The 55976-nt window shown below is 69.1% G+C and carries 47 protein-coding genes and 2 pseudogenes (1 of these 49 running past the window's edge); 18 read left to right on the top strand and 31 right to left on the bottom strand.

The features are described 5' to 3' along the window. From QTI68_RS05825 to QTI68_RS05815, 3 genes are all read left to right on the top strand, one after another. A protein-coding gene (locus QTI68_RS05825) for a serine/threonine protein kinase (protein ID WP_286520293.1) crosses the window boundary here: on the top strand, positions 1–1367 show its 3' portion. 61 nt of this gene lie to the left of the window's left edge; the window shows 1367 of its 1428 coding nt (coding positions 62–1428); the start codon falls outside the window, past its left edge; its stop codon occupies positions 1365–1367. Then, complete coding sequence (locus tag QTI68_RS05820; RefSeq protein ID WP_286520292.1) at positions 1358–2557, top strand: OmpA family protein; 1200 nt, start codon at positions 1358–1360, stop codon at positions 2555–2557. The genes QTI68_RS05825 and QTI68_RS05820 overlap by 10 nt, the downstream gene beginning before the upstream one ends. Before the next feature lie 147 nt (positions 2558–2704). After that, on the top strand, positions 2705–3682 hold the full coding sequence (locus QTI68_RS05815) for a ferritin-like domain-containing protein (RefSeq protein WP_286520291.1): 978 nt from the start codon (positions 2705–2707) through the stop codon (positions 3680–3682). Between the two features lie 18 nt (positions 3683–3700). On the opposite strand, the gene QTI68_RS05810 is transcribed toward QTI68_RS05815, so the two are convergent. The 3 genes from QTI68_RS05810 to QTI68_RS05800 form a co-directional block, all read right to left on the bottom strand. Further along, entirely contained in the window at positions 3701–4522 is an 822-nt protein-coding gene (locus QTI68_RS05810) for an alpha/beta fold hydrolase (RefSeq protein ID WP_286520290.1), read from the bottom strand. 79 nt (positions 4523–4601) lie between these two features. Then, positions 4602–6701 (bottom strand): ATP-binding protein, encoded by a 2100-nt coding sequence (locus tag QTI68_RS05805; protein ID WP_286520289.1) that lies wholly within the window; start codon positions 6699–6701, stop codon positions 4602–4604. Positions 6702–6705: 4 nt separating this feature from the next. After that, on the bottom strand, positions 6706–7065 hold the full coding sequence (locus QTI68_RS05800) for a DNA-binding transcriptional response regulator (protein ID WP_286520288.1): 360 nt from the start codon (positions 7063–7065) through the stop codon (positions 6706–6708). A 158-nt stretch (positions 7066–7223) separates the two neighbouring features. On the opposite strand from QTI68_RS05800, the gene QTI68_RS05795 reads away from it, so the two are divergent. Beyond that, positions 7224–7958 carry a response regulator gene (locus QTI68_RS05795; protein WP_286520287.1) on the top strand — a complete coding sequence of 245 codons (735 nt, stop codon included), beginning with the start codon at positions 7224–7226 and terminating at the stop codon, positions 7956–7958. 38 nt (positions 7959–7996) lie between these two features. Here the strand turns inward: QTI68_RS05795 and QTI68_RS05790 are convergent, their stop codons facing one another. Continuing rightward, positions 7997–8518 carry a Dps family protein gene (locus QTI68_RS05790; RefSeq protein WP_286520286.1) on the bottom strand — a complete coding sequence of 174 codons (522 nt, stop codon included), beginning with the start codon at positions 8516–8518 and terminating at the stop codon, positions 7997–7999. Positions 8519–8810: 292 nt separating this feature from the next. On the opposite strand from QTI68_RS05790, the gene QTI68_RS05785 reads away from it, so the two are divergent. From QTI68_RS05785 to fdhD, 3 genes are read left to right on the top strand one after another with little or no spacing between them, the layout of a single operon-like run. Beyond that, positions 8811–9998, top strand: a complete 1188-nt coding sequence (locus tag QTI68_RS05785) for an MFS transporter (RefSeq protein WP_286521533.1) — start codon at positions 8811–8813, stop codon at positions 9996–9998. Beyond that, positions 9995–12307, top strand: a complete 2313-nt coding sequence (locus tag QTI68_RS05780; RefSeq protein ID WP_286520285.1) for an FdhF/YdeP family oxidoreductase — start codon at positions 9995–9997, stop codon at positions 12305–12307. The genes QTI68_RS05785 and QTI68_RS05780 overlap by 4 nt, the downstream gene beginning before the upstream one ends. A gap of 41 nt (positions 12308–12348) precedes the next feature. Beyond that, positions 12349–13146: a formate dehydrogenase accessory sulfurtransferase FdhD gene (fdhD, locus tag QTI68_RS05775; protein ID WP_286521532.1), complete on the top strand. Its 798-nt coding sequence runs from the start codon at positions 12349–12351 to the stop codon at positions 13144–13146. Positions 13147–13150: 4 nt separating this feature from the next. On the opposite strand, the gene QTI68_RS05770 is transcribed toward fdhD, so the two are convergent. From QTI68_RS05770 to QTI68_RS05705, 14 genes and pseudogenes are all read right to left on the bottom strand, one after another. Continuing rightward, a complete protein-coding gene (locus QTI68_RS05770) occupies positions 13151–13459 on the bottom strand; it encodes a UBP-type zinc finger domain-containing protein (protein WP_286520284.1) in 309 nt (102 codons plus the stop codon). Between the two features lie 63 nt (positions 13460–13522). After that, complete coding sequence (locus QTI68_RS05765) at positions 13523–14662, bottom strand: FAD binding domain-containing protein (RefSeq protein WP_286520283.1); 1140 nt, start codon at positions 14660–14662, stop codon at positions 13523–13525. 186 nt (positions 14663–14848) lie between these two features. Further along, positions 14849–15850, bottom strand: a complete 1002-nt coding sequence (locus QTI68_RS05760; protein WP_286520282.1) for a Bug family tripartite tricarboxylate transporter substrate binding protein — start codon at positions 15848–15850, stop codon at positions 14849–14851. Between the two features lie 23 nt (positions 15851–15873). After that, on the bottom strand, positions 15874–17109 hold the full coding sequence (locus QTI68_RS05755; protein WP_286520281.1) for an FAD binding domain-containing protein: 1236 nt from the start codon (positions 17107–17109) through the stop codon (positions 15874–15876). Further along, positions 17106–17558, bottom strand: coding sequence for a VOC family protein (locus QTI68_RS05750; protein WP_286520280.1), 453 nt, complete (start codon positions 17556–17558; stop codon positions 17106–17108). Before QTI68_RS05750 ends, QTI68_RS05755 begins: the two co-directional genes overlap by 4 nt. 49 nt (positions 17559–17607) lie before the next feature. Further along, entirely contained in the window at positions 17608–19722 is a 2115-nt protein-coding gene (locus QTI68_RS05745) for a molybdopterin cofactor-binding domain-containing protein (protein ID WP_286520279.1), read from the bottom strand. After that, positions 19719–20201, bottom strand: a complete 483-nt coding sequence (locus QTI68_RS05740) for a (2Fe-2S)-binding protein (protein WP_286520278.1) — start codon at positions 20199–20201, stop codon at positions 19719–19721. The genes QTI68_RS05745 and QTI68_RS05740 overlap by 4 nt, the downstream gene beginning before the upstream one ends. Positions 20202–20226: 25 nt before the next feature. After that, the gene (locus QTI68_RS05735) at positions 20227–21366 is read right to left on the bottom strand and encodes an NADH:flavin oxidoreductase/NADH oxidase (RefSeq protein ID WP_286520277.1); all 1140 of its coding nucleotides are present in this window, start codon (positions 21364–21366) and stop codon (positions 20227–20229) included. Between the two features lie 21 nt (positions 21367–21387). Continuing rightward, complete coding sequence (locus QTI68_RS05730; protein WP_286520276.1) at positions 21388–22530, bottom strand: amidohydrolase family protein; 1143 nt, start codon at positions 22528–22530, stop codon at positions 21388–21390. Positions 22531–22566: 36 nt separating this feature from the next. Further along, the gene (locus QTI68_RS05725) at positions 22567–23292 is read right to left on the bottom strand and encodes an ABC transporter ATP-binding protein (RefSeq protein ID WP_286520274.1); all 726 of its coding nucleotides are present in this window, start codon (positions 23290–23292) and stop codon (positions 22567–22569) included. Further along, a pseudogene (locus QTI68_RS05720) lies at positions 23282–23953 on the bottom strand (ABC transporter ATP-binding protein); the annotation flags it as partial. The pseudogene QTI68_RS05720 and the gene QTI68_RS05725, both read right to left, overlap by 11 nt. A gap of 65 nt (positions 23954–24018) precedes the next feature. Then, positions 24019–24957 (bottom strand): branched-chain amino acid ABC transporter permease, encoded by a 939-nt coding sequence (locus QTI68_RS05715; protein WP_286520272.1) that lies wholly within the window; start codon positions 24955–24957, stop codon positions 24019–24021. Then, positions 24954–25802 (bottom strand): branched-chain amino acid ABC transporter permease, encoded by an 849-nt coding sequence (locus QTI68_RS05710; protein WP_286520270.1) that lies wholly within the window; start codon positions 25800–25802, stop codon positions 24954–24956. The genes QTI68_RS05715 and QTI68_RS05710 overlap by 4 nt, the downstream gene beginning before the upstream one ends. A gap of 75 nt (positions 25803–25877) precedes the next feature. Further along, positions 25878–27128, bottom strand: coding sequence for an ABC transporter substrate-binding protein (locus QTI68_RS05705; protein WP_286520269.1), 1251 nt, complete (start codon positions 27126–27128; stop codon positions 25878–25880). 186 nt (positions 27129–27314) lie between these two features. Between QTI68_RS05705 and QTI68_RS05700 the strand changes: the two genes are divergently transcribed. Next, complete coding sequence (locus QTI68_RS05700; RefSeq protein ID WP_286520268.1) at positions 27315–28010, top strand: TetR/AcrR family transcriptional regulator; 696 nt, start codon at positions 27315–27317, stop codon at positions 28008–28010. Positions 28011–28013: 3 nt separating this feature from the next. On the opposite strand, the gene QTI68_RS05695 is transcribed toward QTI68_RS05700, so the two are convergent. Next, on the bottom strand, positions 28014–28907 hold the full coding sequence (locus tag QTI68_RS05695; RefSeq protein ID WP_286520266.1) for a LysR family transcriptional regulator: 894 nt from the start codon (positions 28905–28907) through the stop codon (positions 28014–28016). Between the two features lie 192 nt (positions 28908–29099). Here QTI68_RS05695 and QTI68_RS05690 point away from each other — a divergent pair, with 192 nt between their 5' ends. Both QTI68_RS05690 and QTI68_RS05685 read left to right on the top strand, forming a co-directional pair. Beyond that, on the top strand, positions 29100–30440 hold the full coding sequence (locus QTI68_RS05690) for an MFS transporter (protein WP_286520264.1): 1341 nt from the start codon (positions 29100–29102) through the stop codon (positions 30438–30440). A 40-nt stretch (positions 30441–30480) separates the two neighbouring features. Then, positions 30481–31182, top strand: a complete 702-nt coding sequence (locus QTI68_RS05685) for a VOC family protein (RefSeq protein WP_286520263.1) — start codon at positions 30481–30483, stop codon at positions 31180–31182. Here QTI68_RS05685 and QTI68_RS05680 read toward each other — a convergent pair. After that, positions 31170–32054, bottom strand: coding sequence for a LysR family transcriptional regulator (locus QTI68_RS05680; RefSeq protein WP_286520262.1), 885 nt, complete (start codon positions 32052–32054; stop codon positions 31170–31172). The genes QTI68_RS05685 and QTI68_RS05680 overlap by 13 nt on opposite strands. A 111-nt stretch (positions 32055–32165) precedes the next feature. On the opposite strand from QTI68_RS05680, the gene metE reads away from it, so the two are divergent. Next, complete coding sequence (gene metE / locus QTI68_RS05675) at positions 32166–34460, top strand: 5-methyltetrahydropteroyltriglutamate--homocysteine S-methyltransferase (protein WP_286520261.1); 2295 nt, start codon at positions 32166–32168, stop codon at positions 34458–34460. 5 nt (positions 34461–34465) lie between these two features. Here the strand turns inward: metE and QTI68_RS05670 are convergent, their stop codons facing one another. Further along, on the bottom strand, positions 34466–35899 hold the full coding sequence (locus tag QTI68_RS05670; protein WP_286520260.1) for a short-chain fatty acyl-CoA regulator family protein: 1434 nt from the start codon (positions 35897–35899) through the stop codon (positions 34466–34468). Between the two features lie 117 nt (positions 35900–36016). Between QTI68_RS05670 and QTI68_RS05665 the strand changes: the two genes are divergently transcribed. The 5 genes from QTI68_RS05665 to QTI68_RS05645 are packed head-to-tail and all read left to right on the top strand — an operon-like array spanning position 36017 to position 42255. After that, a complete protein-coding gene (locus QTI68_RS05665; RefSeq protein ID WP_286520258.1) occupies positions 36017–36412 on the top strand; it encodes an acyl-CoA thioesterase in 396 nt (131 codons plus the stop codon). Then, positions 36409–37572: a bifunctional 2-methylcitrate synthase/citrate synthase gene (gene prpC, locus QTI68_RS05660; protein WP_286520256.1), complete on the top strand. Its 1164-nt coding sequence runs from the start codon at positions 36409–36411 to the stop codon at positions 37570–37572. Before QTI68_RS05665 ends, prpC begins: the two co-directional genes overlap by 4 nt. 16 nt (positions 37573–37588) lie before the next feature. After that, complete coding sequence (gene acnD / locus QTI68_RS05655; protein ID WP_286520254.1) at positions 37589–40183, top strand: Fe/S-dependent 2-methylisocitrate dehydratase AcnD; 2595 nt, start codon at positions 37589–37591, stop codon at positions 40181–40183. Beyond that, positions 40183–41376, top strand: coding sequence for a 2-methylaconitate cis-trans isomerase PrpF (gene prpF / locus QTI68_RS05650; protein ID WP_286520253.1), 1194 nt, complete (start codon positions 40183–40185; stop codon positions 41374–41376). The genes acnD and prpF overlap by 1 nt, the downstream gene beginning before the upstream one ends. An 18-nt stretch (positions 41377–41394) precedes the next feature. Next, on the top strand, positions 41395–42255 hold the full coding sequence (locus tag QTI68_RS05645; protein WP_286520252.1) for an isocitrate lyase/PEP mutase family protein: 861 nt from the start codon (positions 41395–41397) through the stop codon (positions 42253–42255). Here QTI68_RS05645 and QTI68_RS05640 read toward each other — a convergent pair. From QTI68_RS05640 to QTI68_RS05615, 6 genes are all read right to left on the bottom strand, one after another. Beyond that, positions 42246–42692 (bottom strand): OsmC family protein, encoded by a 447-nt coding sequence (locus tag QTI68_RS05640; protein ID WP_286520251.1) that lies wholly within the window; start codon positions 42690–42692, stop codon positions 42246–42248. The two genes, QTI68_RS05645 and QTI68_RS05640, sit on opposite strands and share 10 nt — an antisense overlap. After that, positions 42689–44068, bottom strand: a complete 1380-nt coding sequence (locus tag QTI68_RS05635) for an LLM class flavin-dependent oxidoreductase (protein ID WP_286520250.1) — start codon at positions 44066–44068, stop codon at positions 42689–42691. The genes QTI68_RS05640 and QTI68_RS05635 overlap by 4 nt, the downstream gene beginning before the upstream one ends. A 3-nt stretch (positions 44069–44071) precedes the next feature. Next, complete coding sequence (locus QTI68_RS05630; protein WP_286520249.1) at positions 44072–45208, bottom strand: ABC transporter substrate-binding protein; 1137 nt, start codon at positions 45206–45208, stop codon at positions 44072–44074. Positions 45209–45257: 49 nt separating this feature from the next. Beyond that, complete coding sequence (locus QTI68_RS05625) at positions 45258–45998, bottom strand: ABC transporter ATP-binding protein (RefSeq protein WP_286520247.1); 741 nt, start codon at positions 45996–45998, stop codon at positions 45258–45260. Continuing rightward, the gene (locus QTI68_RS05620) at positions 45995–46900 is read right to left on the bottom strand and encodes an ABC transporter permease subunit (RefSeq protein WP_286520246.1); all 906 of its coding nucleotides are present in this window, start codon (positions 46898–46900) and stop codon (positions 45995–45997) included. Before QTI68_RS05620 ends, QTI68_RS05625 begins: the two co-directional genes overlap by 4 nt. A gap of 179 nt (positions 46901–47079) precedes the next feature. Continuing rightward, entirely contained in the window at positions 47080–48372 is a 1293-nt protein-coding gene (locus tag QTI68_RS05615; RefSeq protein ID WP_286520245.1) for an NAD(P)-binding domain-containing protein, read from the bottom strand. A gap of 371 nt (positions 48373–48743) precedes the next feature. Here QTI68_RS05615 and QTI68_RS05610 point away from each other — a divergent pair, with 371 nt between their 5' ends. After that, positions 48744–49097 carry an outer membrane lipoprotein gene (locus QTI68_RS05610; protein WP_286520244.1) on the top strand — a complete coding sequence of 118 codons (354 nt, stop codon included), beginning with the start codon at positions 48744–48746 and terminating at the stop codon, positions 49095–49097. Between the two features lie 76 nt (positions 49098–49173). Here the strand turns inward: QTI68_RS05610 and QTI68_RS05605 are convergent, their stop codons facing one another. Beyond that, entirely contained in the window at positions 49174–51690 is a 2517-nt protein-coding gene (locus QTI68_RS05605; protein ID WP_286520243.1) for an AI-2E family transporter, read from the bottom strand. Between the two features lie 292 nt (positions 51691–51982). On the opposite strand from QTI68_RS05605, the gene QTI68_RS05600 reads away from it, so the two are divergent. Next, a complete protein-coding gene (locus QTI68_RS05600; protein WP_286520242.1) occupies positions 51983–53110 on the top strand; it encodes a sensor histidine kinase in 1128 nt (375 codons plus the stop codon). Between the two features lie 33 nt (positions 53111–53143). Here QTI68_RS05600 and QTI68_RS05595 read toward each other — a convergent pair whose 3' ends face one another. From QTI68_RS05595 to QTI68_RS05585, 3 genes and pseudogenes are all read right to left on the bottom strand, one after another. After that, positions 53144–54418 (bottom strand): phospholipase D-like domain-containing protein, encoded by a 1275-nt coding sequence (locus QTI68_RS05595; RefSeq protein WP_286520241.1) that lies wholly within the window; start codon positions 54416–54418, stop codon positions 53144–53146. Positions 54419–54572: 154 nt separating this feature from the next. Then, a complete protein-coding gene (locus tag QTI68_RS05590; RefSeq protein WP_286520240.1) occupies positions 54573–55823 on the bottom strand; it encodes an ROK family transcriptional regulator in 1251 nt (416 codons plus the stop codon). Positions 55824–55840: 17 nt separating this feature from the next. Beyond that, positions 55841–55976 (bottom strand): annotated as a pseudogene (locus QTI68_RS05585) (sugar ABC transporter ATP-binding protein); the annotation flags it as partial.

The raw sequence follows: 55976 nt of genomic DNA, 5'->3' as shown, positions 1-55976 counted from the left end.
CCGAGGGCGCGCAGGACGATGCGCGTGCCGGCGGCCCTGGCGCGATCCATGCGTTGCCCGATGGCACCGAGATCGAGGGGTTCCGGATCCTGCGTCAGATCGGCGAAGGCGGCTTCGGCATCGTCTACCTGGCCTGGGATCTCGCGCTCGAGCGCCATGTGGCGATCAAGGAATACATGCCGGCCTCGCTGGCGGTGCGCGGCGCCGTGTCGCTCGAGGTGTCGATGCGATCCGAGCAGCACCGCGCGACCTTCGCTGCCGGCTTGAAGAGCTTCGTCAACGAAGCACGGCTGCTCGCCCGCTTCGATCACCCGGCGCTCGTGAAGGTGCTCCGATACTGGGCGGCCAACGGCACGGCCTACATGGCGATGCCGTACTACGAAGGCCCGACCCTGAAGACGGCGCTGGCGCAGCTCGGAACGCGACCACCCGAATCGCTGTTGCGCGAATGGCTGCTTCCGCTGCTCGATGCGCTGAGCGCGATGCATCGAGAGCAGTGCTACCACCGGGACATCTCGCCCGACAACATCCTCCTCACCGCCGCCGGTCCGCTGCTGCTCGACTTCGGCGCCGCACGCCATGTGATCAACGACCGGACACAGGTGCTGACCACGATGCTCAAACCCGGCTTCGCGCCGGTCGAGCAGTACGGCGGAACCATGCTGCAAGGCGCCTGGACCGATCTCTACGCGCTGGCGGGTGTGCTTCACTACGCCATCACCGGCCGGCCGCCGATCGCCTCGGTGGTGCGGGTGGTCAAGGATCCGGAGCAGCCGCTCGCGCTGACCCATGCAGGGCGCTACAGCGCGGCCTTTCTGCACGCCATCGATGCGGCACTGGCGGTTCGCCCGGAATCGAGGCCGCAGGATGTGTCGGAGTTCCAGGCGCTCCTCGATGCCGAGCCGAAGCAGGGCGCCTCACGCCGCCCTTCCGCTCGGCACGCGCTGATCCTGCTCCTGGTGTGCGCCGCCGCCGGAGCGGCCTTGTGGCTGGGCGGGCGGGCGCCGAACGTTGCCGGTCCAGTGCCTTCTGAAGTCCCTGTCGCCATCGAGCGGGGACCGAAGAATCCGATCCTGCCTTCCACGCCGGCACCCGTCCCGGTCGTTGATGCGCCGGCCGTGACGACAAGTCCGCAACCGCCGGCACGTGCCGCAGCGCGCAAGACCGCGCCGGCCTTGTCCACGCGGGGGGCGGCGGAGACGATCGGGGTTGCCGAGAAAAACCGCACAGTTTCCGAGGACCAGGCCACTGCGGCGTCCTACAGCCCGTCGGGTCGACCACCTAGATGCAGCGATCTCGTTTTGAAGTCTTCTCTGGAACCACTCAATCCCGAAGAAGCTGCATTTCTGAAGTCCCGATGCAAATAGACCGCCGTGCAAATCTCCATCAACATTTCCTCCGTCTGCTCTTCGGCGCCTTCCTATCGATCGGCCTGACCGGCTGCGCCACGCCACAACTCAGCGACCCGCCGCAACCGTTCGACCAGGCGGTCGCCACGGTGACCGATGCCCTGCTGAAGCAGGCCAGACCCAGCCAGGCCTTGCTACCGTTCGGACCGGCGCAGCCGGACAAGCAGGTCATCGTGCTCGATCCGACACTGGACGCCGGAAGCGGCCAGCAGACCGCCGGTACGCAGCGCCTGGATCGCGGCATTGCTGCCCATGCGGCCGCGAACTTCAAGCAGATCGAGACGCTCGCATTCAAGGCAGCGAACCTTCCGCGTGCGCAGTACCTTCTTGCCGGCACGCTGGCCCGCGAGGACGCCGGCCTGCGCATCAGCCTTGCCCTGGTGGACCTGAAGGATGGCACCGTGGCCGCCCAGGCCTCAACGCTGGCGCGGACGAACGATGTCGACATGACTCCGCTGGCGTACTACCGCGACAGTCCCGTGCTATTGAAGGACGACGTTGTCGAGGGCTTGGTGCGGACCAGCCGCGCGACCCGCGGCGAGAAGGCCGATGCGGTCTATCTCGCGCACATGGCGACCGGCACCGTGATCCACGACGCCAACCAGCTCTACAACGCGGGGCGCTACCGCGAGGCGCTCGCCCAATACCGCCGCGCCTCGGCGACGCCGGGCGGAGACCAGATCCGGGTGCTCAACGGCATCTACCTCACGACCCTCAAGCTGGGGCAGTCGGCGGATGCGGAGGATGCATTCGGGCGCGTGGTGGCCTATGGGATCGCGCACACCCAGCTCGGTGTGAAGTTTCTGTTCAACCCCGGCACGACCGCCTTCTGGTCGGACCCCAAGGTCACGAGCGCGTACCGCATGTGGCTGCGACAGATCGCCAGGCAGGGCGGCGGCACGCAGGTCTGCATGGCCATCGTCGGCCATTCGAGCAAGACCGGACCCGAAGAGGTGAACGATTCGCTGTCGCTGCGCCGCGCGCAGTACATCCGGCAGCGGCTGGTCGCCGAGTCCGCGGAGCTGGCCGACCGGACCCGGGCCGAGGGCCAGGGCTCGCGCCATAACCTGGTCGGCAGCGGCACCGACGATGTGGTGGACGCCCTGGACCGGCGGGTTGAGTTCTCCATCGTCGAGTGTGGCGCCTAGCGCGCGCGGGTCGCCGAGGCCTTGACTGACAACCACTCCACGCTTGCGATGACTTGGTAGCGCCCGCCGCCTGCCTACCGTGCTCTTCGAAGCGCTTCGACGGAGCGTTCCCAACCCTTCCCGATGCGGGCAACCCAAGGAGATGACATGGCAACAGACGACGGCCAACTCGGCAATGGCGTTCCCAACAGAGACCCGATCACCGGCGCGCCGGGCGCCCACCCCGTGGGCACCGGACTGGGTGCGGCGGGCGGTGGCTTGGCCGGCGCTGCTGCCGGCTCGCTTGCAGGGCCGATCGGCACGGTGGTGGGCCTGGTCGCCGGTGCAGTGGTCGGCGGGCTGGGCGGCAAGGCCGCGGCCGAAGGCGTCAACCCGACCGCCGAGGATGCCTACTGGCGCGAGAATCACGGCCGCCAGCCCTACGTGGCCGCGGACCGAAGCTACGAGGACTACGCGCCGGCCTACGAGCTGGGCTGGTCCGGCCGCAGCACCCGCGGCACCGATTTCGAAACTGCCGAGCCGATGCTCGCGTCCGACTGGGAAACCAGGCGCGGCGCGTCGGACCTCGCTTGGGCGGATGCCCGGCCGGCGACCCGGGCCGCCTGGGAGCGCGCCGACGAGGTCTACTACGCTAAGCAGGCCAACGGCAGCGACATCGTGAGCCACGAAGATCTGTCGAACGACGACGTGGTCGACATCCTGAACGACCTGCTGGAGAACGCGCGCGACGGCGAATATGGATTCAAGACCTGTGCCGAGCAAGTCGAGAGCGCGGCGGCGAAGCAGCTCTTCGCCAGCCGCGCTGAAGGCTGCCGGCAGGCGGGCGAGGCGTTGATGCAACTCGTGCGTGCCTACGGCGGCGAACCGGCGTCCGGAGGAACCGCGGCCGGTGCGATGCATCGGGGCTGGGTGCAAGTCAAGGGCAGCGTCGGTGCCGACAGCGAGCTGTCGATTCTCGAGTCCTGCGAGCGCGGGGAGGACAGCGCGGTGGCCCGCTATCGGAAGGCCCTGAAACAGAGCCTGCCGGCCGATGTGCGCGTCGTCGTTCAGCGGCAGGCCGATGGTGCGCAGCGCAACCACGACCAGATCCGCGATCTGAGAAACGCGGCACGCGCGCGCGGCTGAGCGCCGCTGGGCCGCTGGTCAGCTCTTCGCGAACGCCAGCAGGTCTGCGCTGACCTCGTCCTTGCGCGTCGTGCACATGCCGTGCGGCGCACCCTCGTAGACCTTCAGCGTGGCGCCTTTCACGAGCTTGACCGACAACAGCGCCGAATCTGCGATCGGCACGATCTGGTCGTCGTCGCCATGAAGGATCAGCGTCGGCACGTCGAACTTCTTCAGATCCTCGGTGAGGTCGGTTTCCGAGAAGGCCTTGATGCAGAAGTAGGAGGCCGGCATGCCGGCGGCCATGCCTTGCAGCCAGAACGATTCGCGCACGCCTTCCGAGACCTGGGCGCCGGGCCGGTTGTAGCCGTAGAACGGCATGCTCAGGTCCTTCCAGAACTGCGAGCGGTCGGCCAGCACGCCGGCGCGGATGCCATCGAAGGCCTCGAGCGGCGTGCCGCCCGGGTTGGCCTCGGTCTTGACCATCAGCGGCGGCACGGCACCGATCAGCACCGCCTTGGCGACGCGCGCCGTGCCGTGGCGCCCGATGTAGCGCGCAACCTCGCCGCCGCCGGTCGAGTGGCCGACGTGGATCGCGTCCTTCAGGTCGAGCTGCCGCACCAGCGCCGCCAGGTCGTCGGCGTAGGTGTCCATGTCGTTGCCCTGCCAGGGTTGGCTGGAACGGCCATGGCCGCGGCGGTCGTGCGCGATGCAGCGAAAGCCCTGCGAGGCGAGCGCGAACATCTGGTCCTCGAAGGCGTCGGAGGACAGCGGCCAGCCATGGCTGAAGACGACCGGCTGGCCGCTGCCCCAGTCCTTGTAGAAGATCTCGGTGCCGTCGGTGGTGGTGATGCTGCTCATGAGAGTTCCTGTGGGTGAGTGGAGCCTCTACTTTCGGCCTCGCGCGTTGCACCGGCATTGCAGTCCGCAGGGCCGTGTTTCACCTGCAACCGAGCGTCCGCGCCAGCGTTTCGGCCAGTTCCTGCAGCCCGAGCGGCTTGCGAAGGAGGGCGACGACGCCGGCATCGCGCGCTCGTTGCTCCAGTGCCGCGCCAACGTTGCCGCTGACCAGGATCACCGGCAAACCGGGGCGCAGCGCAAGCAGCCGCCTGGCGAGTTCGCTGCCCGCCAGGCCCGGCAGCATCTCGTCGGAGAGCACGCCGTCGAATCGTTGCGGGTCGGCCTCGAAGGCCTCCAGTGCGCGTTCGCTCGAGTCGAAGCCGACCGGCTCGTAGCCCAGCTCGGCCAGCAGTTCCTCGGCCAGTTCGACCAGCGGACGCTCGTCGTCGACCACCATCACGACCTGGCCGGCGCCGCGCGGCCAGGCGGGGTCGGGCCGCGGCGGCAACGCAGCCGCTTCGCCGCACACCGGCAGCCAGACCGTGACCCGGGTGCCTTGCCCGGGCTCGGTCGCGATGTCGATCGCGCCGCCCAGGTCGGCCACGATGCCGTGCACCATCGAGAGCCCGAGCCCTGTGCCTTCGCCGACCTTCTTGGTCGTGAAGAAGGGATCGAAGGCACGCTGCAGCACTTCGGCCGACATGCCGCGCCCGGTGTCCGACACGGCGAGCCGCACGTAGGCGCCGGCCGCGAGCTCGCCTTGCAGCAGCGTCTTCGGCGAATCGGACTGCACGCGCTCGAGCCGGACCTCGATGGTGCCGGCGTCGCCGATCGCCTGGGCGGCGTTGGTGCACAGATTCATCACGACCTGGTAGAGCTGCGTGCCGTCGCCGAGCACCGCCGCCGTGCCGGCGTCCAGCCGGGCATCGAAGCGGATCGCCTCGGGCAGCGTCGGCCTGAGCATCGCGACCGCTTCCTCGGCCACTGACTGGACGTGGATCGGGACGCGCTCCGCGACCCCGCTGCGGCTGAAGTCCAGGATGCGCCGCACCAGCACGCGGGCCCGTGCGCCGCCCTGCATCACGCGGTCGATGTAGCGCCGCATGTCGCTGCCCGGCGCGGCGTGCTGCTGGGCCATCTCGCCGAAGCCCAGGATCGCGCCGAGGATGTTGTTGAAGTCGTGGGCGATGCCACCGGCCAGGGTGCCGAGCGACTCCAGCCGCTGGGCCTTCTGGAGCCGGGCCTGGAGCGCCGCCTTCTCGGCTTCGCCGGCCTCGAGCCGCCGCAACTGGCGCAGCAGGCCGGCGATGGTGACCACCACCAGCGCCGTCAGCAGCAGCGTGCGGATGATGGCGCTGCGCATCTCGTCGTGCCAGGGACGCAGGGCGTGGTCCTCGTCGCGGGTGAGGGTCAGGGTCAGCGGCCGCTTGCCGACGCCCACCGCCGCCACCAGCTTGGCCCGGCCGTCGACCGGACTGACCGAGCGATCGATCAACGGCGCGCCCTTGAAGGCCGTCAGCTCGGGGTAGCGCCGATTGGCGTCCATTCCCGTCGCTTCGGGTTGCCGCACCACCAGCGTGCCGTCGTCGAGCGTCAGGATCAGCGCGCCGCCTTCGCCCAGATCGATCGCCGAATAGGCGGCCTGCATCTCCTGCAGCGTGACGATGGCGGTGACCACGCCGTCGAAGGTGCCGCCCGGCGTGTTCAGTCGTCGCGACACCACCAGCGCCGGTTGCCGATCGGTCCGCGTGACCACGGGTTCGTTGATGAAGAGACCGCCCGCCGAGCCCTCGCGCTGGCTTTGGAAGTACGGCCGATCTGAGACATCGGCCAGCGCCTCGCCGGTAACCCGCGATCGGTGGCGCTGCATGCCCTGGGCGTCGACCAGGGTCAGCACGCTGACCTGCGACACCCCGACCACGCGCGACGCCAGCGCCGTGGCGACGGCGTCCGCAGGCAGGTCGCGGCCGGTGGTCTCCCACCATTCGCCGGTGTCGCGCAGCAGGACGTCGACGGCCTGCAGGGTCCTGGCGCCCTGTTCGGCCAGGGCCTTGGCCAGGTTGCCGAGTTCGCGCTCGTTCGCGATCATGATCTGCTGGTGCAGCCGCCAGCCATCGTAGATCGCCGAGCCGGCGAAGGCCGCGACCAGGACCACGCCCGCGGCAATGATCCGCTGCCTCAGGCGCTCGCCCGACGTCATGCGGCTAGAGGGCGGCCGCCACGGCGCCGAGCAGTTCTTCTCGAGAGCAAGGCTTGGCCAGCAGCCGGCTGACGCCCAGTGCCTGGGCGATGTCCGAATCGCGCCCCAGGCTGCGGCCGAGCCGGGTCGAGATGCCGATCACGGACGCGTGCGGATAGGCCGCATGCACGGCCTGCAGCGCCTGGGCCGTCCCTGGGCCCGGCGCCCGTGGGTGCGGCAGGTCGAGGATGACCAGATCGACCTGGTCGTCGGGAGCGGGGTCGTGGCGCGGCGGCGAGCGGACCTCGTGTCCCTCGCCGGCCAGCCATTCGGAGATCAGCATGCGCATCGCGCTATCTTCCTCGATAACCATGATCTTCGACATGAAATCAGTCCTGTCCGTTGCCGGGATGTCGTGGCACCCCCTGGGACCGATTGGCGCCGATGCCGGTGCCAGGGCAATGTCAGATCCGGGGCCGGAGATTTCATTTGTAATCGACCCGTAGGCCTGCGTAGGATCAATTGAATTACGCTTCGAACGACATGAACACAGCCTCCCCCCACATCCTCGTCGTCGATGACGATCCGGCGCTGCGAGAGCTGCTGTCGGCCTACCTGTCGGAGAACGACTTCCAGGTCACCGCCGTGGCGACCGGCGCCGAGATGACCGCGGTGCTGCAGGACAGCGTGATCGACCTGGTCATGCTCGACCTGCGGCTGGGCGGCGAGGACGGCATGCAACTGGCGCGCGGCCTGCGCGACACCAGCGAGGTGCCGGTCATCATCGTGACCGGCAAGCAGGACGAGGCCGATCGGGTGATGGGGCTGGAGATCGCCGCCGACGACTACGTCACCAAGCCTTTCAGCAACCGCGAGATGCTGGCGCGGATCCGGGCGGTGCTCCGCCGCTACCAGTCCCGGGCCGACGCCGCGCCCCTGGGGCGCAGCACCAAGCGCCGGGCCTATCGCTTCGCGGGCTGGGAGCTCAACCTGCTGGCGCGGCGGCTGACCTCGCCCGACGGGCAGCGCGTCGAGCTCAGCAACGGCGAGTTCAACCTGCTGCTGGCGCTGTGCGAGCAGCCGCAGCGCGTGCTGACGCGCGACCAGCTGCTGGAGCTGTCGCGGCTGCACGGCGCCGAGGTGTACGACCGCTCGATCGACGTCCAGATCCTTCGGCTGCGGCGCAAGATCGAGGTCGATGCCTCGGCGCCGAAGATGATCCGCACCGAGCGCGGTGCCGGCTACGTGTTCGAGCCGCAGGTGCAGGTACTGCACTGAGCCAAGCCCTCGGCGAGGGCTCACCTCCCGCTTCCGGCTCAGGACGCGCGGCCGGTCTCGAACAGGAACCAGGCGCGCCGCTCGGCCTCGTCGATCCAGTTTTCCAGCAGGCTCGCGGTGGCGACGTCGCCGTGCTCGTCGCACAGCGCATGGGTGGCGCGCATGTAGTCGACCAGACGCAGGTTGTCCTCGCGCAGCTCGGCCAGCATGTCGCCCGGGGTGACAAAGGGCGCATCGTTGTCCGACAGCCGCTGGTGGCGCGAGATGTCGCCGATCGAGCGCAGGGTGCTGCCGCCGAGCTTGCGGGCGCGCTCGGCGAGCGGATCGGTGAGGGCGAAGATCTGGTCCGACTGCTCGTCGAGCATCAGGTGGTAGTCGCGAAAGTGCGGGCCGGACATGTGCCAGTGGAAGTTCTTCGTCTTCAGGTAGAGCGCGAAGCTGTCCGCCAGCAGGGCCGCGAGGCCGGCGCCGATGTCGCGCCTGGCCTCGGCGCCGAGGGCGGTCGGGGTGCGCAAGGGCGCCTGGCGGCGGGCGAGGGTGGATTCGAGCGTGGTGGTCATGAAAGCGGCCTCAGTGAATTGCATCGGGGTTGGAGATGGACGGCCGGCCGATGCGTTGCCGGGTCCATGGATGCACTGTGGGGTGCGCGGGTTGCCGCGTCGTGTCATGGCCGGCGGCCATGTTGCAGTTGAAATGTCCGCACCGGCATCTGATGCGAAGCCGAAATGCGGCCGACCGAGCATCGAGGCTCCACGACCAAGGAACCTCGCCATGAACACCCCCTCCCATCCCGTGCAGCCGCCCTGGCACGCCAATCCCGGCCCTGCGCCGATCCAGGCGGTCGCGGCGGCCATGCTGCTCAAGCCCTCGCTGATCCTGCTGCTGGCCGGCGGCGCCGGTGCTTCGGTGGCGGCGCTCTACTACAGCCAGCCGATGCTCGGCATCCTCGGGCCCGACATCGGGTCCTCGGCCCGGGCCGTCGGGCTGATGCCCACGCTCACGCAGGTGGGCTACGCACTGGGCATCTTCTTTCTCGCGCCGCTCGGCGATCGCTTCGATCGGCGCCGCATCATCCTGCTCAAGGCCGCTGTGCTGTGCGCGGCGCTGCTGCTCGCCGCGGCGTCGCCCTCGCTGTCGGTGCTGCTGGTCGCCAGCCTGGTCATCGGGCTGGCGGCCACGATGGCACAGGACATCGTTCCGGCTGCGGCCACGATGGCCCCGGAAGTCCATCGAGGCAAGGTCGTCGGCACGGTCATGACCGGCCTGCTGCTCGGGATCCTGCTGTCGCGCGTGGTCAGCGGCTTCGTCGCCGAGCATTGGGGTTGGCGCGCCATGTTCGCCCTGGCTGCGGCGAGCATCGCGCTGATCGGCGCCTGTGCCTGGCGCATGCTGCCGGCCTTCAGGCCGACCACGCACCTGTCCTATGGCGCGCTGCTGGGCTCGCTCGCCAGCCTGTGGCGTCGGCATGGGGCACTGCGCCGCGCCACCTGGGCGCAGGGACTGCTGTCGGTCGGCTTCAGCGCCTTCTGGTCCACCCTCGCCGTGATGCTGCATGGCGAGCCGTTCCACCTCGGTGCGGCTGCCGCCGGGGCCTTCGGCCTTGCCGGTGCGGCCGGCGCGCTGGTCGCGCCGATGGCCGGCCGTCTCGCGGACCGACGCGGCCCCGAGCTGGTGACCCGGCTGGGCGCCGCGCTGGTCGTCCTGTCGTTCGCGGGCATGGCCTTCGCCGGGCTGCTGCAGCCCGGCGCCCAGCTCTGGCTGCTGGCGGCCGGCGCGGTGGGCTTCGACCTGGGCATCCAGGCTGCGCTGATCGCGCACCAGACCATCGTCTACGGCATCGATCCCGGCGCCCGCAGCCGCCTCAATGCGGTGCTCTTCACGGGCATGTTCATCGGCATGGCGGTCGGTTCGGCGCTGGGCGCCCTGCTGCTCGCGCAATGGGGGTGGATCGCGGTCACCGCGCTGTCCACGGTCGCGGCCTCGGCCGCCCTGGCGCTGCGCATCTGGCCGCAAGCGAAGCCGGGGAGCCTGGCGTCATGAACGATTCGGGAATCCGCAAATACGAACATCCCGCCGGCGGCTGGGATGCGCTGGGCGCCGTCGCCAAGGCCATCCATGGCCAGATGAACGCGATCTCGGGCACCCGCATCATGCTCAGGAACAACCAGCCCGACGGCTTCGACTGCCCGGGCTGCGCATGGCCCGACCCGAAGCACACCTCGGCCTTCGAATTCTGCGAGAACGGCGCCAAGGCGGTCACCTGGGAAGCCACCCGCAAGCGGGCGACGCCCGAGGTGTTCGAGCGCCACACCGTCACCGAATTGCTGGCCTGGAACGACCACGACATCGAGGACCTCGGGCGGCTCACGCACCCGATGGCCTACGACGCGGCCAGCGACCGCTATGTCGCGATCGGCTGGGACGAAGCCAATGCCCGGATCGCCGCCGTGCTGAATGCGTTGCCGGACCCTGGCATGGCCGAGTTCTACACCTCGGGCCGGGCGTCGAACGAAGCGGCGTTTCTGTATCAGCTCTTTGTGCGCGCCTACGGCACGAACAACTTTCCCGATTGCTCGAACATGTGCCACGAAGCGACCAGCGTGGGGCTGCCGCTGTCGATCGGCATCGGGAAGGGCACGGTGTCGCTCGAAGACTTCGACCATGCCGACCTCATCATTTCGATGGGCCACAACCCGGGCACCAACCATCCGCGGATGATGACGACGCTGCATGCCGCTGCCCGGCGCGGCGCGCCGATCGTGGTCTTCAATCCGCTGCGCGAGCGCGCGCTGGAGCGCTTCGCCGCGCCGCAGGATCCGATCGAGATGGCCACCTTCGGTTCGACGGACATCGCCAGCGACTACCTCCAGGTGAAGGTGGGCGGCGATGCCGCGGCGCTCAAGGGCATCATGAAAGGCGTGCTCGAGATCGATGCCGAGGATCTCGCGGCAGGCGGACCCGGCGTGCTCGACCGCGCCTTCATCGCCGAGCACACGCAGGGCTTCGAGGCGCTGGCCGAGGACCTTCACGCGACCGCCTGGCACGAGGTGGTGCGGGCTTCGGGCCTGGGCAGCGAGGCGCTGCGAAAGGTGGCCCGCCTCTACTGCAATGCCGAGGCGGCGATCATCGTCTTCGGCATGGGGATCACCCAGCACCGGCTCGGCACCGACAACGTCCAGCAGATCTCGAACCTGCTGATGCTCAGGGGCAACTACGGCCGGCCCGGCGCCGGCATCTGCCCGGTGCGCGGCCACTCCAACGTGCAGGGCAATCGCACCGTGGGCATCGACGAGAAGGCGCCGCTGGCGCTGCGCCAGGGCATCGAACGGGTCTATGGCTTCGCGCCGCCCGCCGAGCGGGGGCACGACGCCGCCGAGGCGATCGAGGCCATCGCGCAAGGACGATCGAAGTTCCTGATGTGCCTGGGCGGGAACCTCGCGGTGGCGATGGCCGACCCGACGCGGACCTTCGCGGCGATGCGCGGCCTGGAGCTGGCTGTGCACGTCGCCACCAAGCCCAATCGCTCGCACCTGCTGGTGGGCAGGCAGAGCATCCTGCTGCCTTGCCTCGGGCGCACCGAGCTCGACCTGCAGGCCGGCGGCGTGCAGTCGATCACGGTCGAGGATTCGATGTCGATGGTCCATGCGTCGACCGGCCGGCTGCCGCCGCCGTCGGACCAGGTGCGCTCCGAACCGGCGATCGTCGCCGGCATCGCGAAGGCGGTGCTCGCGGGCCGGCATGGCATCGACTGGGATGGCATGGTCGCCGACTATGGCCGCATTCGCGACGGCATCGAGAGCGTGCTGGCCGGCTTCGAGGAGTACAACCTGCGGATCCGGCAGCCGGGCGGCTTCCGGCTGCCGATCGGGCCGGCCGAACGCCGCTGGCACACGGCGTCGGGCAAGGCGCAGTTCATCGTGATGCCCGGCGTCCGGGAAGATCCCCGCGTCGCGGGCGCCGGGGTGCTCACCCTGACCACGCTGCGCAGCCACGACCAGTACAACACGACGATCTACGGCTTCGACGACCGCTACCGCGGCATCTTCGGACGCCGGGACGTGGTCTTTCTGCATGCCGACGACCTGGCGGCGCAGGGCATCGCCGCCGGCGATCGCGTCGACCTCGAGGCGGTGCCCTTCGATGGCGAGGCAGCGGCGCCGGGGGCGGTGCTCAGGAACCTGACGGCGGTGGCGTACGACATCCCGAGGGGCTCGGCTGGCGCCTACTATCCCGAGGCCAACGTGCTGGTGGACCTGTCGCACCGCGACCCGCAGAGCGGAACGCCTTCCTACAAGTCGGTGCCGGTGCGGCTGCGGCCAGCGCGCCCGACGCCGGGATCGGTGTCATGAACGCGATCCCGCTTCCCCTGTCGCGCCACACCGTGCATGTGATGGGCGACGACGCCTGCCAGGACACGCTGGCCGCGGAGGTGCCGGTGTCGCTGGTCTTCAACGGCATCGCGCACGCGGTGATGATGGCCACGCCGCAGGACCTCGAGGCCTTCGCGCTCGGCTTCGCGTTGAGCGAGGGCATCCTCGACGACGCCCGCGATTGCTTCGACATCGAGGTCCTGCCGGTGCCCGCATGCCGGGCCGGGCTGCCCGCGGAGGTCGACGCGACGCAGGTCGAGCTGACCGTTTCCGCGCGCAGCTTCAATCGGCTCAAGCGCCGCCGCCGCCACATGGCGGGGCAGACGGGCTGCGGTGTCTGCGGGGTCGAGAGCTTCGCCGGCCTGGACCTCGATCTCGTGCCGCGGGCGACGCCGGACTGGATCGACCGGGTGGATGCGCCGAGGGTGCTGCGTGCGCTCGATGCGCTGCCGGCGCGTCAGTTGCTCAATGCGCAGGCGGGCGCGATCCATGCCGCTGGCTGGGCGACGCTGGACGGCAGCCTGCTCGACGTGATGGAAGACGTGGGCCGGCACAACGCACTCGACAAGCTGCTCGGCACGCTCGCCATGCGCGGGCGGCTGGCGCAGCCGGGCTTCGTCGTCATGACCAGCCGCGGCAGCCACGAGCTGGTGCGCAAGTGCGCCCGCTTGGGCATCGCGGCGCTTTGCACGGTGTCGGCGCCGACCGCGATGGGCGTGCGGATGGCGCAGCTCGCCGGCGTTCGCCTGTGGGGCCTGTGCCGTGCGCCGCGTGCCGTGCTGTACGCCGCAGGCGGCCCGGACGGCGGCCGGGCCTGAATCGTCAGACGTACCGGGGAATCGGCCCCACTTGCGGGGTGGTGTCGTCGCCGAGGTCGAGCCCGACGCGGTCGACGTAGCACCAGCCCCAGCCTTCCGGCGGGTCGTAGCCTTCGATGACTGGGTGCGATGTCGCATGGAAGTGCGCGCGCGCATGGCGGTTGGGCGACTCGTCGCAGCAGCCCACGTGGCCGCAGGTCCGGCACAGCCGGAGATGGACCCAGGTGCTGCCGGTCTTGAGGCATTCCTCGCAGCCCTTGGCGCTGGGCAGCACGTGGCGGATGCTTGCGGTGTGGGTGCATTGCCTGGTCATGTCGATGTCCTCGTGAAGTGGAAAGAAGCGGGGTGGAGCCGTCGTCGACGACCATGGGCCACATCATGCGATCCCCATGATGTCGTTGCCCATCGAAATGCCCCGTTCGCCCATCCGGGCGCCGGCGTTCAGCTGTTCGGCCCCCCAGGCCGCCAGGCGGGTGTCGAGGGAGCCCCGGCCCGGCGCCAGGGCCTTCGCGAGCGCCAGCGCGTCGGCTGCCGCCTTCGCCGTGCTGCCTGCGGTGTGCGGGCGCGGCACGAAGGCGGCATCGCCGATCAGCACGGTGCGCCCGAACACCATGCGCGGGACCGCCAGGTCGAGGATGGCTTGAACGAAGGGCGCTTCGGTGGCGAGCACCAGTTCGCGCAGGCTCGGCGCCAGCAGTTGCCGCGCATCGCGCCGCAAGGCGGCGATCGGCGCATCCCCCGCTGCTCCGGGTGGCAAGGAGAACGCGTGCGCCACGCCGTTGCGATCAGTCAGCAGCTCCGCCAGCGGCGCGCCGGCGGGCACCTTGCGGTACCACACCCAGTTCCAGCGTCGGGCGCCCTCGGCGACGGACCCGTCTTCGCCGGGAACGCGGTACTCGAGCAAGAGATGGTCACGTCCTTGCTGGAACACGAAGGCGCTGCCGAGTCGTGCGGCGGCGGCAGCGCCCAGCGCTGCCTCCGGGACCAGGCCGCGCCAGGCGACGTAGCCCGCATAGGCCGGCCTGGTTCCGGGCAGCAGCTGGCTGCGCACGGTGGAGCCCGCGCCGTCGGCGCCGATCAGCAGGTCGCCTCTTTCCATCCGGCCGCTCGCGAACAGCACCGTCACGCGCTCGCCCGTTTGCTTGAAGCTCACCAGCCGTTCACCCGCATGGACGCAGCTGGCCGGCAGCGCCCTTCGCATGGCGCCGTAGAGCATGTTCCAGGAGGTCTGGGTCTGCGGCATCCAGGCGCGGTGGATCACGCCGTCCTCCGCGTCCAGGTAGATGCGGTCTCCCGATCGCACGCCCAGCGCGTCGGTATGCCCGACGCCGGCAAAGCGAAAGGCGGCCAGCACATCGGGCTGCAGCACGATGCCGCCGCCGCGGCTGTCGAGCGCGTCCGGCGAGCGCTCGAAGACCGCGACATCCCAGCCGACGGCGCGCAGGGTGGTCGCCGCGAACAGGCCGCTGAGCGAGCCGCCGGCGACGATCGCGCGCGGGCGTTCGGGCGCGGTCATGTGGAAGACCCGGCAGCGGGGGGCTGGTGGGCGTGCGGTGCGAGGTGGCGAGGCGTCATCGTTGCTCCTTGTGTGCCGCGACTCGTGCGACGCCTCGACTGTCGGTGGCCGGCGTTTCCGGCCGATTTCATGCGGTGGGCGGGTCTCTTACAGATGCAAGATTCCGGGCCGTGGAGGTGCTGCGACCTACTCCTTCATGCCTGCGAAGTCGACGATGCGCTTGTATTCCGCGGCGTCCCTGGCCATCAGCTGCGGCAGGTTCTCGTCGCCGCGCCCGACCACGACGCCGATGCGCTCGAGCTTCTGCCGCACCGTTGCGTCCTGCAGCGTCTCGCGCAGCGCGCGCTGCAGCCTGGCCTGCGGGTCGGGTGCCAGCCCGCGCGGCGCCATCAGCGCGTACCAGGCGACCAGGTCGTAGCCGTTGAGCGCCGGATGCTCGCCCAGCGCCGGAACGTCGGGCATCAGCGTGATGCGCCGGGCACTGGTCACCGCGATCGGGACGATGCGTCCGGCATCGATGAAGGGCTTGGCTGCGCCCGGCCCGAGGAATGCGAACTCGATCGCGCCGCCCGCAAGGTCGCTGCCGATGTTGCCGGCACCGCGGTAGGGGACGTGGGTGATCGACAGCCCTGCCTGCTTCTTCACGAGTTCGCCCGAGAAATGCAGCATCGAGCCGATGCCCGAGGTGCCATAGCTCAGCTGGCCGGGCTTCTGGCGGGCGACCGACACGAACTGCGCCAGCGAGGTCACGCCGCTCTGCGTCGATGCGACCAGCACCAGGGGAATGGCGCCGACGTAGCCGACCGGCGCCAGGTCCCTGGCGGCGTCGTACTTCTGGGCCGGATTGAGGAAACGGGTGGCGACGAATTCGCTGCTCGATCCGAAGATCAGCGTGTGGCCGTCGGGCGCCGCGTTGACCACCTTCTGCACGCCGATGGCACCCGCGGCGCCGCCGGCGTTGTCGACGACGACGGTCGCGCCGAGCTTCTTGCCGAGCGTCTCGACAACGGCGCGGCCGACGGCATCGACGCTGCCGCCGGGGGGATAGCCGATCACGACGGTGATCGGACGGCTGGGCCAGGCCGGTTGCGCCGCTGCGGGCGCGCCCAGAATGCAGGCGGTCGCGAGAGCGAGCAAGGCCGTGAATCGTCGGGCGTTGCGAACGTGGATGCAGGGCGATGAAGACATGACTGGGTGCATGGAGGAAGGGGTCAGTGCGGCACGGGCGGAACGGCGGTTTCGCGCATCACGGCCTCGGTGCTCCGGTAGCGTTCGGCCATCTCGCGTTCGGCCGGCGTGCTGATCTGCGCCTGCATGTAGGCGCCCAGCGCGCGGGCGTGGTTGACGATGAAGCTGCCGGCGCCGAGGCGCGAGGCCTCGTAAGCCTGCAGCGCGGAGGGCACATCGGGCGTTTCCGCGAGCGCACGAACCAGCGTCGCGGCATCGCTGCCGGCCTTGGTGACGCCCATCCCGCAATGCGGCCGGGCAACGAAGGCCGCGTCGCCCAGCAGCGCCACTCGGCCGAAGGCCAGCGCCGAGCTCTCGAGATCGAAGATCGGCTGGAAGAACAGGTTGGGCGTCTTCTGCACCACCTCCGCGAACTGCGGTGCCAGCACCTCGTGCGCCGCCTGGCGCGCGGCGGCCAGCACCTCGGGCCGGATCAGCGGCGGCGGGATGCCGTCGGGCCAGGTCTTGCCGGTCGCATCGGTCAGCATCTCGCGCAGCGTCGTGTCCTGGTCGGCCGGCCGGTACCAGACGAAGTTGTAGCGCCGCTGGCCCGGCGCCACGCTGTTGCCCTGTCCCGCCACCGGGTAGGCGATCATCTGTTCGCGCGGCGGCAGGCCGAAGGCGAAGTACGGAAAGAGCTCGGCCAGCGCGCGCGGCGAGAGGCTCGCTTCCTCGACCAGTCCCCGCCATGCAAGGTAGCCGGCATAGCGCGGACGGGTCTCGGGCTGGAGCAGCTGGCGCACGGTGGAGCGCAGGCCGTCGGCCGCCACCAGCAGGTCGGCGGCCACCACGTCGCCATCGGCGAAGGTCGCGCGCACACCCGCCGCGTCCTGTTCGAAGGAGACCAGCTGGCGGCCGTTGTGGTAGCGCTCCGAGGGGAAGGCGCGGCGCAGCACCTGGTACAGGCGGCCCCAGGCCGTGAGCAGCTGCGGCAGCGGGCGCGAGTCCTCGACCTGGCCGTCGCGGGCCAAGGTGATGCGCTCGCGGACCTCGACGCCGATGCCATCTGTCACGTCGACGCCTGCGGCGCTCAGCACTTCCATCAGCTCGGGATGCGTCACGACGCCGGCGCCGCGGCTTTCCAGTTCGTCGGCCACGCGTTCGTGCACATGGACGTCCCAGCCCGCGCGCAGCAGCAGGTTGGCGGCGAACAAGCCGCCCAGCGAGCCGCCGATGACCAGCGCCTTGCGCGCCGGCTTTGCGCTCTGCGGCGCGTTCATGCGCGGGCTCCGTGTTGCCGGGCTTCTTCGGCCGGGTAGTTGAGCTCGATCGTCACGCCGGACGGATCTTCGACGAACAGCTGGTGCAGGCCGATGCTCGGCACCGTGCGTTCGCGAAAGGCCAGGCCGGCCTGCTGCAGCCGCCGGCGCATGTCGGGCAGGTCGGTCGCCAGGAAGGCCAGGTGGTCGATCGCGGCGCTGCCGTGCAGCGATGCCTCGCTCTTGTCGCCAAGGTACTCGACTAGGCCCTGCGGCGCGTCGGGGTCGATGCCGATGATGTGGACGACGCCGAACTGGGCTTCGTCGTCGCCCTTGTAGAGCCAGAGGCCCGGGAAGTCGAACGGTGGCCGGAAGCCTTCGCGCAGGCCGAGCACGTCGACATAGAAGTGGCGCGAAGCCTCGAGCCGGGTGGTGCGCACCGAGTAGTGGGCAAGGGTGTGGATGGCCATGATGAGGTCCTTGGACGTTGGATTCGAATCGGGTTCGGAAGGCGGGCGCTCAGCCCGCGTTGATCAGCTGCGCCAGCCGTTCGGCCGACAGCGGCAACTGGCGCGCGCGCAGGTCGAGCGCATGCGCCACGGCGTTGGCGACCGCCGCGGCGGCCGGGCCGGCGGCGGCCTCGCCGGCGCCCAGGCTGGGCTCGCCCGGACGCTCGATCACGCGCACGGCGATCTTGGGGATCTCGTCGAAGCCCAGGATCGGGTAGTGCTCCCAGTCGCTGGACGTGATGCCGCTGCGGTCCCAGGTCACGCTTTCCTTCAGTGTCCAGCTGAGCGACTGCAGCAGGCCGCCCTCGATCTGGTTCACCAGGCCATCGGGATTGACCACCGCGCCGGCATCGACCACGGCCCAGGCCTTCTCGACCCGGACCTTCTCCTCGACGCTGACCTGCATGGCGATGGCGCAGTACGCCGCCTGGTTCTTGTAGCGGCCGACGGCGATGCCCAGGCCGCTGCCGCTGCCGCTGTCGCCGCGCCGGCGCCAGCCGGCCATCTCGGCGGCGGCCTCCAGCACCGCACGCGCACGGGGGTCGCCGAGGTGGCGCAGGCGGAATTCGACCGGGTCGCAGCCGGCCCGCTGCGCCAGCTCGTCCATGAAGCTCTCGATCGCATACAGGTTGGCGTAGGAGCCGAGCGAGCGCAGCGCCGACACGCGCACCGGCGAGTCCGGGATGAAGTGGTAGTCGACCTGCTGGTGGGGCAGGTCGTACAGCGCGATCGCGTTGCGGTCGCCGCCACCCATCGGCAGCGGCAGGTCGCGCGGCGTTGGCCGTGGCAGCGGCGGATCGATCTCCCAGGCGCCGAGCAGGTTGATGCCATCGCCCCAGCCGGGCCGGTTCATGTGGGTGTGGCTCCACAGGGACATGGCCCAGCCGCCGATGCGGCCGGCGTCGTCGAGGCCGGCCGTGAGCTGCACCACGCTGGCCGAGCCGAACGGCGACATCGTCATCTCGTCCTCGCGCATCCACTGCACGCGCACCGGCTGGCCGATGCGGGTGGCGACGAAGGCGGCATCGAAGGCGGCGTCGTCGGCGCCGTTGTGGCCGTAGCAGCCGGCGCCTGGCGCGTGGATGACCTCCACTGTCGCGGCCTCGCGCCCGAGCGCCGCGGCGATCTGGTCGCGCAGCGGATAGACGCCCTGCGTATGGGACCAGACGCGCAGCTGTCCGCCGCGCGGATCGGCCAGCGCGCAGGCCGGGCCGATGGACGCGTGCGCCAGGTAGGGGCGGGAGTAGGTGGCGCTGTAGGCCTGGAGCCCCGTGCCGGGCGTGCCGCCCTCATGCACGCGGCGCGTGCTGGCGGGCAGCCCCTGCAGCAGGGTGACCGTGTCCTGGCCTGCATGCGGATCGGGCATGGCATCGAAGTCGAGCAGCTTGCGGGCCTTGGGCAGCGCGCGCACCAGTGCGCCTTCGTGCGGGCCCACGAGGGCCAGGAAGCGGCCGCTCTGCACCACCTGCGACACGCCCGGCAGCGCCCGCAGCTCGGCCAGAGGCACGGCCGCCAGACGCTGCGAGGGATGCCGCCCGCGCAGCATCCGCACGTGCTGCATGCCGGGAATGACCAGATCCTGCAGGTAGCCGGCGCCGGTCAGCTTGGCCTGGAGATCCACGCGCGGCAGCGATCGCCCCACGTAGGGCTCGGGCGCGTGGCGGATGCTGGCGGGGGCCGAGACGATGGCGACGTCGAGATCGATCGCGGCGGCGAGCTCCCAGTAGTCGGTGTGGCGCTTGCCGCCGGTGTCGCTGAAGCAACCGGCGTCGACTTGCAGGTCCGACGGCGAGACATCCAGCCGGTGCGCGGCCCGCGCGACGAACAGCGACCAGGCATGCGCGCAGGCCCAGCGCAGCGCGGCGCCGCCGTACTGCACCGAGAGGCTGCCCGCGGTGTAGCCCTCGTCGGGCGAGCGGTCGGTGTGGCCGGCCACCAGCACCACCTGCGCCGGCGTCAGGCCGAGGCCGTCGCAGGCGATCTGCACCAGGGCCGTCTCGATCCCCTGGCCCAGCTCGACCTTGCCGGTGAACACGGTGAGCTGGCGCCCGGGTCCGATGCGCAGCCACTGGCTGAGCCGCGGATGGGCCTGGATGGCGGGCGGCGTGGAGAGCAAGGAACTCATGGCTGGCCTTCCGCGCGCAGCCGGGCCGCGGCCGCCTCGATCGCCTTCAGGATGCGCGCATGCGCGCCGCAGCGGCAAAGGTGCCGGTGCATCGTCTCGTGCAGCTCGGCCTCGGTCGGCGAGGTGGTGCGACGCAGCAGGGCGGTCACCGACATCAGGATGCCGTTGATGCAGTAGCCGCACTGCGCGGCCTGCAGCGTGACGAAGGCGTCGAGCACGACGGCGCCCACCGGGTCGCTCGCCAGTTGCTCGACCGTGGTGAGTTCTCGCCCGGCCGTGCCCCACAGCGGCATGTCGCAGGACTGGACCGCGCGGCCGTCCATCCAGACGGTGCAGGCGCCGCAATGGCCGGCGCCACAGCCGAAGCGCACGCCCTTGCAGTCGAGGTCATTGCGCAGGACATAGAGCAGCAGGTCGTTCTCGTCGGCCTGCACCTGGTGCGCGCGGCCGTTGACCTTGAGTTCGAAAGTGGAAGTCATGGGGACTCGAAATGGGGCCGCGCGCTCAGGCGTCCGCGGCCATGGCGGGCTTGCGGAGGCCGGCCGCGCGGCGGTACGGCGGCGGGTAGTAGGGCGTGATGCCGAGTGTCTCGGCCGCCCGCCAGACCCAGCGCGGATCGGCCAGGAACGGGCGCGCCAGGGCGACCTGATCGGCCTGGCCCGAGGCCACGATGTCGGCCGCCTGCGCCGGCTCGCTGATGCCGCCGACGGCGCGGGTGGCGATCCCGCTGCGGCGCCGTACTTGCGCGGCCAGCCCGACCTGGAAGCCGGGTCCGAACGGAATGCGCTCGCCGCGCACGACGAAGCCGCTGCTCACGCAGACGTAGCCGAAGCCGATGTCCTTGAGGCCCTGGGCCAGGCGCACCGCGTCGTCGACCCCGAGACCGCCTTCGGCCCAGTCGGTTCCGGTGATGCGGGCACCGAGCACCCGGCTGCCGGGCACCTGCTCGCGCAGGCGCCGGGCGATGTGCAGCGCCAGCCGGTCGCGCCCGGCCGCGTCGCCGCCCCAGGCGTCGTCGCGCCGGTTCGACAGCGGCGACTGGAACTGGTGCAGCAGGTAGCCGTGTGCGCAGTGCAGCTCGATGACATCGAAGCCCAGGCGCACGGCGCGCCGCGCCGCGTCGACGTAGGCCTCGACCAGCCCTTCGATGCCGGCCTCGTCGAGCGCCTCGGGCGTGTGCCAGTCCGGCGCGAAGGGCAGGGCGCTCGGTGCCGGGCAGCGCCACGGAGCGCCGCTGTCGCCACCGGCCTTCAGCGGACCGCCGCCTTCCCACGGCACGTGCGCCGAGCCCTTGCGGCCGGCATGGCCGAGCTGGATGCCGAAGCGCGTGCCGGGCGCGGCCACCGCGCGAGCGGCCTGCAGCACGCGCGACAGCGCGGCCTCCGCGGCGTCGCTGTAGAGGCCCAGGCAGCCGTGCGTGATGCGCCCGCGGGCTTCGACGGCGGTGGCTTCGACCATGACCAGCCCGGCGCCGGACATCGCGAGCTGCATCAGGTGCTGCAGGTGCCAGTCGTTGGCGACGCCGTCGCGCGCCGAGTACTGGCACATGGGCGAGACGACGATGCGGTTGGGGAAGTGCATCCCGCCCATCGCGAGTGCGCTGAACAGGTGGGATTCGGGTGCTGCGGGTGATGTGGCGGACATGGGCATGGCTCCTTGGAGGATTCAGCGCATCGGCGCGATGTCGAGCAGCTTCAGGGCGTTGAGCCCTTCGATCTGCGCCACCTCGTCGCTCGACAGGCCGCGCACCGAGGCGATCAGCTCCCGGGGCCGCTCCTCGCCCATGTCGTAGGGATAGTCGGTGCCGAGCAGCACCCGGTCGGCACCGAAGAGATCGACCAGATGGCGCAGCATCTCGGGGTCGAATACCATCGTATCGACGTAGAAGGTCTTGAGATAGCTCGACGGCGCGCGATCGATCACCGTGCGGCAATCCTTGCGCGCGCGCCAGGCGTGGTCCATGCGCGCCCAGTAGTGCGCCACATAGCCGCCGCCATGCGCCGCGATGAACTTGATGTTCGGATGGCGCGCCACGACGCCGTCGAAGATCAGGTGGCTGACGGCCACGGTCGTGTCCAGCGGGTTGCCGATGACGTTGTTGAAGTAGTGGTCGGTCAGCCGGGAACCTTCCGAGAAGCCGACCGGGTGCAGGAAGATCACTGCACCGAGCGCGTCGGCGCGGGCGAAGAAGGGCTCCAGCCCGAGCCTGGCATCGGTCAGGTCGAGCCCGTTGACGTTGGTGTTGATCTCGATGCCGCGCAGGCCGAGCGTGCCGATCGCGTGGTCGAGCTCCTGGATCGCGAGCTCGGCGTTTTGCAGCGGCACCGAGCCGAGGCCGACGAAGCGCTGCGGCGTTGCCGCCACAAGCGCCGCGATGCCTTCGTTCACCTGGCGGGCCAGGGCAGCCCCGCGCTCCGGCGGCGTGAAATAGAAGAACTGGAACGGCGCCGGGCTGATCGCCTGGATGTCGATGCCCATGCGGTCCATGTCGTCCAGGCGCTGGTCGATGCCGGTCAGCTTCGGCGCACGCTCCCGCATCTGCGCGACGTTGGTCTCGCGCGTGAGGGCGTTCGCATGGATCACGCTCGGGTCGTGGCGACCGACGTCGAGGTCGCTCGCCGCCTTGGCGACCTCCGGGTTCAGGTAGTGGCAGTGGACGTCGACGACCGTCGGACGGTCGCCGCGCACCGGCGTCGAGGCGCTGGCCGTGCGCGCCATCGAGAGGGCGGCCGAGCGCGTGCGGCCCGCCGGCGCTGCGGCGTGGCGGTGGGTCGGGTCGGTGCAGTGGGGGGAACAGGTGTAGAGCACGTGAAATCCGTTGGGTGAGTATTGAAAGAGTCCGGGCTAGAACACGCCGAGATGGCGGGTCGCGAGTTCGGGTTCGGCGCGCACCGCGTCGGCGCTGCCGGCATGCACGACGTGGCCGGTGTTGAGCACAACCACGTCGTCCGCCACCTCGAGCGCCAGGTTGAAGTTCTGCTCGACCAGCACGATCGAGAGCCGGTCGGCCTTGAGCGTCTTGATGGCCTGCGCCACCTCCGCGACGATCAGCGGCGCGAGCCCTTCCGAAGGCTCGTCGAGCAGCAGCACGCGCGGGTTGCCCATCAGCGCGCGGCCGATCGCCAGCATCTGCTGCTCGCCGCCGGAAAGGGTGCCGGCGCGCTGGCGCATGCGCTCCTTGAGACGGCCGAAAGTCGCGTAGACGCGCTCGAGGTTCCAGGCGTGCTTGCCGTCGTCGTTCGCCCGCGCCGCCTGTTCGGCCACCTGCAGGTTCTCCAGCACCGTCAGGCTCGGGAAGATGCGCCGGCCCTGGGGCACCAGCCGCATGCCGGCGCGGGCGATGCCTTCGGGCGACATGCGTTCCACCGGGCGGCCCGCGAGGCGGATGCTGCCGGCGCGCGCCTGGTGCAGGCCCGCGAAGGTGTTGAGCGAGGTGCTCTTGCCGGCGCCGTTGCGACCCAGCAGCGCCAGCACACGGCCTTCCTGCAGGTTCATCGACAGCCGGTGCACGACCTGGCTCTGCCCGTAGCAGACGTCGAGTTCGCTCACGCTCAATGCATCAGTGGCCAAGGTAGATCTCCCTCGTTCTCGGGTGGTTGACGACGGTGCGCCGGTCCCCCTCGACGATCACCTGCCCATAGTGCAGCACCGTGATCTGTTCGGCGAATTCGAGCGCCACGTCCATGTCGTGTTCGATCATCAGGATCGCCGTTTCGCGCGGCACCTGGGCGATCAGCCGCTGCACCACCACGCGCTCGTCCTGCGACAGGCCCGCGAGCGGTTCGTCGAGCAGCAGCAGGCGCGGCTGCTGCGCCAGGCCCAATGCCAACTCGACCCGGCGCTGTTCCCCATAGGACACGTCGCACACGCGGTGCAGCGCCTTGCCGGCCAGCCCGACGCCGTCGAGCAGCTGCACCGCGCGATCGTGCAGCGCCGCGTGCCGCGACAGGTCGGTGCGCGCATCGAGCCGCAGCGGCAGCAGCGCCAGCAGCCCCAGCACCACGTTGTGCGCCAGCGTATCTTTCGGGAACAGCGTGATGATCTGGTAGGTGCGCGCGAGTCCGCTGCGTGCGCGGGCGCGCACCGGCAGCTTCGTGACGTCTTCGCCGAAGATGCGGATCGACCCGCTGTCCGGGCGAATCTCGCCACCGATCAGGCCGAACAGCGTGGTCTTGCCGGCGCCGTTCGGTCCGATGACAAGACGCCGCTCGCCGGGCTGCATCGTGAGCGAGACGTCCTGCGTGACGGTGATGCCGCCGAAGGACTTGCGCAGTCCCTTGATCTCGAGGGCGGCGGTCATGCGCGGCCTCCCTTCCAGCGCGCCAGCAGCGTGCGGACGCCCGGCACGATGCCGTGCGGCATCACCAGCACGATGAAGACGAACACCGCGCCCAGCAGCATGTTCCATCGTTCGATGTAGCCCGACGCATAGTTCTTCAGCAGCACCACCAGCACGGCGCCGACGGCCGGCCCGGCCAGCGTGCCGGCGCCGCCCGCGATCACGCTCAGCAGCACCTCGGCCGACGCGGTAACCGACAGCACGCTCGGATGCACGTACTTGTGGAAGTAGACGTAGAGCAGGCCCGCAACCGCCCCGACGAAGCTCGCACCCACGAAGGCGCACCAGCGGATCGCCCAGACGTTGTAGCCGAGCGAACTCATGCGGCGCGCCTGGTCGCGGGTGCCGCGCAGCGAGGCGCCGAAGGGCGAGTTCACGAGCCGGCCGACGACCAGCAGCACCACCGCCGTGATCGACAGCACGAACCAGTAGTAGGCGTTGCTGTTCTCCATGTCGATGCCGAAAGGAGCAGGCCGCGTCAGGCCCGAAAGGCCGTTGTCGCCGTTGGTGACCGAGGTCCAGCGGTAGGCGAGGCCCCACACCACCTGCGACAGCGCGAGGGTCAGCATCAGGAAGCTGAGTCCGGAGGCCCGCAGCGCGATCCAGCCGAAGACGCCGCCGATCGCCGTCGTCGCCAGCAGCGTGAGCGGCGCGGCCATCGCGTGGCCGAGGCCGAGCCGCAGCGCCAGCCAGGCGGCGATGTAGGCCGACAGGCCCAGGTAGGCTGCGTGGCCCAGCGAGGTCAGGCCGGCGTAGCCGACCAGGAGGTTCAGGCTGGAGGCGAAGATCACGGCGATCAGCATCTGGCTGCCCAGGTTGACGTAGTACTCGCCGGACACCGCCGGCAGCAGGGCCAGGGCCGCGAGCAGCAGCAGGCCATGGATGGTCGGCTTCATGCGCGGGCACCTCCGAGCAGGCCGGTGGGCCGGAAGGCCAGCACCAGGATCATCGGCAGGAACAGGATCACGTAGGCGAGGTCGGGGACCAGCGCGGTGCCGAAGGTATAGACGAAGCCGATGATGAAGCTCGCGAGGAAGGTGCCCATCAGGCTGCCGACGCCGCCGAGGATCACCACGATCAGCGCCAGCGGCAGCATGTCGGCGTCCAGCCCCGGATAGGCCGAGAGCATCGGTCCGCCGAACGCACCGCCGAGTCCGGCCAGCATCGCGCCCAGGCAGAACACGCTGGTGAAGAGGGCCGAGGCCCGGATGCCCACCGCTCGCGCCATCGGCATGTCGTCGACGCCGGCGCGAATTCGCGCCCCCAGGCGGGTGCGCTCCAGCAGCAGGTACAGCACGACGGCGGCCACCAGCGCCACCGCGATCACGGCCAGCCGGTAGCTCGGAAAGCTGAAGCCGAACAGCGATGCCGGACCGCTCAGGAAAGCCGGCGGCGAGACCGGGATCGGATCGCCGCCCCACAGCACCAGGCAGAGGTCGGCGGCGATGAAGGACAGGCCGAGCGTGGCCAGCACCTGGGCCTGCGCGTTGCCCGACAGCCGGCGCAGCACGAGGCGCTCGAACAGCCCGCCGATGACTGCGGTGGCGAGCCCGGCCAGCACCACGGCGACCGCGAAGCCCCAGCCGGCCCGCGCCGCGCTCGCGGCCACGTAGGCCCCGATCATGAAGAGAGCGCCGTGCGTGAGGTTGGCGATGCGCATCAGCCCGAAGATGAGCGCGAAGCCCGATGAGAGCAGCAGCAGCAGGCCGCCAAGGGCCAGGCTGTTGAATGTCTGAGTCAACCAGAATTGCATGTTCTTGACGTCAGGGCCCGCCGCGCCGAGGCGGCTGCGGGCCGTGAAGCTCCGGTATGGGCGTCAGGCGGCCAGGTTCCTGGCGGGCGGCCAGTCGCGCGAATAGACCGGCTCGGCCAGGAACTTCTTCGGGTCGTAGGTCCAGAACTGGCTCACGTCCGGATAGGTCTCGATGATGCTGTTGACCAGCCGGCCGTCCTTGCGCTCGACCGTGCGCACGTAGACGTTGCCGACCACGTTGCCCCAGGCGTCGAACTTGACCGGTCCGCGCGCGGTCAAGGCGTTGGTCTTCTGCAGCGATGCGCGCAGCGACTCGCGGTCGAAGGTCTGGCCCTTCAAGGGCTCCAGCGCGGCGTCGAGCACCGATGCGCTGACATGGGTGCAGGCGGCGTAGAAGCCGGGGTCGTAGCCGTGCGCCTTGCGGAAGGCGCCGGCGAATTTCGCGTTGACGGGGTTCGCGAGCTCGGCGGAATACCAGTTCACCGTGACGATGCCCAGCGCCTCGTCGCCCATGTTGCGCAGCACCGCTTCGTCGAGCGCCGTCATGCCGCCGACCAGGGCCAGCTTGCCGCGCAGGCCGTACTCGTTGAACTGCCGGATGAAGCGAAAGCCGTTGGAGCCCGCGAAGCCGAGGAACACCGCGTCCGCGTCGCGGTTGAGCTGGGCCAGGAAGCTGCCGTAGTCGGGCGCGGTGAGCGGCGGAAACAGCTTTTGCACCACCTTGCCGCCGGCTTCCTCGAACACGCGCTGGAAGCCGGCCGTCATCTCGTGGCCGTAGGCGATGTCGTCGGCCACCAGCACCATGCGCTTGTACTTCAGCTTCCTGGCGCAGTAGTCGGCCAGCGGATGGGCGCACTGGGCCGAGGTCGAGCTGGCGCGGAACAGCCAGGGGTTGGCCTTGCGCTGGGTCATGTCTTCGGCCGCGGCCACCGGAAACACCGGAATCTTGCGGGCCCGCATGTAGTCGTCGGTGGCCAGCGCCTCGAAGGCGGCCAGCGGGCCCATGAGGACCTGGGCGCGTTCGCGCTCGACCAGTTCTTGCGTCTTGGTGCGGGCGCTCGACGGCACGCCGCCGGTGTCGGCCACGATCAGCTCGACCTTGCGGCCGCCCAGCCGTTGGTCGTTGGCCGCCAGGTAGCTCTGCAGCCCGCGCTCCATGTCGAGTCCGCCGGAAGCGAAAGGCCCGGTCTTGGCAGTGAGCAAACCCAGGCGCAGCGGCTCGGCCGTGCCCTGGCCGCGCACAAGCGAAGGGGCCGCCAGGGCGGCGCCGGCGGTGGCGGCGGCTGCCATGAAACTCCTGCGATCGATCGTCATGCTGTCTCCGTTCTTCGTGAGGGTTGGATATTAAATGATCAGACGATCAATAATAGTTCGAGCAGATTCCGAGATCAAGCGGCGTTCGGCAGAGGGAAATCGGGGTTTACCCGGGCTGGCTGGTGTCGAAGGCCCGGTGCGCTAATAATCAAACGATCGGCCCGACTCATTCCACGGACACCATCGATGACCCCCCGCACCGCCAAGGCTGACGAGACTCCCGAAGAAGGCGCCGCCGGCGGCAAGCAGCGGCGCCGCCGCCTCGCGCCCGAAGACCGCGAGCACGAGATCGTCCAGTCGGCCATCAGCTTCTTTGCCAGGCATGGCTTTGAGGGCAGCACACGCGACCTGGCCCAGCGCCTGGGCGTCTCGCAGCCCCTGCTGTACCGCTATTTCCCGACCAAGGAGGCGCTGGTCGACCGCGTCTACGACGAAGTCTTCGTGCGCCGCTGGAACCCCGAGTGGGAGGAGTGGCTCGCCGACCGCACGCACTCGCTCGAAAGCCGGCTCAAGCGCTACCTCAAGGACTACGCGCACTTCGTGCTGCGCGGCGAATGGGTGCGCATCTTCATGTATGCCGGCCTGAGCCGCGCCGGCGTCAACCAGCGCTACCTGGCGCGCCTGCGCGAGCGGCACTTCCTGCTGATCGCGCGAGAGCTGCGCTTTGCCTACGACATTCCCGATCCCGAGAACGCCGAGGCCGAGGACGAAGAGGTCGAACTCATCTGGGCCATGCACTCCAGCGTGTTCTACATCGGCGTTCGCAAGTGGGTCTACGACCTCGCGGCGCCTCGCAATATTGATCGATTGATCGATATGAGGGTCGAGTCCTTCCTGCACGGGGCACCGAAGGTGCTGCTGGCCGACCGTATGTCGACCTGAGTTTCAGTCGGTCCGCGCCAGCAGCGCATCCAGAAAGCGCAGCGCCGCCGGACCGAGCGCGTCGGGGCGCCAGACGATGCGGTAGTCGGTGCGCATCTCCAGCAGCGGAAGATCGCGCACCACGATGTTCTCGCCCGAGAACTGCACCAGGCTCTCTTGCGCCGCGCACAAGCCGAAGCCGCTCGCGACCAGCGCCAGCGCCGAGATGATGTCGCCCGCGACGCAGGCCACGCGCGGCTCGAAACCCAGGCGATGGCAGGCCAGCATGAACTTCGCGCGCAGCGACGGGCCGCTGCGCTCGGGCGTCACCACCCACTCGGCATCGACCAGCTGGCGCGCCGAGATCTCCGGCGCCGCGACCAGCGGATGCTCGCGTGGCATCAGCAGCACATAGCGCTCCGAACTGTAGACCGCCGAAGCCAGCGCGGGATCGGTGAGCTCCTGCGTCTGCACCGCGAAATCGATTCGCCCCCGGCGCAGTTCTTCCAGTTGCTCGCTCTCCGGCGCGCCCTCGAACTGGAATCGGATCGCGGGGTGCGCGGCTTGCACGCGCTGGGCGGTGTCCGGGATGATGCCGTTGTAGAGCGCGCCCGGCATGTGGCCGATGACCACCGTGCCGCCGGTGCCGCCGGCCCGGCGCTGCAGGTCGAGCATCAGACGCTCGTTGCCGAGCAGGAGTTGGCGCGCGTTGAGCAGCAGTTCGCGTCCGGCGTTGTTGAGCCGCAGGCTCCGGCCGACGCGATCGAACAGCGCGAAGCCGATCTTTTCCTCGAGGTTGAGGATGGTGCGGCTCAGCGGCGAGGCCGAGATGTGCAGCAGCTGGGCCGCCCTCGAGATGCTCTCGTTCTCTGCCACGCAGACGAAGTGCTTCAGCGTCCGGAGGTCGATGAGGTTCATGGGGTCGTGCTCGGGTGCGAAGGCCGAAGTCTAAATAGTTCGGACCTTGGATGTCCGAGATCGTGAGAAAGATTGTCCTTTTCAGTCATCTTCTCGTTAACGATCATTCGATCAACGCCGCGGCGCTTCCTGCCCGGCGGACACCGACCGCGGGCCCCGCCCGTCAACCTCCGAAGCCCCTGGGCGTCCGACATGACTCAAACCCTTCCCGCGTCCGTACAGCGCAAAGTGATCAGGCGGATCATCCCGATCCTGATGCTGATGTACACCATGGCGTACCTCGACCGCATCAACATCGGCACCGCGGCGCTGCGCATGAATGCCGAGCTGGGCATCAGCCAGCAGGTGTTCGGGCTTGCTGCCGGCCTGTTCTTCATCGGCTACCTGGCGATGGAGATCCCGAGCAACATCATCCTGCACCGGGTCGGCGCGCGCGTCTGGCTCACGCGGATCATGGTGACCTGGGGCCTGATCTCGGCCTGCACGGCCTTCGTGCAGAACGGCTGGCAGCTGATCGCCGTGCGCATGCTGCTGGGCGTCGCCGAAGCCGGCTTGTTTCCGGGCCTGATCTACTGCCTGGCCCTGTGGTTCCCGCCCAGCCTGCGCGGGCGCATGCTGGTGATCGCCGTGCTGCCCTGGGCGGTCATCGTGGGCACGCCGATGTCGGCCGCGATCGTCCAGTACGCCGATGGCTTGTTCGGCTTCTCGGGCTGGCGGATCATGCTGTTCGTCGAAGGCCTGCTGCCGGTGCTGCTGGGCTTCTACTCGATCCGCTTCCTGACCTCGAGGCCCGAGGAGGCCGACTGGCTGACCGACGAAGAGAAGCGCCAGGTCATCGCCGCGCGCGACAGCGGCGACGCGCCCGCGTCCGCCGGCGAGCCGCCGCTGCGCGCCACCTTGCTGCAGCCGCACCTGATCCTGCTGTCGCTCGCCTATGCGACGGCGCAGATGGGCTTCTATGCGAGCCTGATCTTCACGCCGCAGATCGTGCAGGAGTTCGGCCGCCTGTTCGGCGTCGCGCTGTCGACGGTCCAGGTCGGGCTGCTGGCGGCGATACCGAGCGTGTTCGGCATGGTGATCTACTGGTTCTGGGTTGCTCACTCGGACCGCACGGGCGAGCGCGTGTGGCACGCCATCGCCGCCTTCGTGACCGCCGCCGCGGGCATCGGCATCCTGGTCAGTGTGCCCAACCTCTATGCGTCGATCGCCGGGCTGTCGCTGCTGACCGCGGGGCTGGTCAGCGGGCCGATCTGCATCTGGCAGCTGACCGGTGTCGGCGTCAGGGGCAAGACCGCCGCCGTGGTGTTCGCCTATGTCAACTGCTTCGGCATAGTCGGCTCGATGTTCAGCCCGTATTTCATCGGGCTGCTGAAGGACCGCACGGGCTCCTATGACGCGGGACTGCTGTTCCTCGCGATCGCTGCGCTGCTCGGCGCCGTCTTCGTCTACCTCGCCGGTCGGCGCATGCGGCGCCAGGCCCTCATCAGGCCATCGGCTGCACCGGCGGGCCGCTACGAGCCGGCGACGCGCTGAGCTCGCAACTTCATCCACACACTCACACGAAGGAACCCCAGTGATCCATTTCGACCATGTCTGCATGGCAGCCCCGAACGTCTACGAGTCGACGTTCCGGCTCAGCAAGGAGACCGGCCTCGGCAACTACGACGGCGGCTTCTTTCCGCTCTACGGCATCGGCCACCGCGTGGTGCCGCTCGCGCCCGACATCTACATCGAGGTCGAGAGCGTGATCGACCGCCGACCCCTCGCCCACGGCGAACCGCTTACCGTCTTCATGGAGCGCCAGACGCGCGAAGGCGACTGCTTCCTCGGCTGGTGCCTGCGCTCCGACACGCTGGAAGAGCTGGAGGCTTTCGCGGCGCACCACGGCACGACGATCGATCCCAACACCACCGGCCATGAGGCCGGCCGCCAGATGATGAACGGCGCGCGCGGCTTCGCGCTGCAGGCGCCGAGCGCGACCGTGGCCTGGCCGATCGGCAAGCCCAACCTCTACTTCAAGCCGGGCGGCGGCACGCACGTCGCGAGCCTCCAGGTGGTGCCGGGCTCCGGCGAAGTACAGGGGCAGGGTCTGGCGTGGATCGAGATCGGCGGAACGCATTCGGATCTCAAGGGCTGGCTCGGCGACGTCGCCTCGCCCTCTGATTTTCCGTTCGAGATTCGCTACAACGGCGGCTCCTCGGGGCTCTACGCGATGGGCGTGCAGACCGACCGCGGCGTGGTGGAGATCCGCCGGCCGCCGGTCTACATCGGCTGACGCGCGAAGTCGATGAAGGACTTGAGATAGTCCACGTCCATCTCCGCTTCCCGGCCACCCAGGAAGATCTGCTTGGCGAGCCCATGGCGGCCGAGCCGGACGGGGACGATCTCCAGCTTGTCCGCATACTCTTCAACGAGCCATCGCGGCAACGCTGCGACGCCCCGGCCGCTGGCCACCATCTGCAGCATGATGTCGGTTGTCTCGATGGTCTTGTGGCGCTTGGGCGTGATGCCTGCGGGCATCAGGAACTGGTTGTAGACGTCCAGCCGCTCGGGCGCGACCGGGTAGGTGATCAGGACTTCCGGCGTCAGCTGCGCCGGTTTCACGTAGGCGGCCGATGCCAGCGGGTGGCCGGCACCCACCACCAGCACCTGTTCGTAGTCGAACACAGGCTCGAAGCGCAGCCCCGGCTTGAACAGCGGATCCGGTGTCACGAGCAGGTCGATCTCGAAGCCGAACAGCGCACCGATGCCGCCGAACTGGAATTTCTGCTTCACGTCCACATCCACGTCGGGCCACTTGGCCAGGTAGGGTGCCACGACCTTGAGCAGCCACTGATAGCACGGATGGCACTCCATGCCGATGCGCAGCGTGCCACGCTCGCCTTGTCCGTACTGCTGCAGGCGTTCCTCGGCAACGTCGAGCTGGGGCAGGACGCGATTGGCGACGGCGAGCAGGTATTCGCCTGCCTGGGTGGGCCGCAGGGTGCGCCCCTCGCGCAGCCAGATCGCAGTGCCCAACTGCAGTTCCAGTTTCTTCATCGCATGGCTGAGGGCCGACTGCGTGAGGCACAGCGTCGCCGCGGCAGCGGTCAGGGAGCCCTGCCTGTCGACCTCCCGGACGATGGCCAGATGAATACGCTCCAGCATTTCGTATGAATGAAACTAATCGATTGTTGAAATAAGACCATTTTACTTCATGGAGCGGCCTGCCTACGATCAGCGCCATTCGCATTTCCGAAGCATCCCGAAAGCAGTCTCATGGTCCTGACCCACAATCTTGGTTTTCCCCGAATCGGCGCCCAGCGCGAACTCAAGTTCGCGCTCGAGTCCTACTGGAAGGGCGCTTCGTCGCGCGACGAACTCCAGGCTCTCGGCGCCCGGCTGCGCCAGCGCCACTGGAAGCAGCAGGCCGGCCTGGACCTGGCGCCGGTGGGTGACTTCTCGTTCTACGACCAGGTGCTGGACATGAGCTTCACGCTGGGCAACCTGCCCGAGCGCGTGCAGGGCTTCCATGGCGATGTCCTGGACAACTATTTCCGGGTCGCCCGTGGCCGCTCGGCGCATGGCACCGAAGACCACGGCGCCTGCTGCGGCGGCGTCGCCGCCGGCGAAATGACCAAGTGGTTCGACACCAACTACCACTACATCGTGCCGGAGTTCACGGCGCAGACGGCATTCAAGCTGGATGCCTCCCGCCTGCTGGCGCAACTGGCCGAGGCCAGGGCGCAAGGGGTCAAGGCCAAGCCGGTGATCGTCGGACCGGTCACCTACCTCGCCATCGGCAAAGCCAAGGACGATTCGGACAAGCTGGCCCTGCTGCCGCGGCTTCTGGAGGTCTACGCCGAATTGCTGGACACCCTGGCCGCGCAGGGCGTCGAGTGGGTGCAGATCGACGAGCCGCTGCTGGCGACCGAGCTCAATGCCGACTGGCAGCATGCCTACAACACCGCCTACCACCAGCTCAAGGGCTGCCGCGTCAAGCTGCTGCTGGCCACCTATTTCGGCCAGCTGCTGGAGAACCAGTACCTGGCCGCCAACCTGCCGGTGGCGGGCCTTCACATCGATGCCGTCAACGGCCGGGCCGACGTGACGCCCCTGCTGGGCCTGATGCCGGCCCACAAGGTGCTGTCGCTCGGCGTCATCGACGGACGCAACATCTGGAAGACCGACCTGGCCGCGGTGCTCGAGTGGCTCGAGCCCATCGCGCAGAAGATGGGCGGCGACCGGCTGTGGATCGCACCGTCGTGCTCGCTGCTGCACGTGCCGGTCGACCTCGCGAGCGAGCAGAAGCTCGATCCGGAAATCAAGTCGTGGCTGGCCTACGCGCTGCAGAAGCTCGACGAACTGAAGCTGTTGTCGACGGCGCTCAACCAGGGTCGCGACGCGGTCAAGGACGCGCTCGCCGCCAACCAGGCTGCCGTTGCAGCGCGTCGCGCGTCGCCCCGGGTCCACAACCCCGCGGTCCGGGCGGCGATCGCCCGGATCGACGCCGAGCTCGGCCGACGCAAGAGCGGCTACGCGCAGCGCGCCCCGCTGCAGGCAGCGCGCCTGAAGCTCCCGGCTTTCCCGACCACCACCATCGGCTCGTTCCCGCAGACCGCGGAGATCCGCCAGGCACGCAGCCGGTTCAAGGCCGGCGAGCTCGGCGAGGCCGGCTACAAGAGCGCCATGCAGGCGGAGATCGCCCGCAGCGTTCGCGAGCAGGAGGCATTGGGCCTCGACGTGCTGGTGCATGGCGAAGCCGAGCGCAACGACATGGTCGAGTACTTCGGCGAGCAACTCGACGGCTATGCCTTCAGCCAGTTCGGCTGGGTGCAATCCTACGGTTCCCGCTGCGTCAAGCCGCCGATCCTGTTCGGCGACATCACGCGCCCCAAGGCGATGACGGTCGAGTGGATCCGCTATGCGCAGTCGCTGACGAACAAGCCGATGAAGGGCATGCTGACCGGTCCGGTCACGATCCTCAACTGGTCGTTCGTCCGCGACGACCAGCCTCGGTCGGCGTCATGCAAGCAGCTGGCGCTGGCGATCCGAGAGGAGGTGCTCGACCTCGAGAAGGCCGGCGTGGGCGTGATCCAGATCGACGAGGCCGCCCTGCGCGAAGGACTGCCGCTGCGCAAGTCGCAGTGGAAGAACTATCTCGACTGGGCGGTCGAATCGTTTCGCATCACCGCCAACGGCGTCGACGACGAGACGCAGATCCACACCCACATGTGCTATTCGGAGTTCAACGACATCATCGCGTCCATCGCCGACATGGATGCGGACGTGATCACGATCGAGACCTCCCGCTCGGACATGGAACTGCTGGACGCCTTCGACGACTTCAACTACCCGAACCAGATCGGGCCCGGTGTCTATGACATCCACTCGCCCAACATCCCGACCCAGGAGCACATCGTGCGGCTGATGAGGAAGGCGGCCGAGCGCATTCCGGCCGAGCGGCTGTGGGTCAACCCGGACTGCGGCCTGAAGACGCGCCAGTGGGCTGAAGTGATTCCCGCGCTGACCCACATGGTCGAGGCCGCCAGGACCCTGCGCGCGGTCGGCTGAGGCGATCAGGGCGGGTCGGCCGAGTCGGCCGGGTAGGGCGTGAAGCGGCTTTCGTTCTCGTTCACCTCGAGCGGCCTTCCCACGAACGGAAAGGCCCGCTGCGGACAGCGCGTGCGCTCGCACACCTTGCACCCCATGCCGATGGGCGTGGCGATCTCGGGGTCGTCGAGGTTCATGCCCCGCGAATAGACCAGTCGCGACGCGTGCCGGATGTCGCAGCCCAGCGCCACCGAGAAGGTCTTGCTCGGTGCGCCATAGCCGCCCTGGCCCTTCGAGACCGTGCGGGCGATCCAGAGGTAGGTGCGGCCATCGGGCATGCGCGCCAGCTGCGGCAGGATCTTGCCGGGCTGCGAGAAGGCCTCGTACACATTCCACAACGGGCAGGTGCCGCCGGTCTTCGAGAAGTGGAAGTGGGTGGCCGATTGCCGCTTGGAGATGTTGCCGGCGCGGTCCACGCGGATGAAGAAGAAGGGCACGCCGGGCGCGTCCGGCCGCTGCAGCGTGCTCAGGCGATGGCAGATGGTTTCGAACCCGACCCCGAAGCGGCGCGAGAGCCGGTCGATGTCATAGCGCATGGTTTCGGCAGCCTTCAGGAACGCCGCGTAGGGCAGCAGCAAGGCGCCCGCGAAGTAGTTCGCCAGGCCGATGCGCGCCAAGGTCCGCGCCTGCGGATCGCCGCCGAATTCCGGCGTATCGACCAGCCGGTCCAGCAGCGCGGACTGCTCCAGCAGGGCCAGCTGCGTCGCCAGCTGGAACGCCTGTTGTCCGGCTTCCAGCGAGGCCGACAGCCGCAGGGTCCGGCTGCCCGGCTCATAGCGGCGCTGGCTCTCCTCGGCCTCGTCGTGCGATGGCATCGCGTGCACGCCGTGCCTCTGGCTGAGTCGGCGCACGAGCCATTCCGACAGCGAGCCTGCTTCGGCGTTCGCCTCGGCCGCGAGCGACTCGGCGGCGCGGTCCACGGCATCGAAATGGTTCTGGTGGGCGAAGAAGAAGTCGCGCACCCTCTCGAAGGCCATCGGCCGCGTCGGCGCGATGTCGGCGCGGTCGTCCCCCAGGCGCAGTGCCATGGCTTCGAGACGCTGGGTCGCATCGGCATTGCGACGGTGCAGGGCCAGCAGCGCACGACCCACGGCGGGCATCTGCGAGGCGACCTCGAGCAGCTCCGGCAGTGCGACCGCCTCGCCGCCCGGGTTGTCGGCGAGGGCCTCGCGCATGCCGGCCACCAGGCGCGCTTCCTCGTCCTCGGAAAACTGCTGCACGTCGACGCCCAGCGCGCGACTGATCCGGAGCAGCACGGCGACGGTGAGCGGCCGCTGGTTCTGCTCCAGCTGGTTCAAGTAGCTCGGCGAAAGGCCGAGCGCGTTGGCCAGCGCGACCTGCGACAGGCCGCGTTCGGCCCGCAGCTTGCGCAGGCGCACGCCCATGAAAGTCTTCTTCATCGTGATCTCCGGTGGCTTTAAGAATTTGCAAAATTCGCAACTTTGCGGATTCTTCTTCGCAAATATTCGCCCTTTTAGTCCTTCTGCAAGGACTCGATTGTGCGTAAATTGCGAAGCATGACAACACCCGGCGGCACAGTCGAACTGAAGGACATCGTCTTTCCGGATCAGGCCAACCACTACGGAACGCTCTTTGCCGGCCATGGGCTGCAGTTCATGGCGAAGGCGGCTTTCCTCGCGGGACGCAGCCTGGCCCGGCGCGACGTCGTGATGGCCGGTGTGACCGGGGCGGAATTCCTGTCGCCCATTCCGGTCGGCCATGTGCTGACCTTGCGTGCCTGGGTCAGCCGGGTGGGCCGCAGCTCGATGACGGTATGCGTCACGGGGCTGGCCGAGACGCTCGGTGCGCCGCAGGAAGAAGTTCTCAAGGGTGTGTTCGAGATGGTGGCCGTGGATGCCGCAGGACGCCCCGTTCCCATCGATCGCTCTTATCTGGACAAGGAGACTGCATGACTACCGCCACCCAGGCTGCACCCGCAGGGTTCAAGCCGAAGAAATCCGTTGCGCTCTCGGGCGTCACGGCCGGCAACACGGCCTTGTGCACCGTCGGCCGCACAGGCAACGACCTGCACTACCGCGGCTACGACATCCTCGACATCGCGGAGGTCTGCGAGTTCGAGGAGATCGCCCACCTGCTGGTGCACGGCAAGCTGCCCACGGCGGCCGAACTGCGGGCCTACAAGGCGAAGCTCAAGGCCATGCGGGGCGTGCCGGCCAGCGTCAAGTCGGCCCTCGAGCAGATCCCCGCGGGCGCGCATCCGATGGACGTGATGCGCACCGCGGTGTCGGCCCTGGGATGCACGCTGCCCGAGAAGGACGATCACAACGCGCCGGGTGCGCGCGACATCGCCGACCGCCTGATGGCCTCGCTGGGCTCCATGCTGCTGTACTGGTACCACTGGTCCACGCAAGGCAGGCGCATCGCGCTCGAAACCGACGACGACTCCATCGGCGCGCACTTCCTGCACCTGCTGCATGGCACCCAACCCAGCGCCGCCTGGGAACGCGCCATGCACACCTCGTTGAACCTCTATGCCGAGCACGAGTTCAACGCCTCGACCTTCGCGGCCCGCGTCATTGCCGGCACCGGCAGCGACATGTACTCGGCCATCGCGGGCGCCATCGGGGCGCTGCGCGGGCCCAAGCACGGCGGCGCCAACGAAGTCGCGTTCGAGGTCCAGAAGCGCTATGACTCGCCCGACGAAGCCGAGGCCGACATCCGTCGCCGGGTCGAGGCCAAGGAGGTCGTGATCGGGTTCGGCCATCCGGTCTACACCGTGAGCGATCCCCGGAACGTCGTCATCAAGGGCGTCGCCAGGTCGCTGTCGGATGAAGCGGGCGCCAGCAAGATGTTCGACATCGCGGAGCGCCTGGAGACGGTGATGTGGGACGCCAAGAAGATGTTCCCCAACCTCGACTGGTTCAGTGCCGTGAGCTATCACATGATGGGCGTGCCGACCGCGATGTTCACGCCGCTGTTCGTCATTGCCCGCACCAGCGGCTGGGCCGCGCACGTCATCGAGCAGCGCATCGACAACAAGATCATCCGCCCGAGCGCCAACTACACCGGGCCCGAGGACCTGGCGTTCCTGCCCATCGGCGAGCGCCGCTGACAAGAACTACTGGCGCATGAACACCTCGTACCGCAAGCAACTCCCGGGCACGTCGCTGGACTATTTCGACGCCCGCGAAGCCGTCGATGCCCTTCGGCCCGGCGCCTGGGCCGGGCTGCCCTACACCTCGCGCGTGCATGCCGAGAACCTGGTGCGCCGCTGTGACCCGGCCATCCTCGACGACTCGCTGCTGCAGTTGATCGAACGCCGGCGCGACCGCGACTTTCCGTGGTTCCCGGCCCGCGTCGTGTGCCACGACATCCTGGGACAGACCGCACTGGTGGACCTGGCCGGCCTGCGCGACGCCATCGCCGACAGGGGCGGCGATCCGGCCCAGGTGAACCCCGTGGTGCAGACCCAGTTGATCGTGGACCACTCGCTGGCGGTCGAGTTCGCGGGCTTCGATCCGGATGCATTCGCCAAGAACCGCGCCATCGAAGACCGTCGCAACGAAGACCGGTTCCACTTCATCGAGTGGACCCGGAAGGCCTTCAAGAACGTCGAGGTGATCCCGCCGGGGAACGGGATCATGCATCAGATCAACCTGGAGCGGATGTCGCCGGTCATCCATGCCAAGGACGGCGTGGCCTTCCCCGACACGCTGGTCGGCACCGACAGCCACACCCCCCACGTGGACGCGCTGGGCGTGATCGCGATCGGCGTCGGCGGGCTCGAAGCCGAAAGCGTGATGCTGGGCCGCGCTTCGTGGATGCGGCTGCCCGACATCGTCGGCGTCGAGCTCACCGGCAAGCCAGGGCCCGGCATCACGGCGACCGACATCGTGCTGGCGCTGACGGAGTTTTTGCGCCAGCAGAAGGTGGTGGGCGCCTATCTCGAGTTCCATGGCGAAGGCGCCTCGGCATTGACGCTGGGCGACCGGGCGACGATCTCCAACATGACGCCCGAGTTCGGCGCCACGGCGGCGATGTTCTCGATCGACCGGATGACCATCGACTACCTGCGCCTCACCGGACGCACGGACGAGCAGGTTCGCCTCGTCGAGGCCTATGCGAAGGAAGCGGGACTCTGGTCGGACGCATTGGCCACTGCGGAATACGAGCGCGTGCTGCGCTTCGACCTGTGCGCGGTGGTGCGCAACATGGCCGGCCCGTCCAACCCCCACAAGCGCCTGCCGACCTCCGAGCTGGCCGCGCGCGGGATCGCTGCCGAGTGGGAGGACGTGCCGGGCCGGATGCCCGACGGCGCGGTGATCATCGCGGCCATCACCAGCTGCACCAACACAAGCAATCCGCGCAACGTGATCGCCGCCGGCCTGCTGGCGCGCAATGCGAATGCGCGCGGTCTCGTGCGCAAGCCCTGGGTCAAGTCGTCGCTCGCGCCCGGCTCCAAGGCGGTGCAGCTGTACCTCGAAGAGGCTGGCCTGCTGCGCGAACTCGAACGGCTGGGCTTCGGCATCGTGGCCTTTGCCTGCACCACCTGCAACGGCATGTCCGGTGCGCTGGACCCGGCGATACAACAGGAGGTCATCGAGCGCGACCTGTACGCCACGGCCGTGCTGTCGGGCAACCGCAACTTCGACGGCCGGATCCATCCCTATGCCAAGCAGGCCTTCCTGGCGTCTCCGCCGCTGGTCGTGGCTTACGCGATCGCCGGCACCGTGCGCTTCGATATCGAGAAGGATGTGCTCGGCATTGACGCCGACGGCTTGGCCGTGACGCTGAAGGACATCTGGCCGAGCGATGCCGAGATCGACGCCGTGGTCGCAGCAAGCGTCAAGCCCGAGCACTTCCGCCGCGTCTACGATCCGATGTTCAAGATCGGCGTGGCCGGCCACGCGCCGATCAGCCCGCTGTACGACTGGCGCCCGCAGAGCACCTATATCCGCCGCCCCCCGTACTGGGAGGGTGCGCTGGCCGGAGAGCGCACGCTGCGTGGCCTGCGCCCGCTGGCCTTGCTGCCCGACAACATCACGACCGACCACCTGTCGCCGTCCAACGCCATCCTGCGCGACAGCGCGGCGGGCGAATACCTGCACCGGATGGGCCTTCCCGAGGAAGACTTCAATTCCTACGCCACGCACCGCGGCGACCACCTGACGGCGCAGCGCGCGACCTTCGCCAATCCGCAACTCGTCAACGAGATGGCGGTGGTCGACGGCAAGGTGCGGAAGGGCTCGCTCGCCCGGATCGAACCCGAGGGCCGGGTGGTGCGCATGTGGGAGGCCATCGAGACCTACATGCAGCGCAAGCAGCCGTTGATCATCATCGCCGGCGCCGACTACGGCCAGGGCAGCTCGCGCGACTGGGCGGCCAAGGGCGTCCGGCTGGCAGGCGTAGAAGCGATCGCGGCCGAGGGCTTCGAGCGCATCCATCGCACCAACCTGATCGGCATGGGCGTGCTGCCGCTGGAGTTCAAGCCGGGCGTGAACCGGCTGACGCTGGGCCTGGACGGCACCGAGACCTACGACGTCGTGGGTGAGCGCCGGCCGCGCGCCGACCTGAGCCTGGTGATCCGCCGTCGCAACGGCGAGGTCGTCGAGCTGCCGATGACCTGCCGCCTCGACACCGCGGAGGAGCTCTCGATCTACGAAGCCGGTGGCGTGCTGCAGCGTTTTGCGCAAGACTTCCTTGCTTCCACGGAACCGGCCTGATGTCACACACGCCACAAATCAAGATCCCGGCGACTTATATGCGCGGCGGCACCAGCAAGGGCGTGTTCTTTCGCCTGCAGGACCTGCCGGAGGTGGCGCAGCGTCCCGGGCCGGCACGCGACGCGCTGCTGCTCCGCGTCATCGGCAGTCCGGACCCCTACGGCAAGCAGATCGACGGCATGGGTGGCGCGACCTCCAGCACCAGCAAGGCGGTGATCCTGTCGCGCAGCAGCCGGCCCGGCCATGATGTCGACTACCTGTTCGGCCAGGTGGCCATCGACCGGCCCTTCGTCGACTGGAGCGGCAACTGCGGCAACCTCTCCGCCGCCGTCGGGCCCTTCGCGATCGGCAACGGACTGGTCGATGCCAGCCAGCTGCCGCGCAACGGCATGGCGACGGTGCGGATCTGGCAGGCCAACATCGGCAAGACCATCGTCGCGCACGTGCCCATGAGCGACGGCGCCGTCCAGGAGACGGGCGACTTCGAACTCGACGGCGTGACTTTCCCGGCGGCCGAGGTCCAGCTGGAATTCATCGATCCGGCCGACGAGGGTGACGGCGAAACCGGTGGCGCCATGTTCCCGACCGGCAACCTGGTGGACGACCTGGAAGTGCCTGGCGTCGGCACCTTGAAGGCGACGCTGATCAACGCCGGCATCCCGACCATCTTCGTCAACGCGGATGCCATCGGCTACGCCGGCACCGAGCTGCAGGACGCGATCAACGGCAGCGACGCCGCGCTGGCGATGTTCGAAACCATTCGCGCCCACGGCGCCGTGCGCATGGGGCTGATCCGGGACATCGCCGAGGCCGGCCTGCGCCAGCACACACCCAAGGTGGCCTTCGTGGCGCCTCCCGCGGCCTACACGGCCTCCAGCGGCAAGCCGGTGAACGCGGCCGACGTCGACCTGCTGGTGCGCGCACTGTCCATGGGCAAGCTGCACCACGCGATGATGGGCACCGCGGCGGTCGCCATCGGCACCGCGGCCGCCATCCCCGGCACCTTGGTCAACCTGGCGGCCGGTGGCGGCGAACGCACGGCCGTGCGCTTCGGCCACCCTTCGGGCACGCTGCGCGTCGGCGCCGAAGCCAGGCGGATCGACGGCCGGTGGACGGTCACCAAGGCCTTGATGAGCCGCAGCGCCCGCGTGCTGATGGAAGGCCAGGTCCGCGTGCCTGGCGACAGTTTTTGAATCTCAGGAGTCTTTCCAGTGTCCACCCGCAAGCAACTCAGATCGCTGGTCGAAGCCCGTCGCGGCGTGATCGTCCCGGGCGCCTTCAACGCGCTGTCCGCCAAGGTCATCGAAGACCTGGGGTATGAAGCCATCTACGTCACGGGCGCCGGCGTCACCAACATGTGGTTCGGCATGCCGGACCAGGGATTCATGGGCCTGCACGAGATCGCGGACCACACCGCGCGCATCCGCGATGCGGTCGACCTGCCCCTGATCGTCGATGCCGACACCGGCTTCGGCAACGCGCTCAACGTGCGTCACACCGTGCGCGTGCTCGAGCGGGCCGGCGCCGACTGCATCCAGCTCGAGGACCAGGTGGCGCCCAAGCGCTGCGGCCACTTCTCGGGCAAGGAAGTCATTTCCACCGAGGAGGCGGTGAGCAAGATCAAGGCGGCGGTCGACGCGCGGCACGATCCGGACTTCCTGATCATGGCGCGCACCGACGCCTGCGCCACGCAGGGCTTCGAGGCCGCCCTCGAACGTGCCCAGTTGTTCGCACAGGCGGGTGCCGACATCCTGTTCGTCGAGGCTGTCACCACCGCGGATGAGATCCGCGCGCTGCCGAGGCGATTGGGCAAGCCGCAGCTGATGAACATGGTGATCGGCGGCAAGACGCCGATCTTCGGCGCCGACGAGCTGGGCCGGCTCGGCTACGGCATCGTGCTCTACGCCAATGCGGCGCTGCAGGGTGCGGTGGCGGGCATGCAGAAGGCGCTGACGGTGCTGCGCGACTCCAGGCGCGTGGACGAGGACCCGGCGCTGGTCGTGCCGTTCGCGGAGCGGCAGCGTCTGGTCGGCAAGCCCGACTGGGATGCGCTGGAAAAGCGCTACACCTGATCGCCGGTGCGGATCGCGATCGTGGCCTCGATCGGCCCGCCGCGGCGCAGCGTGTTGTAGATCGGGCAGGTGCCCGTGAAGGCATCAACCAGCGATCGGGCGGTCGGCAGGTCGACCCCTTCGAGCACGAAGGCCAGCCGGATGGCCGCGTAGCGCGTGCCGTCATCCGGGTCGCGCTCGAACGAGACCTCGACCTCGGCGCCTTTCAGCGGCAGCTCGCGCTCGCGTGCCGTCTTCTGCACCAGCCCGAGCCCGCAGGAGGCCAGCGAGGCCAGCAGCAGCTCGCCCGCCTGCACCGCGTCGCCGGGGCCGCCGGCCGCTGCCTTCGCATCGGAGACGAAGTGATGCTGGCGTGCGCTCGCGAGGAAGCGGCCGAAGGTGTCGAGCGTGCGCGCGCGCACCGTGACGATCTCACCGGTCGCGGCCGCTTCGCTCATGCCACCCTCCTGGCGCGGACGCCCGAGGCGGCCCGTTCCTTCCAGGCGCCGACGCCCGGACGCTCGAGGCCGAGGTTCTCGCGCAGGGTCGCGCCCTCGTAGGCGGTGCGGTAGAGGCCGCGCCGCTGCAGCTCGGGCACCACCAGCCGCACGAAATCCTCGAAGCCGCCGGGCTGGTAGGGCGCGCTGATCATGAAACCGTCGCAGGCGCCTTCGCGGAACCAGCGCTCCATGCCGTCGGCCACCTTCTCCGGCGTGCCGATCAGGTCGCCTTCATAGCGGCTGCCGTAGCGCTTGCCGAGGTCGCGCAGGGTCAGCTTGTCGCGCTCGGTGGCTTCGCGCACCTCCTGGTAGTGGCCCTGCACGCCGGGCACGTCGATGTCGGGCAGCGAGGAATCGAGCGGGTACTTCGACAGGTCGACATCGAGGTGGTAGGACAGCGTCGAGAGTCCCGCATGCGGATCGACCAGGGCCCGCAGCGCCCGGTCCTTCTCGTCGGCGATCGCCTGCGTCTCGCCGACCAGCGGCGTCGCCGCGGGCAGCACCTTGAGCGAATCGGGGTCGCGGCCATGCGAGCGCACGCGGTCCTTGATCTCCTTGTAGAAGGCCTTGGCGCTGTCCAGCGAGTCGTGGCTCACGAAGATCGCATCGGCCCACTGCGCCGCGAAATCGCGGCCGCGGTCGGAGGCGCCGGCCTGCAGGATCACCGGATAGCCCTGCGGCGGCCGCGACACGTTCAACGGCCCCTTGACGCTGAACCATTCGCCCTCGTGGTCGACGTAGTTCACCTTGGCCGGGTCGGCGAACAGCGGCGTCTTGCGGTCCTGCACCAGCGCGTCGTCCTGCCAGCTGTCCCACAGCTTGAAGACGACTTCCAGAAACTCGTCGGCCCGGTCGTAGCGCTTGTTGCGCGGGACCTGCTCTTTCTTCGAGAAGTTGCGGGCCTCGGCATCCTGGAAGGAGGTGACCACGTTCCAGGCCGCACGGCCGGCGCTCAGGTGGTCGAGCGTCGCGAACGAGCGCGCGACCTCGAAGGGCTCGTAGTGGCTGGTCGAGCGGGTCGAGGCCAGCCCGAGGTGCCGCGTCGCGGCCGCCATGATCGACAGCACCACCACCGGGTCCAGCCGCAGCGACCCGAGCGCGCCGTAGCGCAGCTGCGTGTCGTTGCTGCCCTGGTAGCGATCGGGCACCGCGAGGATGTCGGCGAAGAAGGCGAGGTCGAACAGGCCCTTTTCGAGCGTGCGCGCGATGCCCTGGTAGTAGTCGGCATCGAGCCAGCCGCTTTCGGATGCCGGGTAGCGCCAGCCGCCCGGACGGCCGGGGCCTGCGGTGACGAAGGCCGCGAGGTGGATCTTCTTGTCGCTGGGTCGGGTCATGGATCAGGCTCCCAGTTCGGCGGCGACGAGCTTCTTGATCGAATCGAACTTGGGGTCGAGCAGGAAGCTGCGCACGTCGACCTTGTTCGGCAGCACGCCGAGCGACTGGAAGTTGTCGGCCAGGTCCTGCGTCGAGTCGGCGGCCGCGCCGTCGATCGGCTTGAGCACGACGGCCCCCGAATCGGACAGGCGGGCGTCGACGATGAGCTGGCGATAGACCTTCTCTTCGACGCTGCCCGGCTCGAAGCCCCCGAGCTTGGCCCAGGAGGCCACCGTCTCGTCCGGATGCGCGACCGCGTACTGCTGCGCCTCGCGGATCAGCCGCACCAGCCGGGCCACCACCTGCGGGTTCTTGTCGGCGAAGTCGGTGCGCGCCACGTAGAAGGCGTAGTCGTAGGTCTTGACGCCCGGCAGCGTGCGTGCCTTGTCGCCGAGCTTGGCCAGGGCCAGGCCGCTGGCCGGCTGCCAGTGGATCCATGCGTCCACGCTGCCCTGGGCGAAGGCGGTGTAGGCGTCCGCGCCGCTGAGGCTGACCGCCTGCACGTCGGACAGGCGCAGGCCCGCGCTTTCGAGGTACTTGATCAGGCTGTAGGTGCCGGTGGTGCCGTTCTGGTGGGCGATCTTCTTGCCCTTGAGATCGGCGGCGGAGCGGATCGGCGAATCCTTGGCCACCAGCACGTCGACCTCGGTGGCCGGCAGCGGGTAGGCCGCCAGCGGCACGATCGGCACGCCCGCCGCGACCGCGTTGACGATCGCCGTGGCGGTGGCGAAGCTGAAGTCGACGCCGCCGGCCTTGATGCCTTCCATGACCGGAAGCGACGCGGTGAAGCCCGGCTGCCACACCACCTTGGCCGCGATCTCGTCTTCGAGCTTGCGGCCGCCGTCGCCGGCGCGCAGAGATGCGAACACGCCCGTGCGGCCGTCGCCGATGATCGCGATCGTGAGTTGCGGGACGGCGGCGGCGGTCGGTGCGGCGGGTGCCGCTGCAGCGGGCGCGGCGGCCGGCGCATCGTTCTTGCCGCAGCCGACCAGCGCCAGGGCGCCGGCGCCGCCGGCCAGTGCCAGTCCGCTCAGGCTGAGGAAGCGACGCCTTGCGGCCAGGGCTGCAGTATCGGGATGAATGTGCTTGTCGATCGGCATGGGAGAAAGTCCTGTGATGGGTCTGGAAAGAAACGGGGGGGAGAACGGCTCAGGCGCCCGCCTGCGCGGCCTGCGCAGTCACGAGCCCTTCGAGCAGCTCCTCCTTGAGCGCGGCCAGCTCGGGGTCGCCGCGATGGCGCGGCCGCTCGCGGTCGATGGACAGGTCGCGGGCCACGCGGCCGTCGCGCATCAGCAGCACGCGGTCGGCCAGGATCAGCGCCTCCTCGACGTCGTGCGTGACCAGCAGCACGGTGCGCGGCCGGCGCGCGAGCAGGCCTTCGAGCAGCAGCTGCATTGACGCCCGCGTGATCGCATCGAGCGCGCCGAAGGGTTCGTCGAGCAGCAGCAATTCGGGTTCGTGGATCAGCGCGCGCGCCAGCGCCACGCGCTGGCGCTGGCCACCGGACAGCACCACCGGATAGTCGTTGTCGCGACCGGCCAGGCCCACCGCGGCCAGCAGCCTGCGGGCGTCGTCGTCGCGGCCGCGCAGGCCCAGCGTGACGTTGCGCAGCACCGATCGCCAGGGCATCAGCCGGTCTTCCTGGAACATCATGCGGATGTCCGGCGAGGGGCTGCGCGAGCGCAGTTCGACCCGGCCCGAGGTCGGTGGCTCGAGCCCCGCGACGATCCGCAGCAGGGTCGACTTGCCGACGCCGCTGGCGCCGATCAGGGCGACGAACTGGCCGGCCGGAATCTCCAGGTCGAGCGCGTGCAGCACGCTGCGCTGGCCGAAGGCCTTGGCGACGCCGCGCAGGCTGAGCCCGTCGCCATGGGGCGATGGCCGGGTCATCGCGCCGCTCCCTTGGCATAGTTCGGATGCCAGCGCAGCAGGCGCCGCTCGATCGCGCGCGTGAGCGAATCGGCCAGCCAGCCGGCGATCGCATACAGCACGATCGCCAACAGGATGACGTCGGTGCGCAGCAGCTCGCGCGCGTTCTGCACCATGTAGCCGATGCCGTCGCGCGAGGCGATGGTCTCGCCGACCACCAATGTCAGCCAGGCCACGCCGAGTGCATAGCGGATGCCGGTCAGGATCGGCGGCAGCGCGCCCGGCAGCACCACGCCGGCGATCAGGCCGAAGGGACCGAGCCCGTAGGAACGGCCGAGTTCGATCAGCTTGGGATCGACGCCGCGGATGCCGCTCATCGTGTTGATGTAGACCGGGAACAGCGAGCCCATCGCCACCAGCAGCACGCGCGGCTCCTCGCCGATGCCGAACCACAGGATCATCAGCGGCACCAGCGCCAGGTGCGGAATGGTGCGCACCATCTGCAGCGAGCGGTCGAGCAGGCCGTGCGCCAGGCTCGACAGGCCGACCAGGAAGCCCAGCACCAGGCCGGTCGCGGCACCGGTCAGGAAGCCGATGGCGACGCGGCGCAGGCTGACCAGGACGTCGCGCTGGAGTTCACCGCGCTCGGCGAGCACCCAGGCGGCGCGCAGCACCTCGGACGGCGCCGGCAGGATGCCCGCGGGCAGCCGCCCGATGGCCGAGAAGTATTGCCAGAGCGCGACCAGCACGACCGGAAGCAGCCAGGGCAGCAGCAGGCGCCAGCGGCTGGGCGCGTTGCGCATCGAAGTCGCTTGCTTCGGATCGCTCACGGCGTCCGCGATGACGGTGATGTGGCTCGCGGGGGCAACGGCGGGCGGGGCGTTGGATGGCTCGGCGGACAGGCGGGGGAGGACGGCACTCATGGAAGGCGATGCGAAGTGCGCGAGGCGAAGCAGCGGCACGAAAGCGTGCGGGTCGAACACACACGGGGCGAGGGCGAACCTTATCGCCCGTGGTTCAGCGCGTGAACTTGGATTTCCGCATGTCGATATGAGGAAAGCGAGCATGCGGCCGGTCGAGCCGCGGTCGCCGCGCAACGGCGTCAGAGCAGAGGGTAGGGCTGGTCGTCCGGCGTGCCGAGTGCCAACTCGCGATAGAAGTCCCAGCCCCATTCGCCGGCGTAGGTGCCTGGGTCCCGCTCGGCGAGGTAGCGCACGATGTCGAAGTGGTTGAGCCTGCAGTCGACAGGTTCCATGTCCAGCTGCGCCGTGCCGCGGATGTGCGACATGACGGATCGCGCCATCAGCATGAAAGCCCAGGGCGCGGCGCCGATGCCGTCCAGTCCCACGCCCGGAAAATAGAGGTCGGGCGCGTCCAGGCTGCGGAAGATGCAGGCGCAGCGCGAGGCCAGTTCGGCGACGGTTCGCACGCGTGCAATGCGCGGCTCTTCGAAGTACGAGAGGTCGGTCTGGTAGCCCGTGCCCCAGAGGAGCACGTCCCCCGCGAGCCGCGTGCCGTCCGACAGCGTCACGTGGCGCCCCTCGATCTTCTCGACGCTGCCCGGATGCCGCTCCAACTCGGCAAAGCTGGCCAGCATGCGTGCGCGGCCGGGTATGAGCTGGTCTTGCCGCACGTCCAGCAAGCTCCGGGGTCGGATCGACTGGATGCCGAACTTTTCATAGCGGGACAGCAGGTCGGCGCCGATCGTCTCGTTCTGCTGCGTGACGGTCATGCCGCTCGCCTGCATCTTCGCGTAGGGCCGCACGCTGCCGGCGATCGCCTTCGGCTTTCCGGTCGGCGTGAACCAGCGCAAGCCCCGGTACACCCATGCGATCCGGCGCGCCTTGTGCTCCAGGCACAGGTCCAGCAAGTCGAAGGCCGAGGCGCCGCCGCCGACCACGATCACTTCGCGTCCGGTCAGTTCGGCCGGGTCGCGCAGGGCGCTGGAGTGCAGCTCTCGCAATTCGCTGTCGCGACGAATCACATCGGGTATGGCCGGCGTGTTGTGGCCCCCGGTGGCCGCCACCAGATGACGCGCCCGCACCGTGCCGCGTGGCGTATCGAGCTCCCAGCATGTGCCTGTGTAGCGCGCACGAGACACCGGGCTGTCGAGCCGGATGCGGTCAGCCAGGTCGAAGCGCTCGACCCATGCCTCGATGTTGGCGAGGATGCAGGGCTGCTTCGGGCCACCCAGCGGCAGATCGCCGACGGTCCAGTCGGCCGGGCTGATCTGGATGTCCTGCCACGCCGGCAGCTGGCGCCACAGGCCGCCGACGCCGTCCTGCTTTTCGAGCAGCAGCGAATCGAGGCCCGACTGCCGGGCGTAGTGCAGGTGGATGACGCCGGCGACCCCTCCGCCGACGATGGCCAGGTCGAGCAATGGGGTGGCTTGCATGGATGCTCCTCCTCATGGCCCAACGGCGCGGTGCACGGAGGGAGATCGCCTGGCAGCCGAGTGGGGCGATGATGCACCCGACGTTCGCGGCGTGGCAATAGCGGGCCTGGAACAGCCGGCAAGGGCTGCGACGGTGGCATGCGCGAAATTGCCCCTAAGTGCAGTAGACGCCGCCGTGGAAGCAGCACATAGTGCGCGCACGAGGCTGGCGAATCTGCCTTCGCCGTCTCCCGAGCCCGATCCGCATCGGTTTCATCCACCCTGTACCGGAGTCCAATCCAATGAAAGCGCGCCTCTTCTCCTTGTTTTCCGCATTTGCAATGGCTGTCCTTCTCACCGCTTGCGCCGCACCGGGATCGCAGCAAGGGTCGATGACGATCCGGCAAGGCAAGATCGAGCAGATCGCGCCAACGGAGATCCCGACCTCTCACCATACGGGTGTGGGCGCCGTGCTCGGCGGGCTCGCCGGCGTGGGCATCGGCAGCCTGATCGGCGGGGGTACCGGCCGCGATGTCGCCATGGTGGTGGGCGCGATCGGCGGCAGCGTTGCCGGGAGCCAGATCGCCGAGCGCTACAGCCGGCCGCTGGAAGGCCAGCAGATCTTCGTTCGCACCGACAGTGGCGTGCTGGTCGAGGTGACGCAGCCGGTGACCCCCGGCCTGCGAGTGGGCCAGCGGGTCTTCATCCAGGGCAACGGCGAGGGCGCTCGCGTCGTGCCTCAGTGACGCTGCCTCCGATGAAGCTGGCGCGGTGTGAGTCGCTCCCGCGCTGGCGGCCGCGCGGCTTCGCGTCCGGTCCGCGTCAGCCCGACGGCAGCAGCTGACCGACCGTGGCCGACGGCGGACCCATGGCCGCCGGCGCCGCCACCATCTCGCCCCATTGTGCGGCCGAGGCCTGCAGGGCCTGCATCAGGTCCTTGGCCATGGCTTCCAGCAGGCGAACCTCGCTCTGGCTGAGCGCGCGGGGTTCGACATCCAGCAGACACAGCGTTCCCAGCACGTGGCCGCCCGGTCCGCGCAGCGGCGCGCCCGCATAGAAGCGCAGCCCCTTGCCCTGCAGCGCGGGGTTGCCGGCGAAGCGCAGGTCCCTCGAAACATCAGGCACCACCAGCGTCTGTGCGTTCGCGACCACGTGGCCGCACATCGACAGCTCGCGCGGCATGCCGAGGTCGTCGCCGCGCAGCGGTGCTGCATCCGGGCTGGCCGGCGCGCGCAGCTCGCCGTAGGCGCCGCGCACCTCCTGCGTTTTCTCCTCGATCAGCGACACCATGGCCATCGGCACGTCGAACACGTCGGCCGCGCGCTGCGTGGCGGCATCGAAGAGTTCCTTCGCGCGCGGATCGAGCGCGCCGCTGGCATGCAGGGCATGGAGCCTGTCGGCATCCGCTTCGGGGCGCGCCGCCTGCATGAAGCCCTCGGTCGGCTGAATGCCGGTCAGTGCGGCGATCGCGACCACCGCCTCGCCGACCGAGGTGACGACGCCGTCCGCGCCGAGGTTGCGGATCGCCTCCTCGCCCAACAGCTCCGGTGGCGCATTCCACAGGCCCAGCACGACCCGCGTGGCGGGCCAGCGACGCTTCAGCCGCCGGCAGAAGTGGCGCGCCGCCACCTGCGGATCGGGGCTGAAGTACGAGATGCACACGCACTGCACGCCGCCCAGGTCGAGCCCCGTGATGAAGTCCGCGTTGACGGCGCCGGCCCCGTGCGGCAAGGCGACGCAGCCCTGCATCGACAGGGCATGCGCCAGCATGCGCGCCGCCAGAGTATCGACTTCCCATTTGCCCCCGATGCATACCACCGCGGCGGGCACGGAGGCCGCGTGCGGTTCGGGATGAAGCTCTCGCATCTCGTCGATCAGGGCCTCGATGCCGATCACCACGCGATGCCGGTGCTCGGCACGCGCCACGTTGGCGTGGTCGCTCGAGGCCATGCGCAGTACCTGCAGCCCGGTCTCGTTGTAGAAGCCGAGCACGTTGTGGTCGACGACCTGGTCGGTCGCGAGTTCGATGGCTTCCTCGACATCGTCCGCGATCAGGCGCTGGTAGATGCGCGTGGGCGCGTCGAGGGCGGGCTGGCTCCCGAGCAGGACGTCCAGGAAGCGCAGCCGTGGCAGGTGCCGGCCGATGACCATCAGGCAGACCGTCAGCGGCGTCGACATGATGAGACCCAGAGGGCCCCAGAGCGCGGTCCAGAAGGTCGCCGCGACCATCAGCGACATGGCCGAGAGTCCGGTGCTCGCGCCGTACAGCCAGGGCTCGATCACGTTGTTGCTCAGCATCTCGAGCGCGATGATGAGACCGATGGTCCACAGCACCATGCTCCAGCCGGGATCGACCGCGAAGGCCAGCGCGATCGGGAACACGGCGGAGATCATCGGACCCACGTACGGAACGAAGCGCATCACCGCCGCCACCGCGCCCCAGAGCATCGCGCCCGGCACGCCGATGAACCACAGGCCGAGCGCCATCGGCACGCCATAGCTGAAATTCACCACCAGCTGCATCGTGAGGTATTTGCTGATGCGCTGGCCGGCCTCGTCCATGGCATCGGTCGAGCGATGCAGGCTGCCGCCCCAGAGCCGAACCAGGCGATCGCGAAGGTCCAGCCGATCCAGCAGGATCAGCACCACGAAGACCAGCACGATGCCGGCGGTCGCCAGCGGCGCGCTCGCCATCTCGAGCAACGAGATGCCTTGCTGGAAGGACGAGGGCGTCTTCTCGACCAGCTGCACGGCTTGCGCCGGCGCCGGCGCTGTGCCGCCGGTGGCGCCCCTGGCGCCCGCTCGAGCCGGTGCCGGGGCTTGCGGTGCGTCCTCGACCTCCTTCTTGAAGGTGTCGAAGGTCTTGATGACGCCGTCGAACATCCCTGGGCCGCTGGCCCGGGCGCGAAGCTCGCTGAGCTTGGTCTTGATGTTGTTCTGGTAAGTCGGCAGCTCGGCGCTCAGGGTACTGACCTGACTGCCGAGCAGCAGGCCCGCCATGCCCATCGTGCCGAGGGCCAGCAGCACCACGAGCATCACCGCGGGCGCGCGCGGCAGGCCCAGCCGCTTGAGGCGCATCACGAGCGGGTCGAGCACGAAGCCCAGCAGGAAGGCGAGGGCCAGCGGCATCAGGATGTCGCGGCCGAAATAGAGGGCCGCGATCACCACCGTTGCCGTCACCGCGCCGGCCATGGTCCTCAGTTCCGGTACCAGCGAGACCAGGGCGAGGGCAGTGGAAGGTGCGGCGGCGTCCGGTGCTGCGCTCGCGGCGGCACCGTGCTCAGGGCCGGTGCCCGACTCTCGTGAAGGGGCGCTGGCCATCGATGTCGGTGGGCTCACGCGGATTCCTTGATTGTCGACGGGTGAGGCACAGCTTGTGGCCGATCGGCACGGGGCAGGGTCGGCCAATGGCCCGCCGGGAGGTAGGCAGCCAGCCAGCGCTTCAGGCCCCCGAAGCGCCTTCCGCCGAAGGCGCGCACCATCGAAGCATGCCAATTGTTCGCCTTGAAAAAGAGGTCCCGGGGCGGGTTCCCTTTCGGCAGCGCACAGAAGGCGCATGATGGGACTTTTGGGTGACCCTCGACGACGTGCGGGAGCGCCGAACTTTCCCACTGAGCGCTTGGAGGACCCCATGCACCGATTCCTCTACAACCATCGCGACGAACTCATTGAGCGGTGCAAGGCAAAGGTCGCTCGGCGGCCCCGGCGAGAAGCCACGGCCGCCCAACTCGCCAACGGCGTGCCCATCTTTCTGGACCAGTTGACGAGAACGCTGGAGGCGCAGGAAAACGGCGAGGTCGACGAGAGTTTCCGTATTTCAGGTGCCGCCGTTGGTGGCGCAACGGCCTTGTCCGAAATGGGCCTGAGCGCTGCTGCACATGGCAAGGAATTGCTGGCGCTCGGCTTTTCCGTCGACCAGGTGGTGCACGACTATGGCGACCTTTGCCAGGCCATCACCGACCTCGCCGTCGAGCTCGATGCGCCGTTTTCCGTCGACGAGTTTCGCACCTTGAACCGTTGCCTCGACAATGCCATTGCCGACGCTGTGACGGAGTTCGGCATCTGGCGCGACGCCAGCGTCGCACTTCAGCAGACCGCCGACGAGAACGAGCGCCTGGGCGTGCTCGTGCATGAGTTGCGCAACTACCTGCACACCGCGACGCTTGCATTCACGGTGCTGGAATCGGGAAAGGTTCCCATCGGCGGTGCGACCGGCGCCGTGTTGAAAAGGAGCCTGACTTCATTGGCGGCCCTGCTCAACCTGTCGCTGTCCCAGGTCAGGGGCACGGCCGAAGCGTCACAGGAGACGGCCTTTTCGGTCGCGTCATTTGTCGCGGAAGCCAAGAATGGCGCCTCGCTCGGCGCCAGTGCCAGGGGCTGCACGCTCTCGGTCCGCGATGTCGATGCCGCGCTGGCCATTTCGGGCAATCGGGAGCGGCTCCTGGCGGCTCTGGCGAACCTGCTGCAGAACGCGCTGAAGTTCACCCACGCCGATTCCGAAGTCACACTGAGTGCCCACGCCGAAGGCGACTATGTCCTGGTCGACGTCGAGGATCATTGTGGAGGACTGCCGCCAGGCGCTGCCTCGCGCATCTTCCAGCCCTTCGTTCAAGTCGGCGAGAACAAGACCGGGCTGGGACTCGGTCTTTCCATCGCGCGCCGAAGCGTCGAGGCCGATGGCGGCGTCCTGACCGTTCGGGATGTTCCCGGCACGGGGTGCGTCTTCACCATCAAGCTGCCCCGAAGAACGCTGGGCTAGGCGCCGGCCTTGCGGTCCGCCGCGCCCTCGTCCTCACAGCTGGTTCGACAGCCATGCTGCGACGTGCTCCATGGCTTTCTCCGTGAGAGGCCGGTCTCGCCACGCCGCCAGCGTGAGCTGCCTGGATTGCTTCAGGTCCGCCTCGAACTGCGCAGTCTGTGCCGCTGCGAAATCCTCGTCGTAGATGTTCAGGTTGGCTTCGTCGTTGAGCCTGAAGGAGCGGTTGTCGAAATTCGTGGAGCCGACCGAGACCAGCAGCCCGTCGACCGTGAAGACCTTGCAATGGAACATCGTCGGCTGGTATTCGCTCATCTGAGCGCCCGCCTCCAGCAGCGGTCCCCACGATGCTCTCGATGCCCCGCGGACCGTCTGCGAGTCGATGATGGGTCCCGGCGTGATGATGCGCACGCGCACCCCGCGCCGCATGGCGGCCACCAGCGCGCCCACCGTCAGGTCGTCGGGCACGAAGTACGCGCTCGACAGGTCGATGGTCCGTGTCGCCGCGGCGATCGACAGCAGGTACATGAGGTGCATGCTCTCGCTGCCGCCGGATGGCGAGCTGCTGAACATCTGGGCGCGTCCCTCGCCCACGGGTTCGATCGGCGGAAAGTAGCGTCGGCCATGGAGGACGTCGCCCGAGACCTTGACCCAGTTGTCCATGAAGACGGCTTGCATCTGCGCGACGACCGGCCCCTCGACCTTGAAGTGGGAGTCGCGCCAGTGCTCGGCGTCCTGCGCGCTGCCGGTCCAGTTCGGCGCGATGCCGACGCCTCCGGTGAAGCCGATGCGTCCGTCGACGACCAGCAGCTTGCGGTGGGTGCGGTTGTTCATGCGGGCGATGTCGTACCAGACGGGCTTGTGGAACTTCCGGATCTCGACGCCTGCATCCTCCATCTCGCGCAGGAATGCCTCGTCCACCTTGGCGCTGCCGAGCCAGTCCAGCAGCACATGCACCCTGACCCCCGCCCGGGCCCTTTCGGCGAGGGCGTCGGCGAAGGCCTTGCCGATGTCGCCGGACCAGTAGATGTAGGTCTCGAAGGTGATGCTCTGCCGTGCCCCGCGAATGGCGGCCAGCATCGGGGGAAAGATCTGGTCCCCGTTGTAGAGGGCCTCGAAGCGATTGCCGTGCGTGATCGGGGGGCCCAGCATGACGCCCAGCACGTGCTGGTACTGCGGATCGCGCAGCGCGTACTCGCGCCTCACCTGCTCGTCGAGCTTTTTCTCGCCGCTGCTGAAGTTGAGGACGAGCAGCATGGCGGCCAGCGTGAGGACGAAGGTCCAGGCGATGGCTTTCAGGTGGCGTCGCATGCGGCCCCGTCGCGCGTGTCGAAAGTTGGCAAGAGGTACTCCGTTGGCTTGGACCAAGCCGAGCGGGGTATGTTGGCGCCAGGCGCCCTGGCCGCGAATCGTCCTCGGGAGTCAACGCATGTAGGCCGGCGAGCCGACCCGTCGAGGGTCCCCGTCAGCCCGTCCCCTTGTCCAGCTTCAGGAACAGGTCCCGGTCGGGCGCGAAGTTGGCATGCAGCGGCAGCAGCGCACCGCCGAGCGCGCGGGCGTCCGAGCCGGTGGTGCCGGGCAGCAGCTGCGGGCATTCGACGCCTTCCCAGCTGTAGCGGCTGCGCGCGGCCGACACCGCGTCGAGCAGCGCCTCGAGCAGCTCGCGGCTGAACGAGCCGTCGATGATCACGCCTTCGAGATCGAGCAGGCAGGCGGCGTCGTGGATGGCCAGCACGATCGCGGGTGCGGCCTCGTCCAGCCAGGCTTGCGTGATCGGCTGCCACGGCGCCTGCAGCGCCCGCCGGTCGGACACCGCGTCCGGGTCCAGCCCGGCTTGCTCGAAGCGTCGCTCCAGCATGATCAGCGAGGCCACGCTGAGCAGTTGCGGCGGCGGCGCGGTGTCGCCCGGCATCGCCCGGTGCAGGGCCAGCGAGCCGATCGCGCCCGCGTTGCCGTTGAGTCCGCCGCGCAGGTGGCTGTCGATCACCAGTCCGCCGCCGACGAAGGTGTCGACGAAGATGTAGACGAAGCTGCGCACGCTGCGTCCGCGCCCGGCCACCAGTTCGGCCACGCAGGCGGCCGCGGTGTCCTTGACGAAGCTCACCGGCAAGGTCGACAGCGCCGCCACCCGCGCCCGCACGTCGGTGCGGTTCCAGGCCGCGGCGCGGTCGGCCTCGACGCCCAGCAATGCCTGCCAGCCGCCCAGCGACAGCGGCGCCGCGATGCCGATGCCCTGCAGCCGCTCCTGCTCGGCGGCACCCAGCAGCGCGTGGAACTCGGCCAGCCGCGCGGCAATCTCGCCGAACACCGCCTCGGGCCGGGGATAGTCGTAGCTCAGGCTGCGCCGCGCCCGTACCGCGCCGGTGAAGTCGACCAGCAGCATGTCGAGGCTGCGCCGGCCGAGCTTGATGCCGATCGAGAAGGCGCCGTCCGGGTTCAGCGCCAGCGGCACCGAGGGCTGTCCGACCTTGCCGCGCAGCAGGGCGCCGCGCAGCAGCAGGCCGTCGTCGATCAGCCGCTTGGTGATCAGCGAGATGGTCTGCGGCGTCAGCCGGGTCAGCCGCGCCAACTCGGCGCCGGGCATCGGGCCGTGGTTGCGGATCGCCTGCAGCACCACGCGCTCGTTGTACTGGCGCAGGCCGCCCTGGCTCGAGCCGCGCGGACGCAGCCGGGTCGTCTCCTGCGACCCGTCGTCGGCCGAGGGTGGCATCGTCATCGCAAGCACCGCCCCGCTCACGCCAGGCATTCGGCGGGCAGCTGCTCGGGCGGCAAGGCCCCGGTCATGACCGCGACCGTGTCGCTCATGCTGATCTTCTTCGGGTTCAGCACCGCGCCGCGCTTGCCCAGCCGGGCCACGTGGATGCGGTCG

It is taken from the genome of Variovorax sp. J31P207, from assembly GCF_030316965.1.
In the GTDB taxonomy this organism is placed as follows: Bacteria; Pseudomonadota; Gammaproteobacteria; order Burkholderiales; family Burkholderiaceae_C; genus Variovorax; species Variovorax ginsengisoli_B.
Note: the sequence above shows the minus strand (reverse complement) of the source record. Positions and strands in the feature narration are given on the sequence as shown.

What these genes read in the sequence shown, in the direction of transcription:
- QTI68_RS05820 (WP_286520292.1), top strand. Translation starts at nt 1,358, where the DNA reads ATGCAAATAGACCGCCGTGCAAATCTCCATCAACATTTCCTCCGTCTG.
- QTI68_RS05815 (WP_286520291.1), top strand. Translation starts at nt 2,705, where the DNA reads ATGGCAACAGACGACGGCCAACTCGGCAATGGCGTTCCCAACAGAGAC.
- QTI68_RS05810 (WP_286520290.1), bottom strand. Translation starts at nt 4,522, where the DNA reads ATGAGCAGCATCACCACCACCGACGGCACCGAGATCTTCTACAAGGAC.
- QTI68_RS05805 (WP_286520289.1), bottom strand. Translation starts at nt 6,701, where the DNA reads ATGACGTCGGGCGAGCGCCTGAGGCAGCGGATCATTGCCGCGGGCGTG.
- QTI68_RS05800 (WP_286520288.1), bottom strand. Translation starts at nt 7,065, where the DNA reads ATGTCGAAGATCATGGTTATCGAGGAAGATAGCGCGATGCGCATGCTG.
- QTI68_RS05795 (WP_286520287.1), top strand. Translation starts at nt 7,224, where the DNA reads ATGAACACAGCCTCCCCCCACATCCTCGTCGTCGATGACGATCCGGCG.
- QTI68_RS05790 (WP_286520286.1), bottom strand. Translation starts at nt 8,518, where the DNA reads ATGACCACCACGCTCGAATCCACCCTCGCCCGCCGCCAGGCGCCCTTG.
- QTI68_RS05785 (WP_286521533.1), top strand. Translation starts at nt 8,811, where the DNA reads ATGCTGCTCAAGCCCTCGCTGATCCTGCTGCTGGCCGGCGGCGCCGGT.
- QTI68_RS05780 (WP_286520285.1), top strand. Translation starts at nt 9,995, where the DNA reads ATGAACGATTCGGGAATCCGCAAATACGAACATCCCGCCGGCGGCTGG.
- fdhD (WP_286521532.1), top strand. Translation starts at nt 12,349, where the DNA reads ATGGGCGACGACGCCTGCCAGGACACGCTGGCCGCGGAGGTGCCGGTG.
- QTI68_RS05770 (WP_286520284.1), bottom strand. Translation starts at nt 13,459, where the DNA reads ATGACCAGGCAATGCACCCACACCGCAAGCATCCGCCACGTGCTGCCC.
- QTI68_RS05765 (WP_286520283.1), bottom strand. Translation starts at nt 14,662, where the DNA reads ATGACCGCGCCCGAACGCCCGCGCGCGATCGTCGCCGGCGGCTCGCTC.
- QTI68_RS05760 (WP_286520282.1), bottom strand. Translation starts at nt 15,850, where the DNA reads ATGTCTTCATCGCCCTGCATCCACGTTCGCAACGCCCGACGATTCACG.
- QTI68_RS05755 (WP_286520281.1), bottom strand. Translation starts at nt 17,109, where the DNA reads ATGAACGCGCCGCAGAGCGCAAAGCCGGCGCGCAAGGCGCTGGTCATC.
- QTI68_RS05750 (WP_286520280.1), bottom strand. Translation starts at nt 17,558, where the DNA reads ATGGCCATCCACACCCTTGCCCACTACTCGGTGCGCACCACCCGGCTC.
- QTI68_RS05745 (WP_286520279.1), bottom strand. Translation starts at nt 19,722, where the DNA reads ATGAGTTCCTTGCTCTCCACGCCGCCCGCCATCCAGGCCCATCCGCGG.
- QTI68_RS05740 (WP_286520278.1), bottom strand. Translation starts at nt 20,201, where the DNA reads ATGACTTCCACTTTCGAACTCAAGGTCAACGGCCGCGCGCACCAGGTG.
- QTI68_RS05735 (WP_286520277.1), bottom strand. Translation starts at nt 21,366, where the DNA reads ATGTCCGCCACATCACCCGCAGCACCCGAATCCCACCTGTTCAGCGCA.
- QTI68_RS05715 (WP_286520272.1), bottom strand. Translation starts at nt 24,957, where the DNA reads ATGAAGCCGACCATCCATGGCCTGCTGCTGCTCGCGGCCCTGGCCCTG.
- QTI68_RS05705 (WP_286520269.1), bottom strand. Translation starts at nt 27,128, where the DNA reads ATGACGATCGATCGCAGGAGTTTCATGGCAGCCGCCGCCACCGCCGGC.
- QTI68_RS05700 (WP_286520268.1), top strand. Translation starts at nt 27,315, where the DNA reads ATGACCCCCCGCACCGCCAAGGCTGACGAGACTCCCGAAGAAGGCGCC.
- QTI68_RS05695 (WP_286520266.1), bottom strand. Translation starts at nt 28,907, where the DNA reads ATGAACCTCATCGACCTCCGGACGCTGAAGCACTTCGTCTGCGTGGCA.
- QTI68_RS05690 (WP_286520264.1), top strand. Translation starts at nt 29,100, where the DNA reads ATGACTCAAACCCTTCCCGCGTCCGTACAGCGCAAAGTGATCAGGCGG.
- QTI68_RS05680 (WP_286520262.1), bottom strand. Translation starts at nt 32,054, where the DNA reads ATGCTGGAGCGTATTCATCTGGCCATCGTCCGGGAGGTCGACAGGCAG.
- metE (WP_286520261.1), top strand. Translation starts at nt 32,166, where the DNA reads ATGGTCCTGACCCACAATCTTGGTTTTCCCCGAATCGGCGCCCAGCGC.
- QTI68_RS05670 (WP_286520260.1), bottom strand. Translation starts at nt 35,899, where the DNA reads ATGAAGAAGACTTTCATGGGCGTGCGCCTGCGCAAGCTGCGGGCCGAA.
- QTI68_RS05665 (WP_286520258.1), top strand. Translation starts at nt 36,017, where the DNA reads ATGACAACACCCGGCGGCACAGTCGAACTGAAGGACATCGTCTTTCCG.
- prpC (WP_286520256.1), top strand. Translation starts at nt 36,409, where the DNA reads ATGACTACCGCCACCCAGGCTGCACCCGCAGGGTTCAAGCCGAAGAAA.
- acnD (WP_286520254.1), top strand. Translation starts at nt 37,589, where the DNA reads ATGAACACCTCGTACCGCAAGCAACTCCCGGGCACGTCGCTGGACTAT.
- prpF (WP_286520253.1), top strand. Translation starts at nt 40,183, where the DNA reads ATGTCACACACGCCACAAATCAAGATCCCGGCGACTTATATGCGCGGC.
- QTI68_RS05640 (WP_286520251.1), bottom strand. Translation starts at nt 42,692, where the DNA reads ATGAGCGAAGCGGCCGCGACCGGTGAGATCGTCACGGTGCGCGCGCGC.
- QTI68_RS05635 (WP_286520250.1), bottom strand. Translation starts at nt 44,068, where the DNA reads ATGACCCGACCCAGCGACAAGAAGATCCACCTCGCGGCCTTCGTCACC.
- QTI68_RS05630 (WP_286520249.1), bottom strand. Translation starts at nt 45,208, where the DNA reads ATGCCGATCGACAAGCACATTCATCCCGATACTGCAGCCCTGGCCGCA.
- QTI68_RS05625 (WP_286520247.1), bottom strand. Translation starts at nt 45,998, where the DNA reads ATGACCCGGCCATCGCCCCATGGCGACGGGCTCAGCCTGCGCGGCGTC.
- QTI68_RS05620 (WP_286520246.1), bottom strand. Translation starts at nt 46,900, where the DNA reads ATGAGTGCCGTCCTCCCCCGCCTGTCCGCCGAGCCATCCAACGCCCCG.
- QTI68_RS05615 (WP_286520245.1), bottom strand. Translation starts at nt 48,372, where the DNA reads ATGCAAGCCACCCCATTGCTCGACCTGGCCATCGTCGGCGGAGGGGTC.
- QTI68_RS05610 (WP_286520244.1), top strand. Translation starts at nt 48,744, where the DNA reads ATGACGATCCGGCAAGGCAAGATCGAGCAGATCGCGCCAACGGAGATC.
- QTI68_RS05600 (WP_286520242.1), top strand. Translation starts at nt 51,983, where the DNA reads ATGCACCGATTCCTCTACAACCATCGCGACGAACTCATTGAGCGGTGC.
- QTI68_RS05595 (WP_286520241.1), bottom strand. Translation starts at nt 54,418, where the DNA reads ATGCGACGCCACCTGAAAGCCATCGCCTGGACCTTCGTCCTCACGCTG.
- QTI68_RS05590 (WP_286520240.1), bottom strand. Translation starts at nt 55,823, where the DNA reads ATGACGATGCCACCCTCGGCCGACGACGGGTCGCAGGAGACGACCCGG.